The sequence below is a fragment of the Rhizobium croatiense genome (assembly GCF_019793465.1).
GTDB classification, from domain to species: Bacteria; Pseudomonadota; Alphaproteobacteria; order Rhizobiales; family Rhizobiaceae; genus Rhizobium; species Rhizobium croatiense.
The window spans coordinates 1-44,710 of sequence record NZ_JAILYJ010000027.1; the positions used below are offsets into that span (position 1 = coordinate 1).

Consider the following 44,710-nt stretch of genomic DNA (forward strand, 5'->3'; position numbering starts at 1 on the left):
GACGTTCTTGCCAGCATCGCTGATACGTCGATTACCAGGCTGGAGCAGTTGCTTCCGTGGAATTGGACGCCGCCGACCGTCAACGCTCAAGCGGCCTGACCTGCGGCCTTCACCGGAGGCTTACTTTGCTGAAGGCGGTCGGCCGATTGGAATGCTCCATCAGACCTCAACTTACCGGCAGCAAGGACTGCAGGTTCGATAGCTTCTTTTCGTGGATGAGGATATACGGATCCTCGAACTCTACCCGCATCTTGTCCTGGTTGGCGACGAAGTAGGGGCTGAGGTACGGGTCGAATGCATGCGCGCGAAGACTACGAGTTTGGTCTCGGCGGTCTTGGCTTCCTCGACGAAATGGCACTCTCGTTGCTAACCTTCTCCATTGCGTCGACGAGGAACGGCCGCGCAAGGTCGATGCCACGCTTCGGGTCCATCGATTCATCCCGGACGCTCCCGCCTTGCGTAATAGACTGGATTTTTCATTTCTGCCTGGGTTTCAAACCTGTCTCGCCGTGGTGTTGCTGCATCCCGTCCTGCCCCGGCTTTTGGTCCTGCCAGGCTCGCGCTGCCCGCAACGGCTTTGCCGTCCTTCACTTCGTTGCGGCCCTGCGGGTGCTGGCCGCACTTGCAGCCTGGCTTTTGGACCGCCGTAGCAGGTCGCGATGGCCGCGACCTCGAACGGAGGTTCAGAGATGAACAGGCAGCAATCCAATCAACGATCCGATATCTACAGCCGCATCACCACCAAGATCATCGCCGATCTCAAACAGGGCGTCCGTCCATGGACCAAGCCATGGACGACGGGAGGCTGGACAGCCGAGGTCAGCCGGCCACTGCGCCACAATGGCCAACCCTACACCGGCATCAATGCTCTGCTCCTCTGGTCTGAAGCCATCGCCCGCGGCTTTGCATCACCAAGGTGGATGACGTTTCGCCAGGCAATCGAGCTCGGCGGCGCCGTCCGCAGGGGCGAAACCGGCACGACCGTCGTCTTCGCCAGCTCTTTCATCCGCGCCGAGACGACGGAGACAGGCGCCGAAATCGAACGCGACATCCCCTTCCTCAAAACCTACACCGTGTTCAACACCGACCAGATCACCGGCCTTGATGGCCTTGCCCATTCCATCGCGCCTGACCAGGATTGGATGAGCCGCATCGGTGCTGCCGGCCGCTTCTTTGCCAATACCGGCGCCCTGATCCGCCATGGAGGATCGGCGGCCTATTATGCTGCTGCCCGTGACTACATCCAGATGCCGTGCTTCGACGCCTTCCGGGACGATGCATCCTATGTCGCCGTTCTCAGTCACGAGATGACGCACTGGACCGCTGCACCGCGAAGGCTCGATCGGGATCTCAGCCGCTATGCGAAAGACAGGAGCGAACGCGCCCGCGAAGAGCTCATTGCCGAACTCGGCAGCTGCTTTCTCTGCGCCGATCTTGGTATCGTCCCCGAGCTCGAACCACGCCCCGACCATGCAAGCTATCTCGATGACTGGCTCAAGGTTCTCGGCAGCGACAAGCGTGCCATCTTTTCAGCGGCAGCTCATGCCCAGCGCGCGGTCGACTATCTGCATGACTTGCAGCCGGACCTCAACGAGGAGGAGGCGGCGTGAGCCGTCTCCTTCTTAGCCACCCGGACGCCGCCCACTGCCGCGACCCGACGGCCGCAAGCTCCTATCCCGCGAACCGGCGTCTAAAATCGTCAGGCATTGACCTCGCGCAGCTAGTGGGGCGTGTTCACCGGCATATTGAAGTGACGCGCGAAGTATTCCGACGGCGTCGTCATGCGGCCCGTGGTGAGAACCAGCGCATCCCCTCGACCGTCGATGCTGAAAATCACGCGACTGTGCAGGCTTGCAACCTCCTCCGGCAGATCCTCCCTTAGCATCGCGATGGCGGAAGCCATCGTCCGCCGAGGGCGAACGAGAACGATGTCCCGCGCGAACGAGTCGTCGTGCGTAGCATCGAGAGAAGCGTTGATGACAGCGGGTCGTCGGATGATCTATTTGGAACTAGCAAAAAATATTGCTTTGATAAATTTGCGCTGACAGCTTTGGCCGCGGCCTCAACACGAGCGGGTGCCTGCAGCCGCTGGCGCGCATTGGAAAGATGGAGGCGGACGGTTTGAATGGATAAGTTTCAGTCTCCTATGGATAGCACCGTCACTATCGCCGTCGGATAAAAGCTGCAAACAACGTCTTTCCTGTTTCGTCAGATCCTGCCTGGGATTAGCGATCTCTCCGTCCAAACGCGTTGGACCCGTTCATGAAATCTGTTTTCGCTTGGCGCGTAATGCCGGATAGACACTGGAGAGCCAACCATCGGCGCCCTCACCGGTAGGTCATGTTCCAGCCGAGTTCGCCGGTGCGCAACGCGCTCCATATGCTGAGCGGCGACGGAGATAGGGAACGCACGGGCGGGGGCAGTCGGTCCCGCCTCCCTTGACGGCCGCTATGCTGAGGCTCCTGCGGCTGCCCTTGTTCCGCCCTTAGCGTGGCGAGAATTCCCGAAATCCGCCTCACGGCGCCGCTATGCTGATTTCTCCGATACTCTTCATTGTTTGATTGCAACCCGCCTGCGGACGGGTTGCCTGATCGTCCCTGATGACTACCGGCAGCCATGCGATCGGGCTGGCGGATGATTCGCATCTCACTCCATTAAAGCCGAAGATCAGTCAGTTTAACCCCGCCTCCTGGCTGGCGCGGAAAGAGCTCAGCTTGCTCAGGAGGTCCTGAGAGATCTCGAATTGCCGCGCCGTCCCCCGGCCCATGGCGTTCTTCCCCATCGTCTCCACCAGCATTCCCCGCTTTACCAAAAGGTCGACCGTCTCCTTCACACCGCTGCGTGTTAGCTCGGTAATCTCAATTATATTAGAGAGGGTTAGCTTCTGATGGGCCTGAGTCATCGTATAGAGGATCGTCATCATGCCGATCTGCTTCAGCCTCGCCTGCGGGGTCTCGTCCTCCAGCGGATGGTCGAGGATCTCATGGAGAATGAGTCCCGAGAAGGCAAGGTTGTGCCATTGCGTTTTAATCGCGCTTGTCATGTCATTTAACTATGTTATATACGACAGTATAAACGCGGGCAGGCAGATTGAGTCTCCCGAAACGCAATAGGGCGCCATCGTCTCGAAGGATCCTGTTCATGAAAAGCCTTCTCCTGAATTCACTGCTTACGGTCTGCTTCGTTGCGCCACCCTATCTTATTTTCGGCAGTAAAGCGCGGGCCGAGGATTGGGGATGCCAGGTTATTCTATGCCTTTCCAATCCCGGCGGGCCGACGCAATATGCAGAATGCCGGCCGCCGATCCAGAAGCTGTGGCGGGAGCTTGCCGAGGGGCACTCATTCCCGACCTGTAGCGGCGTCGGTTTTCAGAGTTCGCGGCCTGGCTATGAACCCTATTATTGCGATGCGGGGTACAAGCTCACGACTGATAGCGGTCGCGGCGGTCGGCAAGCAACCTGCGTATCGACATCGCCGCAGCCGGTGAGCAACAGCCTCTGCTGGGATGGGAACGACTATACTTCCCGCGACAATTCGGTCCTGTCGCCACATTGGCAGCGCGTGGACGGGCACCGCCAGTGCATCGGCTATCCGACAACGCGCCCGAATGTGCGATCGCAGCCGCACTATGTCGATGTCACCATCGACGGCGCCGGTAAACAGCGCGTTTGGTATTGACCGATGGGTGCTGCATTCGTCGAAATCGCGCAAACCTGCGCGCCGATGGTTCAGGTGGAGACGCTGGCCGGCATTGTCAGCCTTGAGAGCCGGTTTCAGCCCTTCGCCATCCGCATCAACAGCGGCCCACCACTCGCTGCTCAACCCGCATCGAAGGCGGAGGCGATCGAGGTCACGACGTCTCTGATTGCCGATCACCAGGATATTCAGATCGGGCTCGGCGGTATCGCGATAGAGGCGCTTCAAAAATTGAAGCTATCCGTCGCCGACGCCTTCGATCCCTGCATGAACCTCAAGGCCACGGCTACGCTTCTCGACGGATACTACCGCGCCGCATTACGCGCGGGGGATCCGGCTCAGGCCGAAAGGGTGATGCTCCAGTCCTATTATGGCCGCGATGATCGATCCCTCGGCGCCATGGTCAAATATGACGAGCAGGTACGCCAGGAAGTAAAGCAGTTATCGCCGACGCTTGCCTCGCTCACCATCGGCGAACGAGGTGACCAGGCCGGGTCTGGCGTGCCGACGCAAGATGAGGCGCCGCCGGCGCTTGCGAAACAATCCTCCCAAACCGCTGAGGCCGCATCCTGGGATGTTTTCAGCTCAGGGCGGCGATCCACGGTTCTCGTTTTCCAGAATGATTGATCGGAGCAAAGTGAATGATCTCCAAAGCCAGCCTTCGCCCCTTTGCCGCATCCACGCTGATGGCGGCCGCCATTGTCATCTGCCTGGTCGAGCCGGCCTTCGCCCAGGCCGCCGGCATCGAAACCGTGCTGCAGAACATCGTCGACATGCTGACCGGCAATATCGCCCGTCTGCTGGCGGTCATCGCCGTCATCATCATCTGCATTGCCTGGATGTTTGGCTACATGGATTTGAGGCGGGCCGGCTTCTGGATTATCGGGATCGGCGGCATTTTTGGCGCCACCGAGCTGGTCAACACCATCGTCGGAGGCTGACGGGCATGGCAAACGCTCCCAGCCTCGAAGAAGACATCCTGTTCCTCGCCTGCACCCGCCCGGCGACGATCGCAGGCGTGACGATGGAGGCGATGGGCGTCAACATCATGCTGACGACCATTCTCTACATCACAGCGGGGTCGATCGCCTATGCGCTGATCGGCGTCGTCTTCCACGTCGTGTTCCGGGCGCTCGTCAAGCACGACCACAACATGTTTCGGATCCTGATTGCGTGGATCGAAACCCGTGGCCGCTCCCGCAATGCCGCCTATTGGGGCGGCGCCACGCTCTCGCCTCTGACGCTCACCCGACGTTATGACGAAAGGGATCTCAGCTTTGTCTAACATTGCGACGCTCCGGTCGCGCGAGCTCGGGCCGGAAACCTTCATCCCCTATGTCAGGCATGTCGACGAGACGACCATTGCGCTCGAATCCCGAGCGTTGATGACGATGATCGCTCTCGACGGCGTTTCCTTCGAAACTTCGGACGTCAGGGACCTCAACGACCTGCACCGCAGCCTGAACACGCTCTATCGCAATATCGCTGACGAGCGGCTGGCGCTCTGGACGCATCTGGTGCGCCGCCGCGACAATGCTTATCCCGAGGGACGCTTCGCCAATCCCTTCTCCGACGGTCTGAACGCGCGATACCGCGAGCGCATGGTGAGGGAAGATCTGTTTCGCAACGATCTTTACCTCACCCTTGTCTGGCATCCCGGCCGGGATCCTGCCGAAAAGGCGGCCAAGCTTCTCTCCCGGCTGCGCAAGGCCCGCCGATCCGATACCGAGCTCGACGGGCAGGCCCTGAAGCATCTGCGTGACCGCGTGGCGGATGTCGTCGCCGGCCTGAAGCGCTTCGAGCCGCGGCTGCTCACCCTCCACGAACAGGACGGGATCCTGTTCTCCGAGCCGAGCGAAGTGCTCCACCAGATCGTCGGCGGCCGGCGGGAGCCGATCCCATTGACGGAGGGACGAATTTCCTCGGCAATCTATTCCGACCGGGTCATTTTCGGGCGCGAGACCGTCGAGATCCGTCACGAGGCCGACAGCCGCTATGCCGGCATGTTCGGCTTCAAGGAATATCCGGCGACGACGCGCAGCGGCATGCTCGACGCTATCTTGACCGCACCTTTCGAGCTTATCCTGACGCAGTCCTTCGCTTTCACCTCAAAGGCCGATGCCCGCACGATCATGGGCCGCAAGCAGAACCAGATGGTCAGCGCCGGCGACAAGGCGGCCTCACAGATCGAGGAACTCGGCGAGGCGATGGACGATCTCGAATCCAATCGCTTCGTTCTCGGGGAACATCATCTTGCGCTTGCCGTCTTCGCGCCCTCGGTCAAGGAACTGACTGATCACATGGCGAAAGCGCGGGCCTATCTCACCAGCGGCGGCGCGGTCGTCGCCCGCGAGGATCTTGGGCTCGAGGCTGCCTGGTGGGCGCAAGTGCCGGGCAATTTCCGCTACCGGGCGCGCTCGGGAGCGATCACGTCGCGCAACTTCGCAGCCCTTGCTCCCTATCATTCCTATCCGGCGGGCAAGAAGGACGGCAACGAGTGGGGACCGGCGGTCGCCATGCTCAAGACCGCGTCCGGCTCGCCCTTCTATTTCAACTTTCATCACGGCGATCTCGGCAACAGTTTCGTCTGCGGTCCGTCGGGTGCCGGCAAGACGGTGCTCTTGAATTTCATGCTGTCCCAGCTCGAAAAGCATGACCCGCATATGGTCTTCTTCGACAAGGACCGTGGCGCCGATCTCTTCGTGCGGGCGGCCGGCGGCACCTATCTGCCGCTGAAGAATGGTGTCGCCACCGGCTGCGCGCCGGTGAAAGCACTGGAATTCACTGCGGAAAACAAAGTATTCCTCACCGGTTGGATCGCCAAGCTGGTCCGATCCGGATCTGGCGAATTGTCGATCACCGAGTTGCGCGACATCACCTCGGCGGTCGACGGGGTGGCGGACCTGCCGGTGGAGCGTCGCTCCATCGGCGCCCTGCGCACCTTCCTCAACAACACCGATCCCGAGGGCATTGCCGCACGTCTCCGACGATGGGAAAAGGGCGGCCCGCTCGGCTGGGTATTCGACAACGAGGCTGACGATATCGGCATCGGCGCCAGGTTCATCGGCTACGACATGACCGATTTCCTCGACAATGAGGAGATCCGCACGCCGTTGATGGCCTACCTGTTCTATCGGATCGAGCAGCTGATCGACGGGCGTCGCATCATCATTGTCATCGACGAGTTCTGGAAGGCGCTGCAGGACGAAGGCTTTCGTGATCTCGCCCAGAACAAACTCAAGACGATCCGCAAGCAGAACGGTCTCATGCTGTTTGCGACCCAGAGCCCGCGCGATGCCATCGTCTCGCCGATCGCCCACACGATCATCGAGCAGTGCCCGACACAGATCTTTCTTCCGAACCCGCGCGGCGACCGCGCCGACTATGTCGACGGCTTCAAGCTGACGGAGCGCGAATTCGAGCTCGTCTCGCGCGAACTCTCCGTCGAGAGCCGCCGGTTCATCGTCAAGCAGGGGCACAACAGCGTTGTCGCCGAGCTGAACCTCAACGGCTTCGACGACGAACTTGCCATCCTCTCCGGCCGGACCGCCAATGTCGAGCTTGCCGATGCTATCCGTTTGGAGATCGGCGAGGGACGGGAGGACTGGCTTGCCGTGTTTCATCAGAGGAGGAAGACAGCATGATCCGAACAGGAACGATGCGGCCATTGTTTGTATCGGCCGCTCTTTTGGCGTCGGCGATGCTAGCATCGGCGCAGGGCATCCCCGTCATCGATCAGACATCGATCGCCAAGCAAATCGAGAGCATCGCGCAGCTGAAGTCCCAGCTCGACGCCTTGAACCAGCAGCTCCAACAAGCCCAGCAGCTCTACGGCTCGCTGAACAAGATCACCAACATGGCCGACGTCGCCAACCTGCTGAACGATCCGTCGATCCGCAAGGCGCTTCCGCAGGACTTCAACGCGATCGAGGGGCTGTTCAAAGGTTCCGGCAGCGGCGTCTTCGGTAGTTCCGCTTCCAAATTCGTTCAAGACAATTCCACCTACCGCACCGATGCCGACGATTTCTATGCGCAGGAACTGTCGCGCATCCAGAACCAGAACGCCGGGCAGATGAGCCTCGGCCGGCAGATCTACGATGCGGCGACCAAGCGCATCGGCGGCATCGATGAGCTTCGCCAGAAAATCTCCGGTGCTGCCGACGCCAAGGACATCGCCGATCTGCAGGCCCGCCTCCAGGCCGAGACCGCCTTCTTGCAAGCCGACGTCCTGCGCATGCAGGGCCTGCAGATGGTCCAGCAGGCTCAGGTGCAGGTCGATGACCAACGCAAGGCTGAGGACTGGCGCAAGCGAATGGACACGATGGGAGCGGCGCTGAAATGAAGTGGCTTCTTTCTAGCGCGGCCATGCTTTTACTGGCGGCCTGCTCCCCACAGGCGGATAAGATTTACACCGTCGATGAGCTCATGGCGGACGATGGTCTGCTCGCTAGGATTATCGGCGAATGCCGTAACAATCCCGGAGAACTCCGCGATACGCCCAATTGCCGCAACGCCGAGGCAGCCGACGGCAAGCTGCGGCTGGAGCGGATGGGCAAATCGTTGGGAGGCTGACGATGTATCAGGTCTTCAGCTTCGTCGACGGACAGTTCAAGACACCGCTGGAAAACTTCATTTCCTCCGGCACCTCGAATATCGCCAACTGGGTCAGCGGCCCGCTGACGGCGGCACTCACCCTCTATGTCGTGCTCTACGGCTATCTCGTCCTGCGCGGCTCCGTGCAGGAACCGATCCTCGAATTCGCCTTCCGGGCGATGAAGCTCGCCATCATCGTCATGCTGGTGAGGAACGCCGGCGACTATCAGACCTACGTCACCAATATCTTCTTCGATGCGCTGCCGCGCGAAATCTCGCAGGCGCTGAATTCGGGCACGGCGCCGAGCGCGTCGACCTTCGACAGCCTGCTCGATAAGGGCCAGAAATGCGCCAAAGAGATATGGTCGCGGGGCTCCTGGCCTATCGATATCGTCACCGGCGTGGGCGGCCTACTGGTTATCGGCGGAAGCTTTCTTGTCGCGGCGATCGGTTATATAGTTTCGCTCTATGCCCGGCTGACGCTTGCCATCGTGCTGGCAATAGGTCCGATCTTCATCGCGCTCGCCATGTTCCAGTCGACCCGCCGGTTCACCGAATCCTGGATCGGCCAGCTCGTCAATTTCGTCATCCTTCAGGTCCTGGTCGTTGCCATCGGCTCGCTGCTGATCACCTGCATCGATACGACGTTTACGGCGATCGAAGGTTATAGCGACGTGCTGATGCGGCCGATCGCGCTCTGCGCCATTTGCGTCGCCGCACTCTACGTCTTCTACCAACTGCCCGGCATTGCTTCGGCTCTTGCGGCGGGCGGGGCGTCGCTCACCTACGGCTACGGCGCCGCCCGCGATGCGCACGAAAGCACGCTCGCCTGGGCGACATCCCACACAGTCAGAGCGGTCGGCCGCGGCGCGCGTTCCGTCGGCCGCCGCCTGACGCCAGGCCGGACCGAATGACGGTCACCAACGCTTCAGACAATTGAACAGGTTTTTTCGATGCTTCGTATCGTTTTGTCGTTTTTGCTGACCGCCGGTCTCGTAGGCTGCGGTTCGATTTCCCACCCGCTACCGAAATGTGATGGTTATTCCCGCCGGCCGCTGAACCGCGCCATGTGGCAATGGCAGGACAGTGGAGGCGAGCAGCCGGCGACCCGGGCCGTTCCCGCTGAGCCGACCAGTCACGCCGCCGCCTATGTGCCGGAACCATCTTCAGCCACACCGGCCGCTTTCGCGCATTTCGATGTCGCGAGCTCCTACCGTCCATGCGAGGGCGAGTGACATGGTGACCACGGATAACCTCAAAAGTTACTTCGACAAGGCCCGCCGATTCGATCAGGACCGGGTGATCCAGGTCGAGCGCTCCGCCCGCATCGCTTGGTTCATCGCTGCTTGCGCCGGTACGCTTGCTGCCGTTTCCGTCTTTGCCGTTGCCGGCCTCACGCCTTTGAAAACCGTCGAGCCCTTCGTCGTGCGGGTCGATAATTCCACCGGCATCGTCGATGTGGTTTCGGCGCTGACATCGACCGCCGGCACCTACGACGAGGCCGTCACCAAATATTTCGCGGCCAAATATGTCCGTGCCCGCGAAGGTTACGTCTGGAGCGAGGGCGAGGAGAATTTTCGCACCGCGGCGTTGCTATCGGCGCAGCCGGAGCAGACTCGATTTGCCGCAGTCTACCGCGGCAGCAATCCAGACTCCCCGCAGAACATTTATGGCCGCAGTGCCACGTCGCGGATCAACATTGTCTCCATCTCGCTGATCAACGCCAATGTGGCATCCGTCCGCTATATGAGGACGGTGACCCGCGGTGACGAGGTGCGCACGACGCACTGGGTTGCGACCCTGACCTTTTCCTATGCCAATGCCCCGATGTCCTCGACCGACCGGCTGATCAACCCGATCGGCTTCGTCGTCAGCGAATATCGCGCCGATCCGGAGGCGATCAATTGAAACCGCGTTTCCTTCTCCCGCTCATTCTGGTTACCGGTTTCTCTTCGGCGGCGCTCGCCCTCGAGACGCCACGCGGCGCCACGCAGGACAGCCGCATCCGTTTCGTCGACTACCAGCCCTATAACATCACAAAAGTCGTCGGCACGCTCCGGTCTTCCGTGCAGATCGAATTCGCCGCCGACGAGGAAATCGCTCATGTCGCCCTCGGCAACAGCGTCGCCTGGGAGGTGGCGCCGGCCGGCAACATCCTGTTCCTGAAGCCTCGCGAAAATCAGCCGGTGACGAATATCTCGGTCGTGACGACACGACGGGACGGCTCGACCCGCAGCTATCAGATGGAACTCACCGTCCGTGACGGCAGTGTTGAAGCCGGTCAGAACACCTATTTCTATGTGAAATATCGCTATCCCGCTGATGAAGCGGAGCGGCGCCGGCTGGAAGCATCTGCGCGCGCGCAGGCGGCACAAGCCGGCGAGGCCGATCGCGTGCTTGCCCTTCACGAAGCCTATGGACCGCGCAACTGGCGTTATTCGGCGCAAGGGTCCCAGGCGCTCGAACCGCAAGCGGTCTATGACAACGGCAAGGTCACGACCTTCGCCTTTGCCGGCAACCAGGAAATGCCGGCGATCTATATGGAAAACTCCGACGGCAGCGAAAGCCTGGTTCCGAAGTCAGTCGACGGCAATCTCGTCCTCGTTCACGCGATCAGCCGCAAGTTCATACTGCGCCGTGGCGGCGACGTGCTTTGCGTCTTCAACGAAGCCTACGATCGCGTCGGCACCAATCCCGAGACTAACACGACGTCACCATCGGTCGAGCGCGTCGTCAAAGTGCCGCCCGGCGCGGCGCAATAGGAGGCGTTATGGCCGAGGAAGAGATTACCCAGATTCCGGGCGAGCGCGCCGAGACGTCGGCCGGCGGCCGGCTCGACAATAACCCGATCCTCAAACGCGGCGCTGTCGCCTTGGCGATCGTCGTCTTTGTCGCGTTCGCTCTCTGGTCGATGCGAGGGCAGGACAAGCCGTCAGACGGTGCCCAGCCGGAGCGCGTTGTCATCCGGCAGACATCGGATTTCGAACCGGCGAAGGAGCCACAGCCGGTGGCGACACCGCCGCAGGTCCAGCTCCCGACGCCTGTCGCCGCCGAGCAGGCGCCGACCGACGGCGACAAGCTGCTCGATGCTGCCCGCCGTGCGCCGGTCATCGCCTATGGCGGCGAGAAATCGCCGGCAACGCGGCGGCAGGATCAGGGCGAGGCGTCGGATCAGGCCTCGAATTACGTGCCGCTCGGCGCCAATCCCGGCGGCTTCGCCTCGCAGGGCGAAAACGATGACCAGCGCTTCGACCGCTTGCTGACACCGACGCAATTGCAGGGATCGCGTGCCGGCACGTTGGGCAATCGTGATTTCATCGTCGCAATGGGGACATCCATTCCTTGCGTTCTCGAGACCGCGCTCTCCTCCGATCAGCCAGGGTTCACGAGCTGCGTCATCAACCGGGACGTTCTTTCAGATAACGGCCGCGTTGTGCTGATGGAAAAAGGCACGCAGATTGTCGGTGAATATCGCGGCGGTATTCGGCGTGGACAAAAGCGCCTGTTCGTTCTCTGGAACCGGGCGAAGACGCCGAAAGGCGTGATCATCACTTTGGCTTCGCCCGCAACCGACGCGCTTGGCCGGGCCGGCATCGATGGTTATGTGGACACCCATTGGTGGGAGCGTTTTGGCAGCGCGATGCTCCTGTCGATCGTCGGCGACGCCAGCTCTTATGCCAGCAGCCGGCTGCAGGACAGCGATGTCGACGCGCAAAACACCACCAGCGCCGGTCAGCAGGCGGCGGCGATCGCCGTCGAGCAATCGATCAACATTCCGCCGACGCTCATGAAACATCAGGGCGAGCTGGTTTCGATCTTCGTCGCACGCGACCTCGATTTCTCCACCGTCTACCGGCTTCGTGTGACCGAGCCCCGCAACCGCATCTACGACCGTGCTGCGCTTGGGGATTTCAGCCCCTCCTCGAAGCTCGTGACGAAATAGGTTCGGCAATGACTGAAGCTGCCGACTCCGGCGTCGTGCGCGAACTGCTTTCGCCGCTATCACGCTTTCTGCGTGACAAGACCCTCTACGAGGTCATCGTCAACCGGCCGGGACAGGTCGTCACGGAGGGGAGGGAGGGATGGCAGACCTATGAGATGCCCGAACTCTCATTCGACAGGTTGATGCGTCTCGCCCGCACGGTCGCGAGCTTCTCCAATCAGTCGATCGACGAGACGCGGCCGATCCTGTCGGCGACCCTGCCGGACGATGAGCGGATCCAGATCGTCATCCCGCCGGCAACGACGAAGGGAACCGTCAGCATCACCATCCGCAAGCCGTCCTCTGTGTCGCTGACCCTCGAGGATCTCGATCATGGAGGATTGTTCGCCGATGTCGCGCCTGTCGAAAGCGACGGGAGACGATTGGACCAAAGGCTGTTGGAATACTATCGGATCGGCGCCTACAAGGCGTTTCTGCGGGAGGCGGTGTTCGCAAGGAAGAACATCATCATCTCCGGCGCCACGGGGTCGGGAAAGACGACGCTGTCGAAAGCGCTGATCCGCCACATCCCGCAAAATGAGCGGATCATTTCCATCGAGGACACACCGGAACTGGTGGTCCCGCAGCCCAACCATGTTCGGCTCTTTTACTCCAAGGGCGGGCAGGGTCTCGCCAAGGTCGGCGCGAAGGACCTGCTCGAATCCTGCCTGCGCATGCGGCCCGACCGTATCCTGCTGCAGGAGCTGCGTGACGGGACGGCATTCTACTACATCCGCAATGTCAACTCCGGCCATCCTGGCTCCATCACCACGGTCCATGCCGACTCCGCCCGCCTCGCCTTTGAGCAGCTGACTTTGCTGGTCAAGGAGTCGGAGGGTGGTGGGGACCTCGAACGGCACGACATCCGCGAGATGCTGACGATCGCGATCGACATCATCGTCCAATGCAAGCGGATCGACGGCCGGTTTCGGGTGAGCGAGATCTACTATCGAGACGCCGCGACTGACCTCGGCCGCTCTTCGTCGGATCGAGCTTAACGGGTTGCGTCCGGGCCTCTAACAATTCTGTCGGTTTCGACCGTCAGTCCAATTGTGCGGCCTTCTCACGCAGGACCACTGAAAACGCGCGGAGCCCCTGATGGTCCAGTGCATCAATGAATTCGTGAACCGCCGGCACCGTCTTGCGTAAATTCAACCGGGCGCGCCTGATGCTGTCGATCAATGCGCTCTAAAAGGTGGATGGAGGCCCACGAGGAAATTGTCCGGCGATACGCAGGTCACCCCATGAGGCCGAAGCTCCGTGACAGGGAAATCCTTGAGATTCCACGTGACAATCACGGAAGCTTTTCCGGCGATGGCTGCAGCTAAAACATGACGATCATCGGGACCGGTAGCGAGAGGTTGGGGATGAGGATTTGGTGGTTACCGACATCGGCATCGGGCAAAACTTCCTTGATCCGATCACGGGTCGCTTCCAGACGGGAGAAGGGTATCTCGGGTGAGCCGATGGCCAGATTGCGAATCCACTCGGCGTGGATGTCGTCGGTCCAGCGTGCGTCGACGAGACCGTCGAAAGCACACTGGACCAAGACATTGCGTAAATGGAAAGGGTAGAGGACGCAGGCATCGTAGACCGCGACGGGCGGCTTAGAGGCCATGATTGACGATCAGATCCTCTGTGTCCTCGGCCAGCGCGTCGAGGCTTTTCTGGCGAGCATCGAGCTTGGCCTTGAGCGCAAGAACATCCTTCAACTTGGCTCGGCGGTGCTTGCCGACATAGCGGAAGGGCAGATCGCCGCGATCCATGCGCAGCACCACGAGAGGACGTGAGATGCCGAGGATGGTGGAGGCGTCGGTCGGGCTCAATTCCTGATCTTCCGTGAGCACGGCAACACGCTTGCCGCGCAACAGATGATCGAGGAGTGCTTCGACAGGTGCGAAAGCCGAGGCTGGAAGAGAAAGGGTTTGAAGCTGTCCACCTTCGCGGCGAATCCGCAGTTCCAGGTGGTCGCCCTCCGCCAGCTTTGGGATCGGCGCGACGGCCTTGCGGTCGCGATCCGACAATTCGGTAAATTGAAGAACATGGCTGGTCATGGCGAACACCTCTGACCATGTATATAGGGCAAGTCGCTCATAACTGCAATACCTGAAATATCCTCCGCTTTCCATCTCCGATTTCCGGGTGCCATAGGAGCGCGCGGCGAACGAGCTCGACCCGCCAACTTGAAGCGTGGGTTACCGCCAACGGCAAGCGCTCCGCTTCCGATGTGATCGTGCAATGCAAAGGGGCCGCCTCACCAACTATGCAGAAAAATAGGGCCGCTGGAAAACCAGGGCCCTTTAAGGTGTGAAGGTCAATAACCTCCAGAGGGGAACAGCTGATACGATGGCACTGGGAGGAAAACCATCGACTGCATCAACTTGAGGCAATATGCTCATATTTTGACCGCTTGGTAAAACATTTTTTGTGCAGTGCAGCTATGCAGAAATGGCAGAGAGTTCTCTGGGCCGATTTGACCGGGATATAGCTTCACGCATTCGAGATCGCCCGGGCGATGGCTTCCTTTTAGGGCGCCTACGTCGCTGACCAAGGAGGCTGGTGTGGATCATGGCAGCCGCGGCATTTCGCCGTCGGCCACACGCCAGATCCACGGCGTCATCTCGGCTCTCGCGGCGATCATCTCATTCAGTGCAACGTCATAGTCTTCGTCGGCCTTCGTCGGAACGATGAACATGGCGATCGGCGCTGGCTTTGCCTCCGGTAAGGTCACGGAGGCAATCGGCTGGTCGCGCGAAAGATCGAACCGGAGTCCTTTCACGCTTCTTCGCTTCAGGCTTGAGAGCCGCTCCAGGAGACGCTGTTCATGGATGGTTTCGAACGGGATCCAGTTCTCGTTGACCACCATCAGCGCCACTTCCTCGACCGAAGCTATCCCCGCTCCCGAAATGCCGAACGTGGCGATGCCGATGAGATGAAACCCCTCGTTGGATCGCCACAGTTCCAGTTCGGTTTCATATCGGGCATTCAACCGTTTCCACGCACCCTCATCGAGCATGAAGGGGAAAGGCAGGTGGCGCACCAGCATCTTCTGGCCATCGCGCGCTGAGGAAAATTCCTTTACCTCTCCGACGGTCATCATCAGTTTCCGCGGACCGGGACCGGTTAACTGGGCTCCGGCCAACATCGCTGCGCGCCTGGCGGAGATCCCTTCCTTGTCCTCCTGATGAAACACTTCCGGCACGAACAGGATGTCGCTAAGCGGACCGCCGCGGACAATCATCTGTCGCGCTGCGTTCAGCAGGCTGCTGCGGACGCGACCCCAGCCGCGTCTCCCAGCCCACAGCGCCGTCCATTCAGTCAGTTCCCCTGTCTCCCAGAGATAATGGAGCATGGCCTTGAGCGACAGCTTTTTCGGATCGTTTCGCACCGTTTCCGACGGCTCCGAAGATGAGGCCGAAGCCGATCGGTTCCCTCGTTTCGACAGCGAGAAATCGAGTTTCAGCACAGCCGCGCCCGTCGCTGCGTCGATCTGGATGGCATTGCCGATCAATGGACCAAGACCCGACAGCTCATATGGCGGTTCATAGGATGGGCAGCCGGGATCGTGATCTCGTCCTGAAAGCGGCATCCGTTTGATCAGGAATTGGCCATCCATCCGGGCGATATACATCGGCACCGGCGGTTGCCGACACGGGCAAAGTGGCCTGAGCTTCTGTTCGTAAGCGCGTTCGAGCTGCGGCAGAAACTCTGGAGAACTGTCGTCGAACGCCTGGTTGCCGATCAAAAACTGTCGCACGTCGTTCCTCCCTTGCCTGGCCAAAGGCTGATCGAGCCGTAAAAGGAAGGCGTAGCATGAGCTTCGCGGACTTTACTAGCGCAAAATAGTTAGTATGTAAATGTTACGGCCGCTGGGGCCGATTTCAACGCCAAGGCAGGAATGATCGTTAATTTTAATTTTTGGAGGCTGGAATGCACGTATCTTCTTTTGATAATTAGAAGTCAACGGTGCGTTGATTAGAAGTCAGCCGGTCAAAATGTAGAGGCTGCGCCAGCATGAAGTGAGTTCTAATCGCGTGCTACCCAGCCCTTCGAGCCGGCCGGCACTGAACCGCCGATCACCTTGCCGCCTTCCGACTGCCCGATGGCTGCCGGCGTCTCTACATCGCAGCTGACGCCGATGCGGCCGGCCGGCACCCTGTCCACGCGGCAGACGGGCCGGAACCGCGGCGCCTGACGCCGCGGCGAAGCGCCGGGCGGCGGAAGGGAGGTTTCTTGCTGTGCCAGGAATGGCGGGCCGCACGCGGCCCAAGCCAGGGGAAGAAACCTGAGCGACCCGCTGAAGGCCCGCCCGCCGCATGGTAAGGGTCGCCTCTCGGCAGGCCCGCGGGCGGGCGCCTACCCGTGCGGCGACCGGCAGAGACCTGCCATCCTGTAGGCCCTCACGCCCTCACCTTCCCCGTCCGGCTCGATCATGCGGGCAGAAAGGCCAGAGCGTTTCAGAACGAGCTGCGCCCTGAGATTAGCGATGAGCCGTTCCGGACTGAGCCGGCGCAGATCCTCGTTGAAGTCGCCGAACTCCGGGGCAAGCACTAGCGGCAGGATCCCCAGCGCCTACGTATCGAGGGATTGAGCTACCGCGCCCAATCGCCGTCAGGCCGCGAGAGGCGCGGCCCAAATCCGACGGAGACCATCTGAACCTATGTCTTCCCATCGACGACGCCTTCGAGCCCCGCCCCGCCTCGTCCCCAACCGACCGTTTCATCTACGAGATGCAGATCTACGGCCATCGCCCCTTCCAGGATGAACCGGACCCGCGTCCGCTGCCGGAGGAGCCGGTCGTCCAGTCGGCGCTGACCGCCATGTTCGATGCTCTATTCGAAATGCTCGGCGATACCCGCCTGGAGCCCGATCTCGAAGACCTCCTGTGGTCGACGGTCAATCTCTTCCACCGCGCCGGCGAGCGCATCCAGCGGGAGCTTCAGCGTAATGAGGATAGCCAACGCAACGGTCAGCGCGAGCAGGACGGCTCGGAGGTCAAGAGTGTCGAGTTGGAGCGCCTCGTTGCCGAAGGCATCACGCTGCTTGAGCGCCGCAATGCCTTCGAGTTCATGCGCGCCTATGCGGGCGACCACTTCGAAGCCAATGCGGCTCGGCATGGCGGCCGCGGACGGGCTCCAAGGTCAGCCACGCCAACATGACCGCGGCGATGATCGACTCCAGAGACTTTCCATCCGCCCGCCGGCGCGCCGAGACCGAAGTGCTGATCCCGGCAGGCACCAAGATCGCCTTCGGCGGCGGCATCGACTACAATGATCACGAACGAATCTGGGCGAAACTCGATCAAGCCCTCGCCAAATATCCCGACATGGTGCTGCTGCACGGCGGCTCGCCGAAGGGCGCCGAACGTATCGCTGCCTGCTGGGCAGAAGCGCGCAAGGTGATACAGATCGCCTTCAAGCCGAATGGACGAAGCACGCCAAGGCCGCACCGTTCCGCCGCAATGACGACATGCTCTCGGTCATGCCGGCTGGCGTCGTCATCTTCCCCGGCTCCGGCATTACCGGCAATCTTGCCGACAAGACCCGCCGACTTGGCATCTCCGTTTTGGCAAGCGGCGGGAGATGGCGCGTAAGCGCCATCTGTCCATACGGCTGAAGGAGATGCTTGCATTTCGCAAAAATTGTGTACACATTTGCCGCTGAAACGGAGCTTCGCCATGACCCAATCTCGGCAGCAGATACCATCTCCCCGCCGTGTCGGCGTGCGGGAATTTCGCGGCAACCTGACGTCTTTCCTCAAGCAGGTCGAAGACGGCCAGCGGTTCGTCCTGACGTCGCATCACAAGGTTGTCGCCGAAATCGGCCCGCCGTCAGCCGGCGTCGTCATGCGGAAACCAGGCGCGTTGCGCGGAAAGATCAAAGTTGCCGATGACTTCGATGGTCTGCCGGCGGATGTTCTGAAGTCCATGGAAGACGGGACGTGAGGCTGCTGCTCGATACACATGCCTTGCTGTGGTGGCTGAACGACGACGAGAAGCTAGGGAACCATGCGCGTCGCCTTATTGGCGATCCCGAGAATGATGTCCTCGTCAGTGCTGTCTCCCTTTGGGAAATCACTGTGAAGCTGCGCATCGGCAAACTTGATGCCGATATCGAAGAGATTGTTGCGATTTTGCCGGATCAAGGTTTCGACCGGCTGGATATCTCGGACGCGCATCTTATCGCTCTCGCTGCTCTTCCACTTCATCACCGCGATCCTTTCGATCATCTGCTCATGGCGCAAGCCGTGGCGGAGGGAGCGTATTTGGTTTCGGACGATCAAAATGTCGCGCTTTATGGCATTCCGTTTGTGACTTGCTCCGATCCTGTTGCCTTGTGATCTCACCGAGCTTGGCTCCGCGGATGAAGCCGGCTCACATCGTTCCGGTTGCGTGTTTGCCAATGGCGATGTACCTGGCGACCCATCGGCGGCTCAGGTGCTTGGGAGCGGGCACGTTTGGGGAAGATCACTCATTCGACGCCCGCGTGAACAGCTTCACCCGGGATTGGAGCACGGTCTGCAGACGGCAATGCGGTGCCGCGGCGACCTCGCCGATCAGCAGAAATGTTATCGAGGTGCTCACAGCCTGCCGCAGCCGGGAGCGGGCGAGGGTATTATGTTGATCGACATGCGGGCGAAGCGTCCGTGGAGTGTGCGGCCAATATCCCCCAGTGCTTGGACCGGGAGGCCATGGTTTGTTGTCTCCTTCGATTGCCCCGAACCATTCCCGTTTTATATCGCTCGTATAGACGACCGCCTGCTTTGGCGGCCAACCCCTGAAGGGGTAAGACTCGCCCGAAATTTTTGCAAATTCGATTTCGGTTCGTTTATCCTGGTGGAAAATAGAATTTTGCAAAATTTTCAGGCGAGCTGACCGCAGCAGGTCGGCCGTCTCTTCGTGCGCCATCGGGAATGGTCCCGAGCAACCGAAGGAGACAACAACCATGGCCACCACGATCGCAACGCTCACGCAGAAGACCGACGGCATCCTCGAAGGCGTCTTCGCCACGATCCGGGTCAACGCCCCGATCGCCATCGTCCCAAATGCCAGCAAGGCAAGCGAAGAAGCGCCCGACTACCGCGTCATTCACCGCAAGACGGGCTTCGAGATCGGCGCCGCCTGGAACCGCATCGCGCGGCAGACCGGCGAGGAATACCTCTCAGTGAAGCTTGAGGCTCCCGAGATCGGTGTGATCTTCGGCAATCTCGCACCGGCACCCGGCGGCGATCCTAGCAAGAAGGTGATCCTCTGGAACAGCCCGAACTGAAGAACAAAGCGAGCGGCCTCGAGCAATCGGGGCCGGCTTCGCCGTATCTCAGGTTTTGCGCGCAATAGCGGGATTGAAAGCGGGCATCGAGCCCGCCTTCAATCCTCCTGTCGTGCCACACGAGACCAAGGACCCTGTCTGCTCAGATACTTGAAGTCTGCCGTGAGGCTCGTGCCGCCTCAAGGACTTCGCGGCCCCTCCAATTTTCAGCCGGCGCCCTGAAGGGCACCGTCAGAAAATCGGTTCCTCCGCTCGCCGGCTCCGCCGGTCGCTGACGCGATCCTTGACCCGGCCCGATCCTCACGACCCCGGGCGTCATCTTTCACATTTCAGGAGACGACGACGATGACGATTGCACTCGAAATTCAGGTTGAGGAACTGCGGGCCGAGCTCAGGAACGCCGATCCGGCTGAGCGCCGCCAGATCGAAGCGGAGCTGGAGATCGCTCGGGCCGAACTGAGGGTAGCGATCGCCGAGCAGGAGGGCGCCATCGACGCCGCGCCACCCTTCTGAGGCGGCGTTTGCCTCCTCGCCTGGGCCGGTACGCCGGATCGACCGGCGCGTCGACCCGAAGCTGCGCTTCACGCCGATAATTACCGGCAAGGACCAGGAAGACTTCCGCGGACAGCCCGGACCATGGGTTCCCGTCCGACATTTGTGTTCGGCCTATAGCCGCGCGCCCGTTTTGATCGGAGAAGTTCGAGGAACATACGGACTGCATCCTCCTCTCTGTCGAAGTGATGCACCATGGCTTGTCCGATCGTTCCGATGCGTCCCCATCGCCGCGTCAGGCATGGTGTGCCGAACAACGTCGGTTCGATTGCGAGCGCGTAGAAGCGCGCCATGTTTTTCGTCGCGTCCCTGCGTTCGATGTAGAGCTGATAGGGTTGAGTGAGCATGACGGAGAGTCGCCTCTTCCAGCTTTTGCGTCTAACGACACTTATGAATCGGTCGGCCCACACCGATTCATTTTTGTGATGATCGTTGAAGCCGAAGATCATGGATTTGGGCGAGCCGGCCAATCGGCGGCCGGGTGCTATTCGCTCCGCTCACGGAGCCCGAACACCGTCTCCGCCTCCGGTCACGCCCCCTCTCGCGGAATGACGTGAGCGAATTGCCCAGCCGCAGGGCGGCGGTTCTATCCTCGACACCTCCTGCCGGCTCACGCCGGAAACGGTCGCGTCCCCTTCGGGTCCGCGGGTCTCTTCTCTCTCTGACGTCCAATTTTACTCCAGCAAATCCGGCGTCAAGGACGGCGCGTCTCCCCCAATTTTTCCGCTGCTGCGTTTCACTGCGCTCTGGAAAAATCGGTTCCCCCGCTTGCGAGCCGCGTTCCGCGGTCCTTGACCCCTCTTTGCAAGAGAGTGGCCGATCTCCGTCATCAACGAAGGAGATCACATTATGACAACCGATCAGAACCTTATACTCTACACCAAGTTTGCCGGCTTCCGGCTCGTCGTCCTGGCAAACCGCTTCGGCTGCGACAGCGATTTTTCGCGAGAGCTTCACGATCGCCTGGTTGAGGGGCTCGACGCGGCAATCGATCGGATCAGCGTCATCATGGAATTGGAACGAAGTGTTCTCATCGGGGAGGATGAATTCGCCGAATATCAGCTGGAGGGCGAGATCGAGATTTTCGGGCGCTTCACTATCAATCTGCTGGACGAACTCGAAATTGATTACGACACGCATGAATTCCGCGTCAACGGCGGCGATTGGATGAGCGCTTGGGCTGCCGACGACACTGGCGTCGATATCAACTATCCTGAGCTCGTTGCGCTGATTGCGGACGAACTCGGCTCGCTGGCGCCGATCATCAAGGATATCACGTTGGCAACTCGCATCCCGGTCTATGCGGGGCGCGTCGTTTGGTCATGGTGGTAGCAGCACCATCTCACATACTGAGAGGCGACAGACGAGGTTGCCTCTCAGTTGCCGATGGCCCTCAAGTGAGCCGAGGAAGGACGGCTGCGAAGTTTCACAACAATCGCAGTAATGTTGTAAATGCTCTAAATTCCAGCGATAGCAAGGAAGCCCAATGCCGAAGCCAAGCGGGACGTATTCAACCAGTGACCTCTCACGTAAATCCGGCGACATCATCGCCGAGGCGCTGCGTCATCCGGTGACGATCACCCAGCGGAACAAACCCCGGCTGGTTCTCCTCAATATCGAAGATTATCAGCAACTGATCAGGCAGGCAGACCGACGCACCGTCGGCACTATCGAAACGATGCCCGATGAGCTTTTTGCCGAACTCGAAAACGCCGTCGACGCCTATGCCGGCGAGGACGAGGTGGGCCGCTGATAAAACCACGATCATAGCACCGGTTTGACGAAACGATTGACCTTCGCTGCCTGATCCATCTCCTTTCGCCGGAAGTAGATCGCCCGGCCGCAGCGGATCGGACTATGCCCCTGGACGATGATGATCTGCTCGTCCTTCCTCATCGACTGGGTGATCTCGTGCGGCATGATCAGCGGCCGGCGCTGGAAGTTGACGTTCTCGGATCTCCTGGATGCATTGTTCTTCGTGTCCCAGCCGATGTTGCGGGAACTGCCCTTCACCTCCACCGTCATCTCGCCACATTGCGCAGAGAGGTTGCGCGCCGTGTCGAGCGCCTTGATCGCTGCGTAAGAGGCGAAAGCGCAGCCATCGATCCATGACGTCGCGCCATCCTTCCCGAAATGCCGCTCCAACTGCCCGACCGACTGGTACATCAACATCATCGAGATGCCGTACTTGCGGCCGCGGTCGCGCGCCTCCTCGAGCACCCTCATGTAGCCGAGCAGATCGACCTCATCGAGCATGAACAGCGCCCGGCGCTGGAAGGCGCCGTCGGCCTGCACCATGGCGTTGATGAGCGAGCCGATGATCACACGAGCGATGCCCGGATAGGAGCGCAAGATCGATGCGGAGATGTTGAGGAAGACGTCCTTCTTGCCCGAAACGATATCACTCGATTTGAAGGCATTGCCGCAGACGAGCGCGGCATAGCTGTCGAGCGACAGCCACTGGGTATCCTTCGATGCTGTGGAATAGACGCCCGAAAACGTCTGCTCGGTCATGTTGGTGAAGACGCCGAGCGTTTCGCGGATGAAGGCCGAACCGGAATGCTCCTGAATGTCGCGCAGCATAGCGAGCACCGAGGGCTCCGGTTCGGAAACGATCTGGCGGAGACTGCGCAAGCTTCGCCGGCCCTCATATTCGGGCGAGAGCATCACATGGGCGAGCAGACCGGTCAGGAGGTTGTGCGCCTGGTTCTGGAAGTAGGATCCCGTCGAGCTTTCGAAGCGAAGGCTTTCCGACAGCAGCATATGGGCAATGCCGACGATGTCCTCTTCCTTTTGCTTGGATGCTTCGATCCCGTCGAGCACGTTGAAGCCCATGATCGGGTTCGTCGGATCGAGCACCATGACCTCGCGCCCGAGCGCATTGGTGCGGTGCTCGACGACCATGGGCGCGACCTCAGTGGAAGGATCGAGGCAGATCATGGGTCCGGTATATCTGAGCGCCGTCGGCACGACGTTGCTGGTCGTTTTGTATCCGCCCGATCCCGCGAAAAACAGCATATGGGTGGAATCGAAGTCCTGTCTGTAGGTGAGCAATGGCGCCTTCCCGCCCTGTCCCCATGTGCTGCGATCGTTTACATCGAAGGGAAGCGCATGGATGATTTCCTTGTCGACCCGATAACGCTCGCCGACCACGATTTCCCCATCCGGCGGGAACAGCTTTCCTGCTGCCGCCATCGGCAGCCAATCGGCATCTCCAAATATTCCACGCCGGGCACGCTTGATTTCATCTGGCACGACGACGGAGATGCGGGCGGACACCGCCACTGCCATGAAGCCGGCGACGGCAGCAATGACTGCGGCCATATCAAGATAGGACAGCGCTCGATCCCACGGAACGACCCGGGCCTGCACAGTAGGTGCAAGCCGGCCGAATTCGCGCAGCGCATAGAAGGCGGCAACGCTGAGAAAACACAAAAGACTTGCCATGGCGACCGGCCTTCGCCGATGCAGCGGCAAGACCCACACGGTCAGAAGTCCGGCAAGAGGTCCGAACAGTAGAGGCGGTACAGGTGCTGCCCGCAGGAACCAGTGTTCTATCTTCCCGGACATGCCGGCGGCGAGTCCCGGCCATCGCCAGCCAACAATGTAGATTGTGATCGTGGTGACGGCGATCGGTACCAAAACGAGTAACAGGCTCGGATGCGGTTTCCCTCTTAGGCCCATCTTACTTTCTCCTCGAGATGCGATGAACCGTTCCTCAGCGAGGGGGCCTTGAAAGCCTCTTCGCCGATATCGCGCAGCCGCCGATGCTCGATGGAGCCTGGGACGAGCCTTGCCATTTCTATGAGGCCGCCGAGCAGGAACGCCCGATCCGCCTTCGATAGCCCGGCTTTGACGACGATCCCGCCGAGCAGGATCTTTTCGCGCGTGTCGCGCTTGCGCTCAGCCGTCATTTGGAACCTGCCCCTGCGCTCCAGCGCCGCTATCTGCTGGTCGACGCGTTTGAGGAGTGGGGCCAGCGGCGCCTTTCCTTTCCCCCTTCCGAAATCGCGCGGCGATTTCCTCGATGATCCGATCGACCTCCTCGTCGGCGATCTCCATCTCCGCCAGCCCGGTTCTGGTCGCGGCGCGGGCAAACCGCTCGGCCGATTTAACTATCAACAATCGTTTGCGTTCGCGCAGCTTTTCGATCTGGGCGTCGAGATCGGAAATCGATGATTTTGTCGCCATTCCTGGTTCCTTTTCTGCTTTGATGTCGAAGGTGCGATTATACTAACTAGAATAAAACAGTAAAATGCGCTACCGTGCAACCAGAAAAGCGGCATCGGCCCTTCGGTCCGATCTGTTTGAGGGCGCAATATACGTCGCTGTCGCGACGTGCTTGGGCCAGTCTGGAGACGCCAGTGGCGATCATGTTCGTCAGAGCGCAGGTGATCAGCAGGGGATCGGGACGCAGCATCGTCTCGGCTGCCGCCTATCGCCACCGCGCCCGGATGATGGACGAGCAGGCGGGAACGTCGTTCAGCTATCGCGGTGGGGCGGGCGAACTGATGTATGAGGAACTGGCGCTGCCGGATGAGATCCCGGATTGGCTGCGGTCGGCGATATCAGGTCAGTCCGTCAGCAAGGCCAGCGAAGTGTTTTGGAATGCCGTTGACGCCTTCGAGACGCGGGCAGATGCGCAGCTCGCCCGCGAACTGATCATCGCGCTGCCGGAGGAGCTGACGCGGGCCGAGAATATCACGCTGGTGCGCGAATTCGTCCGCGACAATCTCACCTCGAAAGGAATGATCGCCGACTGGGTCTATCACGACAAGGACGGCAACCCGCACATCCACCTGATGACGACGCTCCGGCCGGCGACGGAGGAGGGGTTCGGGGCAAAGAAGGTTCCAGTGCTTGGTGAGGGTGGCAAGCCGCTGCGTGTCGTCACGCCGGACCGCCCGAACGGCAAGATCGTCTACAAAGTCTGGGCGGGCGACAAGGAAACGATGAAAGCGTGGAAGATCGCCTGGGCGGAAACGGCCAACCGGCATCTGGCGCTGGCCGGACATGACATCCGCCTCGACGGTCGCTCCTATGCCGAACAGGGCCTCGACGGGATCGCGCAAAAACATCTCGGGCCGGAGAAGGCGGCGCTGGCGAGGAAGGGCAGGGAGCTCCACTTCGCGCCGGCCGATCTCGCCCGCCGCCAGGAGATGGCCGATCGGCTGCTTTCAGAGCCGGAGCTTTTGCTGAAGCAGCTCGGCAATGAACGCTCTACCTTCGACGAGAGGGATATCGCCAGGGCGCTGCACCGTTACGTCGACGATCCCACCGATTTTGCCAACATCCGCGCCAGGCTGATGGCGTCGGACCAATTGGTCATACTGAAGCCGAAGGAGATCGAGGCAGAGACAGGAAAGGTGTCGGAGCCCGCGGTGTTTACGACGCGGGAGATGCTGCGCATCGAATACGACATGGCGCAGTCGGCGCGGGTTTTGTCGGAGCGTCGCGGCTTCGGTGTTTCCGAGCGGAATGTGACGGTGGCGATCGAACGCGTGGAGAGCATCGAGAGCGGCGATCCCAAAACTCCGTTCCGGCTCGATGCAGAGCAGGTCGATGCTGTCCGTCATGTCACCGGTGATGGTGGCATTGCCGCTATTGTAGGCCTTGCCGGCGCCGGCAAATCGACGCTGCTTGCTGCCGCACGTCTTGCCTGGGAGGGCGAGGGACACCGGGTGATCGGTGCAGCCCTTGCCGGCAAGGCCGCAGAAGGGCTGCAAGACAGTTCCGGCATCAAGTCGCGGACACTTGCCTCCTGGGAACTGGCCTGGGCCAATGGCCGCGATACGCTCCATCGCGGTGATGTGCTGGTGATCGACGAGGCCGGCATGGTGGCCTCGCAGCAGATGGCCCGTGTGCTGAAGATTGCCGAGGAGGCTGAGGTAAAGGTCGTGCTGGTCGGCGATGCGATGCAGCTGCAGCCGATCCAGGCCGGTGCTGCCTTCCGGGCAATTACCGAACGCATCGGCTTTGCAGAGCTTGCCGGCGTGCGCCGCCAGCGTGAGGCCTGGGCACGTAATGCCTCGCGGCTGTTTGCCCGCGGCGAGGTCGAGAAGGGCCTCGACGCCTATACCCAGCAGGGCCACCTGGTCGAGGCGGGCACACGCGAGGAAACGATCGACAGGATTGTGGTCGATTGGACAGAGGCACGCAAACACGCAATCGGTCGCTCGATCTCCGAGGGCAGGGATGGCCGTCTTCGCGGTGATGAACTGCTGGTGCTCGCCCACACCAACGACGATGTCCGCAAGCTCAACGAGGCGCTGCGTGAGGTGATGGCCGGCGATAATGCCCTCGGCGAAAGCCGCAGCTTCCGGACCGAGCGCGGGGCGCGAAAATTTGCCGCCGGCGACCGCATCATCTTCCTGGAGAACGCCCGCTTCCTCGAGCCGCGGGCCAAGCACTCCGGGCCGCAATATGTCAAGAACGGCATGCTCGGCACGGTCACCGCGACCGGCGACAAACGCGGCGATCCGCTGCTGTCGGTTCTGCTCGACAATGGCAATAAAGTCGTCTTCGGCGAGGACAGTTATGACAATGTCGACCACGGCTATGCCGCAACGATCCACAAATCTCAAGGGTCGACCGTCGACCGCACCTTCGTGCTCGCCACCGGCATGATGGACCGGCATCTGACCTATGTGTCGATGACCCGGCATCGCGACCGCGTCGATCTTTATGCGGCGAAAGAGGATTTTGAGCCGAGACCGGAATGGGGACGCAAACCGCGTGTCGATCATGCCGCCGGTGTCACCGGCGAGCTTGTCGAAACCGGCGAAGCCAAATTCCGGCCCGAGGACGAGGATGCCGACGACAGCCCCTATGCCGATGTCAGGACGGACGACGGAACCGCCCATCGGCTCTGGGGCGTCAGCCTGCCGAAAGCGCTCGACGATGCCGGCATCTCCGACGGCGACACCATCACGCTGCGCAAGGATGGTGTCGAGCGGGTCAAGGTCCAGATTGCCATTGTCGACGAGGAGACAGGTCAGAAGCGTTACGAGGAGAGGGAAGTCGACCGCAATGTCTGGACGGCCAGACAGATCGAAACCGCCGAAGCGCGTCAGGAGCGCATCGAACGGGAAAGTCATCGGCCGGATGTGTTCAGCCGTCTCGTCGAACGCTTGTCGCGCTCCGGTGCCAAGACGACGACGCTCGATTTTGAGAGCGAGGCGGGCTATCGCGCCCAGGCGCAAGACTTCGCCCGGCGCCGCGGGCTCGATCATCTCTCGCTTGCTGCCGCCGAGATGGAGGAAAGCCTTTCCCGGCGCTGGACGTGGATTACCGCAAAGCGAGAGCAGGTGGAAAAGCTCTGGGAGCGGGCAAGCGTGGCGCTCGGTTTTGCCATCGAGCGGGAACGGCGCTTCGCCTACAACGAGGCGCGAACTGAATCCCACACCATCGCGAGCGCAAGCGCTGGCGAACCACAGTATCTGATCCCGCCGAGCACGTCCTTCGTTAGGAGTGTCGAGGCGGATGCGCGGCTGGCGCAGCGTTCGTCACCGGCCTGGACGGAGCGGGAAACGATGCTGCGACCGCTGCTTACTAAGATCTACCGGGATCCGGATGCAGCACTTGTCGCCCTGAATGCGCTCGCCTCGGACACCGGCACCGAACCCCGCAGGCTCACTGCTGATCTTGCCGCAGCACCCGACCGGCTCGGCCGGCTGCGTGGCTCCGAGCTGATCGTCGACGGAGGCGCGGCGCTTTCCGAGCGCAAGGTCGCAAAGGCAGCCCTGGAGGAACTGCTTCCCCTGGCCCGGGCCCATGCGACCGGGTTCCGCCGGAATGCCGAACGGTTCGAAATGCGTGAGCAGACGCGGCGCTCCTACATGTCATTATCGATCCCGGCGCTTTCCGAGCGCGCGATGGCGCGCCTTATGGAGATCGAGGCGGTGCGCAACCGGGACGGGGACGACGCCTATAAGAGCGCCTTTGCGCTTGCCGCCGAGGACCGCTCGGTCGTGCAGGAGATCAAGGCGGTCAGCGAAGCGTTAACGGCACGCTTCGGCTGGAGCGCATTCACCGCGAAGGCGGATGCGGTTGCTGAACGCAATATGACCGAGCGTTTGCCGGAAGATCTGACGGCCGGCCGGCGCGAGGAGCTGGCCCGGCTGTTCGAAGCGGTCAAACGTTTTGCCGAGGCGCAGCATCTCGCCGAGCGGCAGGATCGCTCGAAGATCGTCATGGCTGCCAGTGTTGTTCGGGGCCAAGAGACAGAGAACGGACCGGGGAAGGAGAATGTCGCCGTGCCGCCGATGCTTGCTGCCGTCATCGTGTTCAAGACGTCGGTCGACGATGAGGCTCGATTGCGGGCGCTCTCCAACCCTTTCTATCGCCAGCAGCGTGGCGCATTGGCCAACGCCGCGACAATGATCTGGCGCGATCCGTCGGGCGCCGTCGGCAAGATCGAGGAGCTGCTCCGGAAAGGCTTTGCTGCTGATCGAATCGCCGCCGCGGTGACCAATGATCCGGCCGCCTATGGGGCTTTGCGCGGTTCTAATCGCCTGCTGGACCGGATGCTGGCGTCCGGCCAGGAGCGGAAAGAGGCGATGCGGGCCGTGCCGGAAGCTGCAGCGCGCCTGCGCGCGCTCGGTGCGGCCCACCTCAATGCCCTCGATGCCGAACGCCAGGCTATCACGGACGAACGGCGGCGCATGGCGGTTGCCATTCCAGCTCTTTCGAAAGCTGCGGAAGAGGCTTTGGCGCACCTGACGGTCGAGGTGAGGAAGGACAGCAGGAAGCTGAGTGTTTCCGCCGCTTCCCTCGAGCAGGGCATTGCCCGGGAGTTTGCCGCTGTCAGCCGAGCGCTCGACGAGCGCTTCGGTCGCAATGCCCTCGTCCGGGGTGACAAGGATCTTGTCAACCGCGTGCCGCCGGCGCAGCGTCGAGCTTTCGAGGCGATGCAGGAGCGGCTGAAGGTCCTGCAGCAGACTGTCCGTCTGCAGAGCAGTGAGCAGATCATAGCGGAGCGGCGCCAAAGGGCTGCTAGCCGCGCTCGCGGCATCAACCTCTGAGACTCGAAGAAAAGCGGGGGGACGAAATGGTTGGTCGATTGGAAAAGCACTACGACCCGATTGTCCCGAGATCGATCTTCCTTTGGGTGGCGGAGCGGTCGAAGCTACTGTTCGTCCGTTCCGCAGCGGTCGTTGTAGAGGCGATTGCAGGTTTCACCAGATCGGGTGCCGTCTGCGTGAAGCCACTCTATAGCCCCCTCGGACACGGACGTGGCCAGAAACAAGCCTGCTTCCAGCAGCGCGCGGATGCCACAGAAAGTGACGAGGTCTCGCGCTGAGACCGTGAAGAACAGGCTTTCACTGGTCGGCCTTATGATCGCGCCTCCACCTTCGAAAGCTAGAAACCTGTCAGGTCCCACGGAGACGAGGGATTGGTAGAAGTCCTCGATTTGCGTGCAGATCTTGTCGGCAACGTGCTGCGTGCGCGTGATTGCGACACACGCTTCGGCGACGTGCACGCACTTTGGAACATCTTCCTCACCCGCGAATGATGGCGCTCGTGGCAGGACCAGATGCGCGTTGCACGGCGGGCTCAGCTCAACGAAGTGACGGACTTCGCCAATCGATTTCTTCATGCTGTTCCTGCCTATTTGGAGAAAAAAGGCTTTTAGAGGTGGCAAAGCGCTGAGGGCTGCTCAACGTGATGGAGCGCTTTCTGCTGACGCGAACGTTGTTCCAGTTGAGGCTCGTGAAGACGTGACGCAGTTGCGCTTACGCGACGGTGAAGATGAGGAATCGCTAAAGGGTCCAAGATCGCCCCGATAGCCGCCTTGCTTCGGATTCCGGGTAAAGGCGGTAGGGAAGGTCCGCATAGACATATTCTGCCGGAATCGCGGGTGGGGACAGCTTCGATAGGAACAGGTCGAGATTCTCCCGACTGTTGCTGGAGACAAGCGTGTAGAAATTGCCGCTGTTCCAGGTGACGAATGAGTGTCCAAAGAACCGGCGTAGTGTTTCGCTCATCTCCGAAAGGGTGACTTCGTTTCGATCCATTCGCGTTAGCACCGTCTCTTCCTTGGCGCGAATATCTGACGCGCTGAAGAAGCGAGCTTTGAAGCTATGGTCCTTCTGGCGTTCCCGCCGCCGATATTCCTCGGCGTCTTCATGCCTGAACTTCTCGACGAACATGAAGAGCCCGTTGGTCTTGAGATGCTGCGAGACGAAACGGATCTGATCGAAGCGATTTGGCGAATACATCTGGAAAGTCGTGTCCTCGAGGATGATATCGAAACCGCTGCCAAACTTTCGGAGCTCCACGTCTTCTTGGACCCTTTGCGATGTCAAATAATGAAATGGTCCGTGAAAAAACATGGCATGAGGAGGAACGCCATAGGCATAGAAGCTTCTAAGGTTTTCGACGTTGGGACTGCATGACAGTGTTTCTATCCTGCCCTTGCCAAGTTCGCCGATCACACGAGCCATCGTCCCCTCGGCTGTACCTAGCGTGTAGAGTTGCAGTTGACCCTTTCTGGCCCGCGCGTATTTGAGGATCGCGCCGCCTATGCGGCACTCCTCTTCGAGGCGGTAGGGTATGCTGCTCAAGTAGTGCTTATCGAATGGACCTCGGCGCAGCGGATGAAGGGCTGAAAAGCGCCTGAACGTCATGTCCACTGGGAACAAGCGGCGATCGAGCTCAGGCGGACGGATAGGCATTCCGGCCTCACCGGATGCGGTGGTCGAAAAAAACTCAGAAAGCTCGTTAAGGCGAGGGGCACGGTCGCACTCCTCAATGAAGTCGGCAAATTCACGCATGCGAAAGCCTGCCTTTCTCTCGCACCATCGCGTTTTTGGGGTTCAGGGGGAAATCGCGCATCCCGAAAAGATTGTGCCGTCAGCGATGATGTCGGCAGAAGATGATCGCGAACGTCATCTTTTCGCATCCACGATTTTGATTGGTTTTCATGAAATTGACATGAAATTCGACCTGAGGTTAAAGCCTGGCTTGTTGACAACTTGGGGTGAGGTAGGGTCGCTACCACACCGGTTTTTCAGGGGAGCAGCTTTCGAGTGGGGATCATTCCATCAATTCACCCCGAGAGGATGAAGAAGTCACAAGGGGAGATCATCCTTCACCAGCAAGGCCTTTGGAGCCATGCCCGCGCAGATGTCGTTCGCCGGCGCAGTCTCGGGCGACAGGTTATCGACGTTGTCGCGGATGACCACCTGATCTTCCTCAACATAAGGGGTACGGCGGCATCCGGCGAAAATTTTGTGGACGGACGAAGAGTCGAGTTCAGTCCGCGTCCAGACGGCTCGCTTGTTTACATTCCGCCCGGTTGCCATTGGAGCGGTTGGGATGAAGGCGATGCTGAGGGTTGTTATCTTATGATAACCGTGACGCAGGATTTTTTTTCCAACCTCACGACCAAGCTCCCGCGCGTAGGCACCTTACGTCCGGAGCTTGGATTTAGAGATCTGCCGATCCAATGCTTGGCGCGGCAGATTGCCGGAGAACTTTCACACGACGATTCCGTGGGGAGTCTGATCGTTGAAGGGCACCTCGCGGCTATCTTCGGACTTCTGCAGCGCCGCTCCGGCACATCTGGCAGATTGTCTCGAGGAGGATTGTCGCCTACGGTTCTCAAGCGCGTAATAGGGCGAATTGAAGCTCACATTGATCGACCTCCGAGCGTGCGCGCTCTGGCTGAAGAGGCGGGATTGACCTACGAGCATTTTTCCCGCGCTTTCAAGCAGTCGCAAGGCTCGACGCCCTATGGCTTCTATAACCAACGCCGTCTTGAACGCGTGACCGACCTTCTCCGCACGACTGCGATCAGCGTGACCGAGATCGCCATCGCCTGTGGCTACTCCAGCGGGAGCCACCTCTCGACCAGATTTCGCCGAGAGACGGGATTTTCCCCTGCCGAGTACCGGGCGCTCTGGAAAGAATAGCTGGTTCTGGACGAGAGATAATATCAATTTCATGAAAGCCGCCAGCTCTTCAGAAGAATAGCATGTCCCCATGAACCTGCCAGTAGGGAGTTTGGATGAAGTGGGCGCAACAGAAAACAGCGGCATAGGGTGTTATGCCTCTCGCGGCATCTATCTCTTCTGTGTTCTGGCGTCGGCCATTGGCCGGAATGTCTACTTCGTGCTGGCGGCATGGGCTGCGACAGATGTCAGCAAGAGCGCGAGCGCTCTAGCTATCCTTTTGGCGCTCGGCAGTGCCGCCGAGTTGCTCACCAGCAATGTTGGTGGGGTTCTAGTTGATCGATTTGATCGTCGCTTCGTCTGTATCGCTTGCGATTTATCCAGGTTGATCCTCATATTTTCAACTGGTATTGGTCTCTCGTTCGGTGACCCACTTGGTGTTCTTTGCCTATCGTGGACCATCTTCGCGTTCATCGACAGAACCTATTCGACTGCGCTGCAGGCCATCATTCCAGACATCGTTCGTCCTAAGAACCTCACTTCATTCAATTCGGCGTCTTATATTGCGATGCAGGCGGGCAATCTCATCGCCGCCATCGTCACCGGGTACAGCTTAACCGCCATCGGGATGAATCTGACGTCGATCCTGCCTGGCGCCTTTTTCGGCCTATCACTGTTGGGGCTGCTGGCACTGCTCGGCCGACAGCCGCCTTCTCGTTCTCGATCGGATTTGCAGGCAAAGAGCATTCGTCGGATGGATCTGTTGCCGACGACCTTCGTCGTTCACTCACTGAAGACCACCGCCGTCATGTATGCGTTGACCTATGCGATGGGCATGCTTGTGAGTGTATTGGGCGTCGCATATGTCACCCGCGAACTCATGGGGTCGGCGCTAGAGTTCGGTTATCTCGAGGCAGGTTGGGCCCTCGGTTCGATGGCGGGCTGTTCAACCCTTCTTCTCAGAAGGGCGCGTTCGCGACGACAAAGCATCCTCTTCCAGTCGGCGCTCGCTGGCATTGTTCTGTTGGGCTTTCCGGTTTTCCAGAGCTTTTTGTCAGCGCTCGTTCAACTGGTGTTGCTCGGCTTCTGCTACAATGTCACGCGAATCCTGATCGATGTACGGGTTCAATCGACTGTTTCGATTGACATGTTGGGGCGGGCGCGAAGCCAGATCCACACGATCTGTGTTTCGATAGGGCTTCTTGCGTATGGCATCATCGGGACGATCGGAGACGCAATTCCACCTTCGGGGATTTTCGGCCTCTTCGGGGCGCTGATGGTGACCGTCGCGCTCTTCTTTTACTTTAACATGGATCGGGGAGCGCCGGCGGAAAGCCGGTTCGTCTGAGGATGGAGACGTCGCCCAATAGCGACCTGGTTTCAAAAGGTGAGGTGTTGGCCCTCATTTTTGAATTATTCCCTTGGTTGCGTCAGTTTGAGCAGGCATCGCTGAACGACTACGCAAAGGCGGCTTTCTCGGTTGGATCGGATCAATCGGGGTGCGTCGCGCGAAGCCAGGCAATGTCTTTATTGCGGTCACGCGTGGCGGCCGTCGCGCAACGTCAGGGTTATTCAGCAGAAGCCGCATCGCGCTTTCAAACCGAAATCGAAGTCGCTCCGGTGCTGCAGTGTGGCCCCCACCTCCACCTGTTGATCGAGCCTGACGCATTTTACACCCATCTGTTCTCCCTGATGGGACTTCGCGCGCATGGCAGGACATCCTATATCTCCTACGCTTGCTCGACAGTGAAGTTCGTAGAACGCGGTCGCAAGGGTCCGGCCTGGCTCCACGTCGATGGCGATGCAGTCAACGTCTTCGGGCTGTCGCGCAGCAAAATGATCCCCTACAGCATTCTTGGCAGAAACGGCTGCTACAGGTTCCATCTTCAAAACGTCGACAGGCCCGGTGATGACTCGGAGGCAATTTCGTGCTTGCGAGACCTTTTGCCTCGGGGCGAATTCCAGTCGGCGGCAGAGGCGATCAAAGCGGCAAATCTTTGCCTCTGGAAGCGGTATTCTGACAGCCAGGTCGATTTTCTTCAGCTTGACGATACCGACGTTGCCGATCTGGTCGCGGATCACCTTTCCGATGGCCGGTCCTGGCTGCGAGCCTCGCTGATCGAGGACCGAGCATTCGCGATGCGCCTCATCCACTGCATCGATCAACTCGCTGACACGGCTTGGCGAGGCTGGCTGAAAAACTCGACGCATTTTTTCTGGGGCTGCATTGAAGGGCGGCTTTTTCCACTTTGGCTGGATGGCAGGGTCCTCCGGTCGAAGGCGACAGATGATGTCTGTGTTGAATTCTCGCCGCCAAGTCTTGTGGAGGCCCTGAGAACTGGCCGGATCGTTCCGAACCTTCTGCTGATGTTCATCGTAACGTCGATCCTGCCTGGCGTGCGTGTCCTGGGTGGAAGTCGGCATACGATCTATTATCCGTTGATGCGCTGGGCATTCTGCGAGGCGTTGAGGAACAACCATCGTGACACACAGCTTCTCAACGCACTGTCAAAGGACGAACGGCCGGGGGTTTGGGGCCATCGCATCATCTCCTCGCCGTGCGAGCCATTTTCGCTGTTGAATGCTTTTAGCCGTGGGGGAATTGAAACGCTTCTCGGGCTGTTCGGCAAGATGAGCATTATCGACGCTTGCGGGCCCCTTTCCAGCTTCACCCAGGACCCCCTATGGGCGGAGCTTGCGGTAGCCTATTCCTCCGGGAGAGTGGGCAGACAATCCTGGCAATGGGCGTTCCGCTGATCGCACCTCCTTTGGTTTTCTGACCACTTTACCGCCCGAAGCGTGACCTCTCGCTTTGAGACAAGTGTCCGCGCGTAAAGCGAAGCTATTGAATTTTGTAAAGAATTCGGTTGCGCGGCGGGCGGATTTCAACTAAGCTGGCAGCGAGGCAGTACGCGCTGCCTTGGGGCTTCGTAACCCCTGTTAGCGGTTGGTGCCGGCCGATTCGGCACCACACTCCTTGACCTTCGGTCGAGGAGCCTGTGGCGTATGTCCAGGTTCCTCGGAACTAAAGGCCACAGGGCCGTCTAGCACGGTTACGAACTCCCCGATCAGTGGGTTGAGCGAGTTTTCAGCGGGGGCGCACCGCGTGAAACTCTCCATCGGGGTGACCACCATGAAGCGCTATGTAGCAGCCCAGGTTCGGACTTCGAGACCTGCGCAAGCCAAACAGTCGGATGTTGCACGCGAGTCGGTACATCCAGTCGATCGGCATGTCGGACAGCAAATCCGTATCCGCCGAATGCAGTCGAATGTCTCCCTAGGGGATCTCGGCGCCGGCATCGGGGTGAGTTTGCAGCAGGTACAAAAATATGAAAGCGGTAAGAACCGCGTCAGCGCTTCGATGCTCTACGAGCTTGCCAATTGCCTCAAGATCCCGGTTTCGAGGTTTTTCGAAGGCCTTCCAGATCCCGAAACCACTCAGGGCCAGCAATTCATAACAGAGATCGATGGGAAGATTGCCTACATATCCACGGCGGAGGGACGGCGTCTGATAGACGACGTTTTGCTCCTTTCTCCGCGTGTGCGCAGCCGGGTCGTTGCCCTCGTCAGCTCGATTGTCGATGAAGAGATGGAAGAACACAAGGACGTTTCCCCATAAAAAGACCAACAAGAGCGCGGCCGCAAAAATTGGTCAGCGGTTCGTAGAGTTATCGCCGCATACTGCAGGTTCTAAAAAGCGATCTGGCCAACGTTCTTCTCTCGGTCAAGCACAGTGCCAAAACCGGCACTGCGGTCGGCAAGATCGTCAAGGATGTCTGCCGCCATTCTGCCATCGGCGAGCACAGGGAAGGGGAGGCGATCGCGTGCAGGATTCGATAATGCCTCGGTTCCACCGATCACAATCGGACGCAAGCGTACATTTTCCAGCTGTCCGCTAGATCCAAAATTGCAGGTCGCGATGACGCTCCTCCACACTTCCGGCGGGCTCCATTCCTGTTCGTCCTTTTCCGTATGGAAGAGGAAGTTGCCAAGGCCGTAGAAAATTGGCGTATTCCGATATATCTCAACCCCTTGAAGGACCGGAGCGCCATGGCTGACAAAGAGGCCTGCGCCCGCGTTAACGCAATCGTGCGCAAATTCGCGGACCCAGACGGGGACTTGCTGCCAGTTCGGCTCCCAATGGTGATGATGCAAATACACGATGACGAGCGTGTCGCGGCCCGCTTCTTCCGCGATCGCCGAAAGGTGAGCCCTGGCGCTGTGCCGGTCCATGACGATGCGGCGAGCGGTCTCATCTGATCTGCGAAACACGGTTCCATAGAAATCAATTTCGTCTTGGCCATGAAGATCAGGCGGATCCTCTGGCTGGGCATAATTCGCGCGCTCCAAGGGCGAACTTAGAAGACGCTCCTGAATGGAGCGAAGCAAGTTGAATGTTCCCGCTTCCAGGTCGAATACCCTGGAGACTTTCAGACTATTGATGCCGGGCCTTGCTATCCTGCCCTCAGTTGCGTCCTCGGCGTACATGAAAGACGGGCCTGGCCCGGCATCCATGGCAATCAGCGCGACATTTCGGGATCCGAACGTCATTTTCTGTGCCGTGGAAGCATGATGCTTGTTGTGGCCGATGCCGGCATGCAGGAAATTGTGTGCCGCAACCTCCTCCAGCGTCGAGAGGATCCCCGGCGGTCCAAGATCGAAAGCATGGTTGTTCGCCAGAGCCAGGCTATTGAAACCGAGCTCCTTCAACGCCGCCAAGACATCCGGCGCTGCAGCGCCGAAATAGCTGCCTTTGAGCGGCCATCCACCATGACGACCATAGATAGTCGTCTCGAGATTGGTGAAGGCAACATCGCTTGCTTTGAGGATCTCGGCGATCTCAGCGAGCCGTGGATCGCCGATCGTTCGAAGATCATGACGGATGAGCGACTGGCCGGTGACAGCAATGGAAAAGGGTGCGGACATATGGTCTACCTTCGATCTTTGGGACTGCCGACTGCTCACGCGCTATGGCTTCGGGGGAAATGCGTGTCGGAAAGCCAGTGTCTAGTTCGATGTCTGCGGCGAAACATCGATCTTGAACCATTGCTCGCTCAGCCGCTTCAGGGTTCCGTCGCTCGTGGCGGCCTCGATGGCGCTATCGAATGCCGCAACCAGTTCGCCGTCATCTTGCCGGAGCCCGACGCCGACACCCGGGCCCCACAGGCCACCGGAGAGCCGCGGGCCGTAGAGCGTCGCAATCCCGCCATCCGTGCTGTCGAGGAAGGCTTTCCAGGTGAAATAGTCGGCAAGACCGCCATCGATGCGCTCAGCCACGAGATCGAGATGCATGTTGTCCTGGGAATCGTAGCTCCTGATCGTCGCGACCTTTCCGAACAGTTCATTGAGCACCGCTTCCGAATTCGATGATCGCAATACGCCCAAAGTTCTGCCGTTGAGAGCGGCTCGAAGCTCCTCGATCTTTGCCTGCTTTTCAGGGTCGATAGTTGTGAGGTCGAGCTCGGCCAACGTATCCGTGGGCGGAAGATTGAGATCTTTGCGTATGACAACTTGGTTGAAACCTCCGGCGTAGGGCTTGGAAAAAGCGATAGATTTCTTCCGCTTCTCAGTTATCGCCATCCCCGACATGATGGCATCGAACTTTCCAACGGTGAGCGCCGGTATGATTCCGTCCCAGTCCTGAGGCACGAAAGTGCACTCGAACTTCATCCTCCGGCAAAGATCGCGGCCGACGTCGATGTCAAAGCCGGCGAGCTCCCCTTGGGGGGTGATGGCATTCCAGGGCGGCGAAGCACCTTCAGAGGCGATTGTCAGTGTCTTCCTGTCCATTGCTCCCGCGTTGTTGGCGCAGACGACAAGAGACAGGGCAAGCAGAAGTGTTCGTTTCACGACGATGTTCCTTTCATTGCTGAGTTTGATTGTTGGCGTCCGGGATGTGGGCTGGCGTCAAGTTTCAGCCGAGGCGAGAGGCGGCTTTCCGTTCGCTCTTCGAGGTACAGGTTGCGCCGGCGGTGGACGGTTTGCCGTCGGCGTCCAACGCGTCTCCAGCATCTGGAAACCTTGCGTGATCAAGAGGGTAAGCAGCAGATAGAAAGCCCCCGCGGCAATGAAGACCTCGTATGGGGCGAATGTCTCCGACACCAGCTGTCGGGCGAGCCCGGTCACCTCAAGCAGCGTGATGGTGCTTGCAAGGGAGCTTGCCTTCAGCATTCCAACCACCTCATTTGCATAGGCGGGAAGAGCGATCCTGAGGGTCAAAGGGAACACGATAAGACGGGCAGTGTGGAAACGGGAAAGGCCCAAGGCTTTGGCCGCTTCAATCTGCCCACGCGGGACCGCCTGGATCCCGCCGCGCAGAACTTCTGTCGTATGGGCGGCGCTGTTCAGGGTGAAAGCAATGAAGGCGCACCAGAATGGCTCTCGCATCACGGCCCATAGAAAGCTTTGGCGGACGAGGGGAAGCTGGCCAATCCCGTAGTAAATCAGGAAAAGCTGAACCAGAAGTGGCGTGCCGCGGAACGCATAGGTATATGCCAGCACGGGCGCGGAAGCCCACGGATTTGATGATGCCCGTAGGAAGGCGAGCGGGACCGAGACGGCGAAGCCTGCGGCAAGCGATGCGAATGTCAGAACCAGAGTGAGAAGAAGGCCGCGGGGAAGGGTGAGAAACGCTTCAAGCGCGATGGTCATGCTCATTGCCTCAACCTTTCATCGCCGGGAGCGAATAGCGGCGCTCCAATAACCGGAACGAAAGAAGCGACAGGCTTGTGAGGGCGAGGTAGATTGCAGACGCTGCGAGATAGAAGGGGAGTGGAGCGCGCAGTGAGCCTGCGCCTATATAGGCGACGCGCATGACATCCGTCAGCCCGACGACGGAAATCAGCGATGTATCCTTTATCAAGGAGATGCAGAGGTTACAGAATGCCGGCAGAGCGATCGGGATCATCTGGGGAATGATGATCAGAAACCAAATCTGCGCGTTCGAAAGCCCGAGCGCCGCTGCAGCCTCTCGTTGGCCTGGTGCAACCGCGTTGATCGCACCACGGAATATTTCCGCGGCGTACCCACTGAATACGACGGTCAGTGCCGCGACACCGGCCGCAAATGCATTAATCTCGATGTAGCCACCGGTAATCGCGCTCAAAAGGGCGGTTCCGCCGAAATACGTCAGGAGGATGATCAGAAGTTCCGGAACACCCCGGATGATGCCCGTGTAGGCCCGCATGCACGATGAAACCGACTTGCGGGTCGAGTTGCGGAGAACGGCAATAAGCAAACCTAATAGGGTCCCGAAAGCGCAGCTCAAGGCAAACACTAAAAGTGTGTTCTTCAATCCAGATAAAAATTGATCTACAAATGCGTACAATGCAAGTCTCCAATATTCTTGCGAGCGCGCCGAAATAGGAAAGTTATTCTCCCGACATATACAAAGGGCTTGCCGAGATTAACCGAGGGTAGATTGGATTTATTAGCTTAACCAGCGCTCTAAGTTTGGCGTATGTCAAAAATATACTTTGACTTGCCGCCGTCAATTTATAAGATTCAGGAAGTTTTGATAAGCGCAACTTATGAGGCGCGTCGCTCGACCACGATTGAGATTCCCGGCCATGGACATCACCGACTCCGGAGTGAAGATCCGCCACCTTCAAATATTACGGGAGGTCATGCGCGCCGGCTCGGAAAGGCTCGCAGCGCAGATGTTGCGAATAACCCAGCCGGCGGTCAGCCAAAACATCAAGCAGCTAGAGGAGACTGTCGGCTTCGCACTCTTTCGCCGGGAAAACAACAGGTTGATCCCCACCGTCAAGGCATGGGAATTTCTACGCACAATCGACGCGGCGTTTGCCGGACTTGATCGGATCGGACCGTCAATCGACTTCCTGCGGAGCAACGATACGCGAATGATCGGCATCGCGGCGCCAAGCGCTTTCTCCTTCGCGACCTTGCCGAAAGTGGTCAAAAGGCTTCGGGAGAGAAGCCGCTCTTACGCCGTTCAGGTGAAAACAGGAACCTATCAGCAGATTGCAGATCATGTGTTAAACGGCCGCTCGGATCTTGGCATCTCCCGATTGCCTCTTGATGAGCGCATTCTTGATTGGATGCCGGTCGGCTCAGCCACCAACGTATGTCTTTTTCCGGTCAACCATCGATTTGCGGCACAGCAGCTTGTTACTGCCGAAGATCTTGCCGGTGAGGCGATCATCGACATCGACCCGCAATTTGCCTCTCACCAAATGAGCGTCAATGCCCTTCGGTATATGGGAACCGCTCCTGACATCGCCGTGGAATATGACGCCAATGGCAATGACATTGGCTATGTCATGACAGGGATCGGCGTCTCGATTACGAACGAGATTATTGCGAGCGAATATGCTGAATTCGACGTTGCATTCCGCGAATTTCAGCCAGGGGCAACATATCACTACGTCGTCGTTTGGCAAAAAGATCGAAAGCTGAGTGATAGCCTAAGATTTGCATTGGAAGAGATAGTCGCGGCTTTGACAGATCGGGCTGCTTGACGATCGCATCGAGGTATGACCCTCGCACCGGAAAACAGATGTTGCGAGTTCATGCTGAACCGCGAGTTGTGCGCGTAAGCTTAGAGCGGGATGATTTTAGGTAGACCCGTGAGAAGGATTCCCTATGACGCAAATCGGATTCATCCTTCTGGCCGGTCAGGAGGCTGAGCTGGATGGCGAGACCTGTTTCGAATAACCGCGAGAAGTTGTAGAAGCGGTGATACAGGAGGGGTGTGGTGCCGGGCGGCGTCCAAGCGCTTCCGCATTGGCATCAGCATCGCGATCGATTGGGTGCGGCGCGTGACGCGACGGACAGCGCAGCCCGGCAGGATGAGTAGCCACAAGCCGCGAACGGCGGTGGCTTACCTAAGCCACCGAGCAGATAGTTGCGCCATATCGTAGAAGAACATCGCGACAATCGGAACTGCGTCGGTTGGCAGAAGCGGACCGGTTGTTTGTGCGATCATTGGTGCCATGTTCTCTTTAAGTGATTCTGCAGTTATCTTAAAATGGCGGATGACACTTCAATTGGACGCAATATCGACTAGAGCAAATCCTGTTCAATCCGGGTCATATCCAGCAGCCCTGAAGTAGTTTGCGCATTCTGTCGGCGTGAAGCGGAGCATCAATGCGCCTAGGACGTCCCATAGAGCATCGATCTTTCGTTCCGCGCCCTCCGTGGTTGACTGCGGCCCCTAAACCGGGACCGCGTGCCGGTGGCGACGGAAGCTATGAGATCACATGCTCAATGCGCTCGAGGTGGTGCTGAGGCACGATCTGAAGGGGTTCCTCGGCCGCTGCGATTTCCTCGACCGTAAGTCCGGTGGCGATGGCCAGGTCCTCAAGGCTGTAGCCCTTCGCAATCCTGGCTTTGCGGCGACGAGCGGCTGCGGAGGTGTTGTCGGCGGTAGCAAATTGATCCATTCCAAACTCCAAATCACGTTGATGTAGCGGCTGAGGGGGATCTGTCCCCGATGGGTTGGCTCCTTCGTGGTGCCGACTCGGTCAGAGGTTAGCCGCAACCTGCCGAGCCGCTTGGTTTCTCTTCGCAGACGACGCTCTTGCGTGGCTTCCGCCGCGATCTTGTTCTGCGTTCGGATGCCGAGCGCTCCTGCATTAGCGCTGTTGTTCTAGTCCTGCTTTCTATGACAATCAATCCATGGGTTTGCTCATAGGCACACGACGAGCCGTACCAACTGCCTGGGAAGAATTGTCCGCTACTGATTAACTGCGGTCGCAGATATGCCTTGCGCGATCTCATCGTCGAAGTGAACCATCTCGCCCGAGGCCATGTGCAGCGCGTCCGCGACATCGCCGAAGCGCGCCTCACCATAACGGAGGCCGGAACTTATTGAATCGGCGCCCGTTCGTAAGGACCGACATTAGGAGGATCTCACCATGGCAACCACATCCAAAGCCCGCAGCCAGGATCGTGCTCGCGTCGCAGGTGGTCAGGATCACGAGGTGAAGTACGAAGCCCGGAAGGAAGGCATTTCCAAGGAAGCGGTGAAGAAGACCGTGAAGAACGTAGGCAACAGTCGCAAGAAGGTCGAAGCCGAACTCGACCGGCACTAATCCGGGTTGGAGAGTTCAACCGTGAGGGTCCGCAGCCATAAAGTCAGCGGCGGAAACAGCCGCTGAAAGTCTGGCTCCGACGGATCATAACGCAGCGGCGGAAGGCGCCTGACTGCAGGAGTTGACGACCCCGCAGGAAGCGTTTCGGAGCAAGGCTATCGAAGCTGCGGGATACAGCGCCGTCGAGCAAAGCCAAAAGTATTGGGACGCCGGAGCGTTTCTTGCAAAGGGGCGGAGCCGCATCGCATGAGGAAGGGGCTGGCGAGCGAACCCAACGAGCTCCAAAGTCGCGATACGCGACGGCGTCGGCTGACTTTACCTGCAGAACAGAATTCAGAGGCCGACAGACCGTGGGGCACCGCGTGCGGACGCCGGTCCCGACCGGTCCGTTCAATCGACTTCTAGAAGCTGCCATCCCGTTTTTGGGACCGGCCAGCATCGTCGATCTTCTCGTGCTCACTGCGCTGAATAGGAAGCGCGGTCGGTATTAAGCCATTCTCCCGTAACGCCAAAGGCGAGCGGCGGAGCGCCGATCAATCGCCCGAGTCGGGTCTCCAGTGTTTGAAACGATGCTCAGGGAAGCGGTCGACGTGAACCTCGCTTAAATCCTGCGGAGTATTCCATTGCCGACATGGCAGTCGATCAGATCCCGAAACAGGCTTAGCGAGTGCCACGTGCATCGTCGTCCCGATGTGGACTGTAGACTAGCTTCCTGCATAGGGCGATGCGATCCTGAGTTGCGTTCATGTGTCCTCTCCTTCGCGACGGAGAGACCCTAAGCTATGCCGACTAGGCGGCCGCTATGGTGCCGGAAACGTTGGCAAAGTCGGTTAATCGGCATAGTTTGCTGGTCAGCATAAACGTGCTTTTGCCGCGCGCGGCAAAATGCAGTTTGAAGCAGCGTCGCGATCGTCGCCCAAGTCCTGCCGCCGCCTTCCGAGCCGGGTTCATAATGCCGGATTTCCGACGTTTGAAGCAAGGGTCACCTATCCCTTCCATCCACTGGTTGACCAAACCGTCTTGGTAACCGGCAGCCATGAGCACGAAGGCGTTCACTATCTGCTCATTCTGGCACACGGTGGTTCATTTCAAATTCCGGCATGGATGTTTGATCCTGCGGCAAGTTCGATCGAGATCGTAGCTGCGCCGCGCCTTTCGGCAACCAAACTCGTTGAACTGCGCGCCAAGCTTTGTTGCCTGACTATTCCGTTGCGGTCGCTGCGGTCGCCGATTGCACATTCAATACTCCGGGAAAGGCGGCAATACGCAGCGATATGTTTGTCGCGGCACGTTCGGCGCCATGGCGGTCGGCAACTGTATCGGGTTCGGCGGCATGCGGGTCGATCGGGCCGTGGCGCAGGAGGTGCTCGAGCGATTGCAACCTCTGGGAATCGAGGCGGCCTTGCGGGCAATGGAGGCGCACACGCAGCGTCATAGCGACAATCAACAGCAACTCGAGAACTTAATCAAGCAAGCACAATACGAGGCTGCCAGGGCGCGCCGCCAGTATGATGCTGTCGATCCGGGCAATCGGTTGGTCGCCGGCGAACTGGAGCGGCGCTGGAATGAGAAGCTGATCCTATTGCGTGATCTCGAGGTCCAGTTCGAGATGCTCTCGACCGACCGTAACACGCCTGCTTTATCGGCCGACGACCGTACAAGATTGATGATGCTCGGTAGCGATCTATAATAAGGCATGGGACAGGTCCCGACGCGTCTATCGAGACACGCGAAAAGATCATTCGGCTGCTGATCAAAGAAATCATTGTCGATACCGTTGACGACACATTGGCGCTCGTCATTCATTGGCAGGGTGGCGATCACACCCGGATGACGGTGAAGAAAAACAAGATCGGCCAGACCCGCTGGGCAGTTAAGGCTGATGTTGTCGATCGCAGCAATCTTGAATCGATCCGGCAAGCGGACAGGGCATGGCGCCAGCTGGACGCGAAGCCACGTCTGCAGTCTTCGCAACATCCACGGCATCTCCGTCTATCGAGAAGGTGAACGGGCCGAACGCGGTGAGAGAACCCTCGACGAGGCCGCCGACATTCTAAAGGTGAGTCGAGCTACCGCCTACCGGATGGTCAGCAGCGGTGTCCTTCCCGCTCGCCAGTTATGCACCGGAGCGCCGTGGATCATCCAGCTTTCCGACCTTCAACACGAAACCGTGCGCCGCGAAGCCGATGCCAGGCGATCCCGGCGTCCGATATCTCAGGATCCGGTTCAAAATCCTCTTTTATTATAAGGACATCATCAGATGAGGAGTATGTCGCGCCCTCGTCACCTTCAGCAAACAGGCTATTTTTTCTTAACGCCTGGGGCTTGATTGCCCGCTCAACATGTGGAGTCCACTTCGACGCGGCCGTCTTTCAGGAAGCGCTCGAAGATATCGCGGCGCGATATGGAATAGCGGAGAGCTCCGCGAGTTTTGATTTTCCGGGTAACGCCCCTTAGCCACGAACAGGCACATGATCCTTGGCGCGATTTGAAGTCCACGTGAATTCCCTTGTCCCCAGCGCAACCGTCGACATTTCTCGCAGATGTCGGGCATCCGCCACTTTTGTCAGGTTTGTCGTGATTGGAACGTTTTGTTCGCCGGTCTCTCCGTCAAATACACATCAACCTGCCCTCAACCCGCCCATTGATAAAAGAAAATCATCTTCTTGG

47 protein-coding genes and 6 pseudogenes are annotated in these 44,710 nt (G+C 59.4%); 32 read left to right on the forward strand and 21 right to left on the reverse strand.

Going from position 1 to position 44,710, the window contains the following annotated elements; genetic code table 11:
• Window positions 1-172 precede the first annotated feature (172 nt).
• Window positions 173-395 (reverse strand): annotated as a pseudogene (gene groEL, locus K6M89_RS31315) (chaperonin GroEL); the annotation flags it as partial.
• 294 nt (window positions 396-689) lie between these two features.
• On the opposite strand from groEL, the gene K6M89_RS28885 reads away from it, so the two are divergent.
• A complete protein-coding gene (locus tag K6M89_RS28885) occupies window positions 690-1,610 on the forward strand; it encodes an ArdC family protein (protein ID WP_004673402.1) in 921 nt (306 codons plus the stop codon).
• 110 nt (window positions 1,611-1,720) lie between these two features.
• Here K6M89_RS28885 and K6M89_RS28890 read toward each other — a convergent pair whose 3' ends face one another.
• Together K6M89_RS28890 and K6M89_RS28895 are read right to left on the reverse strand one after the other, a co-directional pair.
• Window positions 1,721-1,903, reverse strand: a complete 183-nt coding sequence (locus K6M89_RS28890) for a hypothetical protein (RefSeq protein WP_016737443.1) — start codon at window positions 1,901-1,903, stop codon at window positions 1,721-1,723.
• A 768-nt stretch (window positions 1,904-2,671) separates the two neighbouring features.
• The gene (locus K6M89_RS28895; RefSeq protein ID WP_004673403.1) at window positions 2,672-3,043 is read right to left on the reverse strand and encodes a hypothetical protein; all 372 of its coding nucleotides are present in this window, start codon (window positions 3,041-3,043) and stop codon (window positions 2,672-2,674) included.
• Window positions 3,044-3,141: 98 nt separating this feature from the next.
• Between K6M89_RS28895 and K6M89_RS28900 the strand changes: the two genes are divergently transcribed.
• The 13 genes from K6M89_RS28900 to virB11 are packed head-to-tail and all read left to right on the forward strand — an operon-like array spanning window position 3,142 to window position 13,269.
• Window positions 3,142-3,678: a hypothetical protein gene (locus K6M89_RS28900; protein ID WP_018446357.1), complete on the forward strand. Its 537-nt coding sequence runs from the start codon at window positions 3,142-3,144 to the stop codon at window positions 3,676-3,678.
• Between the two features lie 3 nt (window positions 3,679-3,681).
• The gene (locus K6M89_RS28905) at window positions 3,682-4,323 is read left to right on the forward strand and encodes a lysozyme family protein (protein WP_004673406.1); all 642 of its coding nucleotides are present in this window, start codon (window positions 3,682-3,684) and stop codon (window positions 4,321-4,323) included.
• A gap of 14 nt (window positions 4,324-4,337) precedes the next feature.
• Window positions 4,338-4,637, forward strand: coding sequence for a TrbC/VirB2 family protein (locus K6M89_RS28910; protein ID WP_004673407.1), 300 nt, complete (start codon window positions 4,338-4,340; stop codon window positions 4,635-4,637).
• Between the two features lie 5 nt (window positions 4,638-4,642).
• Window positions 4,643-4,981 carry a VirB3 family type IV secretion system protein gene (locus K6M89_RS28915; protein WP_018247156.1) on the forward strand — a complete coding sequence of 113 codons (339 nt, stop codon included), beginning with the start codon at window positions 4,643-4,645 and terminating at the stop codon, window positions 4,979-4,981.
• Window positions 4,974-7,340 carry a VirB4 family type IV secretion/conjugal transfer ATPase gene (locus K6M89_RS28920; RefSeq protein WP_004673411.1) on the forward strand — a complete coding sequence of 789 codons (2,367 nt, stop codon included), beginning with the start codon at window positions 4,974-4,976 and terminating at the stop codon, window positions 7,338-7,340. Before K6M89_RS28915 ends, K6M89_RS28920 begins: the two co-directional genes overlap by 8 nt.
• Window positions 7,337-8,038, forward strand: coding sequence for a P-type DNA transfer protein VirB5 (gene virB5 / locus K6M89_RS28925; RefSeq protein ID WP_004673414.1), 702 nt, complete (start codon window positions 7,337-7,339; stop codon window positions 8,036-8,038). The genes K6M89_RS28920 and virB5 overlap by 4 nt, the downstream gene beginning before the upstream one ends.
• The gene (locus K6M89_RS28930) at window positions 8,035-8,268 is read left to right on the forward strand and encodes an EexN family lipoprotein (protein ID WP_004673415.1); all 234 of its coding nucleotides are present in this window, start codon (window positions 8,035-8,037) and stop codon (window positions 8,266-8,268) included. The genes virB5 and K6M89_RS28930 overlap by 4 nt, the downstream gene beginning before the upstream one ends.
• A 2-nt stretch (window positions 8,269-8,270) precedes the next feature.
• A complete protein-coding gene (locus K6M89_RS28935; RefSeq protein ID WP_004673418.1) occupies window positions 8,271-9,203 on the forward strand; it encodes a TrbL/VirB6 family protein in 933 nt (310 codons plus the stop codon).
• Between the two features lie 39 nt (window positions 9,204-9,242).
• Window positions 9,243-9,524: a hypothetical protein gene (locus K6M89_RS28940; RefSeq protein ID WP_004673420.1), complete on the forward strand. Its 282-nt coding sequence runs from the start codon at window positions 9,243-9,245 to the stop codon at window positions 9,522-9,524.
• Between the two features lies 1 nt (window position 9,525).
• Complete coding sequence (locus tag K6M89_RS28945) at window positions 9,526-10,197, forward strand: VirB8 family type IV secretion system protein (protein ID WP_004673422.1); 672 nt, start codon at window positions 9,526-9,528, stop codon at window positions 10,195-10,197.
• On the forward strand, window positions 10,194-11,051 hold the full coding sequence (virB9, locus tag K6M89_RS28950; protein WP_004673424.1) for a P-type conjugative transfer protein VirB9: 858 nt from the start codon (window positions 10,194-10,196) through the stop codon (window positions 11,049-11,051). Before K6M89_RS28945 ends, virB9 begins: the two co-directional genes overlap by 4 nt.
• An 8-nt stretch (window positions 11,052-11,059) precedes the next feature.
• Window positions 11,060-12,232, forward strand: coding sequence for a type IV secretion system protein VirB10 (virB10, locus tag K6M89_RS28955; RefSeq protein WP_004673426.1), 1,173 nt, complete (start codon window positions 11,060-11,062; stop codon window positions 12,230-12,232).
• 8 nt (window positions 12,233-12,240) lie between these two features.
• The gene (gene virB11 / locus K6M89_RS28960; RefSeq protein WP_004673428.1) at window positions 12,241-13,269 is read left to right on the forward strand and encodes a P-type DNA transfer ATPase VirB11; all 1,029 of its coding nucleotides are present in this window, start codon (window positions 12,241-12,243) and stop codon (window positions 13,267-13,269) included.
• Window positions 13,270-13,595: 326 nt separating this feature from the next.
• Here the strand turns inward: virB11 and K6M89_RS31320 are convergent, their stop codons facing one another.
• From K6M89_RS31320 to K6M89_RS28975, 3 genes are all read right to left on the reverse strand, one after another.
• Window positions 13,596-13,889 (reverse strand): hypothetical protein, encoded by a 294-nt coding sequence (locus K6M89_RS31320; RefSeq protein ID WP_004673430.1) that lies wholly within the window; start codon window positions 13,887-13,889, stop codon window positions 13,596-13,598.
• A complete protein-coding gene (locus K6M89_RS28970; protein WP_018247157.1) occupies window positions 13,879-14,400 on the reverse strand; it encodes a MerR family transcriptional regulator in 522 nt (173 codons plus the stop codon). Before K6M89_RS28970 ends, K6M89_RS31320 begins: the two co-directional genes overlap by 11 nt.
• A 437-nt stretch (window positions 14,401-14,837) precedes the next feature.
• On the reverse strand, window positions 14,838-16,028 hold the full coding sequence (locus K6M89_RS28975) for a DUF1173 domain-containing protein (RefSeq protein WP_026188839.1): 1,191 nt from the start codon (window positions 16,026-16,028) through the stop codon (window positions 14,838-14,840).
• A gap of 895 nt (window positions 16,029-16,923) precedes the next feature.
• Here K6M89_RS28975 and K6M89_RS28980 point away from each other — a divergent pair.
• The 3 genes and pseudogenes from K6M89_RS28980 to K6M89_RS28990 all read left to right on the forward strand — a co-directional run bounded on the left by K6M89_RS28980 (window position 16,924) and on the right by K6M89_RS28990 (window position 18,610).
• Window positions 16,924-17,864, forward strand: a pseudogene (locus tag K6M89_RS28980) (DUF2493 domain-containing protein).
• A gap of 84 nt (window positions 17,865-17,948) precedes the next feature.
• Window positions 17,949-18,215, forward strand: coding sequence for a type II toxin-antitoxin system Phd/YefM family antitoxin (locus K6M89_RS28985; protein ID WP_004676093.1), 267 nt, complete (start codon window positions 17,949-17,951; stop codon window positions 18,213-18,215).
• Complete coding sequence (locus tag K6M89_RS28990; protein ID WP_008536014.1) at window positions 18,212-18,610, forward strand: type II toxin-antitoxin system VapC family toxin; 399 nt, start codon at window positions 18,212-18,214, stop codon at window positions 18,608-18,610. Before K6M89_RS28985 ends, K6M89_RS28990 begins: the two co-directional genes overlap by 4 nt.
• Window positions 18,611-18,737: 127 nt before the next feature.
• Here the strand turns inward: K6M89_RS28990 and K6M89_RS28995 are convergent, their stop codons facing one another.
• Window positions 18,738-19,178 carry a hypothetical protein gene (locus tag K6M89_RS28995; protein ID WP_004676094.1) on the reverse strand — a complete coding sequence of 147 codons (441 nt, stop codon included), beginning with the start codon at window positions 19,176-19,178 and terminating at the stop codon, window positions 18,738-18,740.
• Window positions 19,179-19,215: 37 nt separating this feature from the next.
• On the opposite strand from K6M89_RS28995, the gene K6M89_RS29000 reads away from it, so the two are divergent.
• Both K6M89_RS29000 and K6M89_RS29005 read left to right on the forward strand, forming a co-directional pair.
• Window positions 19,216-19,539, forward strand: coding sequence for a DUF736 domain-containing protein (locus K6M89_RS29000; protein ID WP_004676095.1), 324 nt, complete (start codon window positions 19,216-19,218; stop codon window positions 19,537-19,539).
• 345 nt (window positions 19,540-19,884) lie between these two features.
• A complete protein-coding gene (locus K6M89_RS29005) occupies window positions 19,885-20,052 on the forward strand; it encodes a hypothetical protein (RefSeq protein WP_004676096.1) in 168 nt (55 codons plus the stop codon).
• 80 nt (window positions 20,053-20,132) lie between these two features.
• On the opposite strand, the gene K6M89_RS29010 is transcribed toward K6M89_RS29005, so the two are convergent.
• A complete protein-coding gene (locus K6M89_RS29010) occupies window positions 20,133-20,438 on the reverse strand; it encodes a WGR domain-containing protein (protein WP_004676097.1) in 306 nt (101 codons plus the stop codon).
• Window positions 20,439-20,940: 502 nt separating this feature from the next.
• On the opposite strand from K6M89_RS29010, the gene K6M89_RS29015 reads away from it, so the two are divergent.
• Both K6M89_RS29015 and K6M89_RS29020 read left to right on the forward strand, forming a co-directional pair.
• Complete coding sequence (locus tag K6M89_RS29015) at window positions 20,941-21,423, forward strand: hypothetical protein (RefSeq protein WP_004676098.1); 483 nt, start codon at window positions 20,941-20,943, stop codon at window positions 21,421-21,423.
• Window positions 21,424-21,577: 154 nt separating this feature from the next.
• Window positions 21,578-21,844 (forward strand): type II toxin-antitoxin system prevent-host-death family antitoxin, encoded by a 267-nt coding sequence (locus K6M89_RS29020; protein WP_004676099.1) that lies wholly within the window; start codon window positions 21,578-21,580, stop codon window positions 21,842-21,844.
• 11 nt (window positions 21,845-21,855) lie between these two features.
• Here the strand turns inward: K6M89_RS29020 and traG are convergent, their stop codons facing one another.
• Genes traG through K6M89_RS29035 form a run of 3 tightly spaced genes read right to left on the reverse strand, consistent with a single transcriptional unit; the run spans window position 21,856 to window position 24,282 of the window.
• Entirely contained in the window at window positions 21,856-23,775 is a 1,920-nt protein-coding gene (gene traG, locus K6M89_RS29025; RefSeq protein ID WP_004676100.1) for a Ti-type conjugative transfer system protein TraG, read from the reverse strand.
• A complete protein-coding gene (locus tag K6M89_RS29030) occupies window positions 23,766-24,005 on the reverse strand; it encodes a conjugal transfer protein TraD (RefSeq protein WP_004676101.1) in 240 nt (79 codons plus the stop codon). The genes traG and K6M89_RS29030 overlap by 10 nt, the downstream gene beginning before the upstream one ends.
• Window positions 23,995-24,282, reverse strand: a complete 288-nt coding sequence (locus K6M89_RS29035; RefSeq protein ID WP_004676102.1) for a TraC family protein — start codon at window positions 24,280-24,282, stop codon at window positions 23,995-23,997. Before K6M89_RS29035 ends, K6M89_RS29030 begins: the two co-directional genes overlap by 11 nt.
• 173 nt (window positions 24,283-24,455) lie before the next feature.
• Here K6M89_RS29035 and traA point away from each other — a divergent pair, with 173 nt between their 5' ends.
• Complete coding sequence (gene traA, locus K6M89_RS29040; protein WP_018247162.1) at window positions 24,456-29,114, forward strand: Ti-type conjugative transfer relaxase TraA; 4,659 nt, start codon at window positions 24,456-24,458, stop codon at window positions 29,112-29,114.
• A gap of 104 nt (window positions 29,115-29,218) precedes the next feature.
• Here the strand turns inward: traA and rctB are convergent, their stop codons facing one another.
• Both rctB and K6M89_RS29050 read right to left on the reverse strand, forming a co-directional pair.
• Window positions 29,219-29,689 (reverse strand): SMa0974 family conjugal transfer regulator, encoded by a 471-nt coding sequence (rctB, locus tag K6M89_RS29045; RefSeq protein WP_004676103.1) that lies wholly within the window; start codon window positions 29,687-29,689, stop codon window positions 29,219-29,221.
• A 163-nt stretch (window positions 29,690-29,852) separates the two neighbouring features.
• Entirely contained in the window at window positions 29,853-30,866 is a 1,014-nt protein-coding gene (locus tag K6M89_RS29050; protein WP_004676105.1) for a class I SAM-dependent methyltransferase, read from the reverse strand.
• 288 nt (window positions 30,867-31,154) lie between these two features.
• Between K6M89_RS29050 and K6M89_RS29055 the strand changes: the two genes are divergently transcribed.
• From K6M89_RS29055 to K6M89_RS29070, 4 genes are all read left to right on the forward strand, one after another.
• On the forward strand, window positions 31,155-32,006 hold the full coding sequence (locus K6M89_RS29055) for a helix-turn-helix domain-containing protein (protein ID WP_157214064.1): 852 nt from the start codon (window positions 31,155-31,157) through the stop codon (window positions 32,004-32,006).
• 70 nt (window positions 32,007-32,076) lie between these two features.
• Entirely contained in the window at window positions 32,077-33,333 is a 1,257-nt protein-coding gene (locus K6M89_RS29060) for an MFS transporter (protein ID WP_004676106.1), read from the forward strand.
• Between the two features lie 2 nt (window positions 33,334-33,335).
• On the forward strand, window positions 33,336-34,742 hold the full coding sequence (locus K6M89_RS29065) for a hypothetical protein (protein WP_018247164.1): 1,407 nt from the start codon (window positions 33,336-33,338) through the stop codon (window positions 34,740-34,742).
• A gap of 376 nt (window positions 34,743-35,118) precedes the next feature.
• Window positions 35,119-35,604: a helix-turn-helix domain-containing protein gene (locus K6M89_RS29070; protein WP_018247165.1), complete on the forward strand. Its 486-nt coding sequence runs from the start codon at window positions 35,119-35,121 to the stop codon at window positions 35,602-35,604.
• A 71-nt stretch (window positions 35,605-35,675) separates the two neighbouring features.
• Here K6M89_RS29070 and K6M89_RS29075 read toward each other — a convergent pair whose 3' ends face one another.
• The 4 genes from K6M89_RS29075 to K6M89_RS29090 all read right to left on the reverse strand — a co-directional run bounded on the left by K6M89_RS29075 (window position 35,676) and on the right by K6M89_RS29090 (window position 39,312).
• Window positions 35,676-36,911, reverse strand: coding sequence for a CapA family protein (locus K6M89_RS29075; protein ID WP_004668595.1), 1,236 nt, complete (start codon window positions 36,909-36,911; stop codon window positions 35,676-35,678).
• Window positions 36,912-36,992: 81 nt separating this feature from the next.
• Window positions 36,993-37,835, reverse strand: coding sequence for a transporter substrate-binding domain-containing protein (locus tag K6M89_RS29080; RefSeq protein WP_011053397.1), 843 nt, complete (start codon window positions 37,833-37,835; stop codon window positions 36,993-36,995).
• Window positions 37,836-37,892: 57 nt separating this feature from the next.
• Window positions 37,893-38,642: an ABC transporter permease gene (locus K6M89_RS29085; RefSeq protein WP_016737468.1), complete on the reverse strand. Its 750-nt coding sequence runs from the start codon at window positions 38,640-38,642 to the stop codon at window positions 37,893-37,895.
• 4 nt (window positions 38,643-38,646) lie between these two features.
• Complete coding sequence (locus tag K6M89_RS29090) at window positions 38,647-39,312, reverse strand: ABC transporter permease subunit (RefSeq protein WP_018247166.1); 666 nt, start codon at window positions 39,310-39,312, stop codon at window positions 38,647-38,649.
• 241 nt (window positions 39,313-39,553) lie between these two features.
• Between K6M89_RS29090 and K6M89_RS29095 the strand changes: the two genes are divergently transcribed.
• Window positions 39,554-40,465: a LysR family transcriptional regulator gene (locus K6M89_RS29095; RefSeq protein WP_004668587.1), complete on the forward strand. Its 912-nt coding sequence runs from the start codon at window positions 39,554-39,556 to the stop codon at window positions 40,463-40,465.
• Between the two features lie 173 nt (window positions 40,466-40,638).
• Window positions 40,639-40,816 (forward strand): annotated as a pseudogene (locus K6M89_RS31325) (IS630 family transposase); the annotation flags it as partial.
• Between the two features lie 209 nt (window positions 40,817-41,025).
• On the opposite strand, the pseudogene K6M89_RS29100 reads toward K6M89_RS31325, so the two are convergent.
• Together K6M89_RS29100 and K6M89_RS29105 are read right to left on the reverse strand one after the other, a co-directional pair.
• A pseudogene (locus K6M89_RS29100) lies at window positions 41,026-41,136 on the reverse strand (IS630 family transposase); the annotation flags it as partial.
• A gap of 58 nt (window positions 41,137-41,194) precedes the next feature.
• On the reverse strand, window positions 41,195-41,389 hold the full coding sequence (locus tag K6M89_RS29105) for a hypothetical protein (RefSeq protein ID WP_004668585.1): 195 nt from the start codon (window positions 41,387-41,389) through the stop codon (window positions 41,195-41,197).
• A 474-nt stretch (window positions 41,390-41,863) separates the two neighbouring features.
• Between K6M89_RS29105 and K6M89_RS29110 the strand changes: the two genes are divergently transcribed.
• Complete coding sequence (locus tag K6M89_RS29110) at window positions 41,864-42,040, forward strand: DUF3606 domain-containing protein (RefSeq protein WP_004668584.1); 177 nt, start codon at window positions 41,864-41,866, stop codon at window positions 42,038-42,040.
• Window positions 42,041-42,829: 789 nt separating this feature from the next.
• Here the strand turns inward: K6M89_RS29110 and K6M89_RS31330 are convergent.
• On the reverse strand, window positions 42,830-43,096 hold the full coding sequence (locus K6M89_RS31330; RefSeq protein ID WP_237358605.1) for a hypothetical protein: 267 nt from the start codon (window positions 43,094-43,096) through the stop codon (window positions 42,830-42,832).
• On the opposite strand from K6M89_RS31330, the pseudogene K6M89_RS31335 reads away from it, so the two are divergent.
• The 3 genes and pseudogenes from K6M89_RS31335 to K6M89_RS29125 all read left to right on the forward strand — a co-directional run.
• Window positions 43,061-43,174 (forward strand): annotated as a pseudogene (locus K6M89_RS31335) (DUF5372 family protein); the annotation flags it as partial. The gene K6M89_RS31330 and the pseudogene K6M89_RS31335 sit on opposite strands and share 36 nt — an antisense overlap.
• Before the next feature lie 97 nt (window positions 43,175-43,271).
• Window positions 43,272-43,730: a hypothetical protein gene (locus tag K6M89_RS29120; protein ID WP_011053402.1), complete on the forward strand. Its 459-nt coding sequence runs from the start codon at window positions 43,272-43,274 to the stop codon at window positions 43,728-43,730.
• Between the two features lie 192 nt (window positions 43,731-43,922).
• Window positions 43,923-44,288 (forward strand): helix-turn-helix domain-containing protein, encoded by a 366-nt coding sequence (locus tag K6M89_RS29125; protein WP_246642720.1) that lies wholly within the window; start codon window positions 43,923-43,925, stop codon window positions 44,286-44,288.
• 28 nt (window positions 44,289-44,316) lie between these two features.
• Here K6M89_RS29125 and K6M89_RS31935 read toward each other — a convergent pair.
• A pseudogene (locus K6M89_RS31935) lies at window positions 44,317-44,488 on the reverse strand (IS66 family transposase); the annotation flags it as partial.
• Window positions 44,489-44,710: the final 222 nt, after the last annotated feature.

Excerpts from the sequence above, each read along its gene's own strand:
- K6M89_RS28905 (WP_004673406.1), top strand. The coding sequence starts at position 3,682 with ATGGGTGCTGCATTCGTCGAAATCGCGCAAACCTGCGCGCCGATGGTT.
- virB10 (WP_004673426.1), top strand. The coding sequence starts at position 11,060 with ATGGCCGAGGAAGAGATTACCCAGATTCCGGGCGAGCGCGCCGAGACG.
- K6M89_RS28995 (WP_004676094.1), bottom strand. The coding sequence starts at position 19,178 with ATGGCGCACGAAGAGACGGCCGACCTGCTGCGGTCAGCTCGCCTGAAA.
- K6M89_RS29035 (WP_004676102.1), bottom strand. The coding sequence starts at position 24,282 with ATGGCGACAAAATCATCGATTTCCGATCTCGACGCCCAGATCGAAAAG.
- K6M89_RS29000 (WP_004676095.1), top strand. The coding sequence starts at position 19,216 with ATGGCCACCACGATCGCAACGCTCACGCAGAAGACCGACGGCATCCTC.
- K6M89_RS29060 (WP_004676106.1), top strand. The coding sequence starts at position 32,077 with ATGAACCTGCCAGTAGGGAGTTTGGATGAAGTGGGCGCAACAGAAAAC.
- virB5 (WP_004673414.1), top strand. The coding sequence starts at position 7,337 with ATGATCCGAACAGGAACGATGCGGCCATTGTTTGTATCGGCCGCTCTT.
- K6M89_RS29020 (WP_004676099.1), top strand. The coding sequence starts at position 21,578 with ATGCCGAAGCCAAGCGGGACGTATTCAACCAGTGACCTCTCACGTAAA.
- K6M89_RS29095 (WP_004668587.1), top strand. The coding sequence starts at position 39,554 with ATGGACATCACCGACTCCGGAGTGAAGATCCGCCACCTTCAAATATTA.
- K6M89_RS28940 (WP_004673420.1), top strand. The coding sequence starts at position 9,243 with ATGCTTCGTATCGTTTTGTCGTTTTTGCTGACCGCCGGTCTCGTAGGC.
- K6M89_RS29125 (WP_246642720.1), top strand. The coding sequence starts at position 43,923 with ATGTTGTCGATCGCAGCAATCTTGAATCGATCCGGCAAGCGGACAGGG.
- traG (WP_004676100.1), bottom strand. The coding sequence starts at position 23,775 with ATGGGCCTAAGAGGGAAACCGCATCCGAGCCTGTTACTCGTTTTGGTA.
- K6M89_RS31320 (WP_004673430.1), bottom strand. The coding sequence starts at position 13,889 with ATGGCCTCTAAGCCGCCCGTCGCGGTCTACGATGCCTGCGTCCTCTAC.
- K6M89_RS29110 (WP_004668584.1), top strand. The coding sequence starts at position 41,864 with ATGGCAACCACATCCAAAGCCCGCAGCCAGGATCGTGCTCGCGTCGCA.
- K6M89_RS28970 (WP_018247157.1), bottom strand. The coding sequence starts at position 14,400 with ATGGAAAGCGGAGGATATTTCAGGTATTGCAGTTATGAGCGACTTGCC.
- K6M89_RS28900 (WP_018446357.1), top strand. The coding sequence starts at position 3,142 with ATGAAAAGCCTTCTCCTGAATTCACTGCTTACGGTCTGCTTCGTTGCG.
- K6M89_RS28895 (WP_004673403.1), bottom strand. The coding sequence starts at position 3,043 with ATGACAAGCGCGATTAAAACGCAATGGCACAACCTTGCCTTCTCGGGA.
- K6M89_RS28945 (WP_004673422.1), top strand. The coding sequence starts at position 9,526 with ATGGTGACCACGGATAACCTCAAAAGTTACTTCGACAAGGCCCGCCGA.
- K6M89_RS29075 (WP_004668595.1), bottom strand. The coding sequence starts at position 36,911 with ATGTCCGCACCCTTTTCCATTGCTGTCACCGGCCAGTCGCTCATCCGT.
- K6M89_RS29030 (WP_004676101.1), bottom strand. The coding sequence starts at position 24,005 with ATGACGGCTGAGCGCAAGCGCGACACGCGCGAAAAGATCCTGCTCGGC.
- K6M89_RS29010 (WP_004676097.1), bottom strand. The coding sequence starts at position 20,438 with ATGCTCACTCAACCCTATCAGCTCTACATCGAACGCAGGGACGCGACG.
- K6M89_RS29015 (WP_004676098.1), top strand. The coding sequence starts at position 20,941 with ATGACAACCGATCAGAACCTTATACTCTACACCAAGTTTGCCGGCTTC.
- K6M89_RS29005 (WP_004676096.1), top strand. The coding sequence starts at position 19,885 with ATGACGATTGCACTCGAAATTCAGGTTGAGGAACTGCGGGCCGAGCTC.
- K6M89_RS29050 (WP_004676105.1), bottom strand. The coding sequence starts at position 30,866 with ATGCGTGAATTTGCCGACTTCATTGAGGAGTGCGACCGTGCCCCTCGC.
- K6M89_RS29105 (WP_004668585.1), bottom strand. The coding sequence starts at position 41,389 with ATGGATCAATTTGCTACCGCCGACAACACCTCCGCAGCCGCTCGTCGC.
- K6M89_RS28885 (WP_004673402.1), top strand. The coding sequence starts at position 690 with ATGAACAGGCAGCAATCCAATCAACGATCCGATATCTACAGCCGCATC.
- K6M89_RS29085 (WP_016737468.1), bottom strand. The coding sequence starts at position 38,642 with ATGAGCATGACCATCGCGCTTGAAGCGTTTCTCACCCTTCCCCGCGGC.
- K6M89_RS28890 (WP_016737443.1), bottom strand. The coding sequence starts at position 1,903 with ATGGCTTCCGCCATCGCGATGCTAAGGGAGGATCTGCCGGAGGAGGTT.
- K6M89_RS28915 (WP_018247156.1), top strand. The coding sequence starts at position 4,643 with ATGGCAAACGCTCCCAGCCTCGAAGAAGACATCCTGTTCCTCGCCTGC.
- K6M89_RS29055 (WP_157214064.1), top strand. The coding sequence starts at position 31,155 with ATGAAGAAGTCACAAGGGGAGATCATCCTTCACCAGCAAGGCCTTTGG.
- K6M89_RS28930 (WP_004673415.1), top strand. The coding sequence starts at position 8,035 with ATGAAGTGGCTTCTTTCTAGCGCGGCCATGCTTTTACTGGCGGCCTGC.
- K6M89_RS28910 (WP_004673407.1), top strand. The coding sequence starts at position 4,338 with ATGATCTCCAAAGCCAGCCTTCGCCCCTTTGCCGCATCCACGCTGATG.
- K6M89_RS28985 (WP_004676093.1), top strand. The coding sequence starts at position 17,949 with ATGACCCAATCTCGGCAGCAGATACCATCTCCCCGCCGTGTCGGCGTG.
- K6M89_RS29065 (WP_018247164.1), top strand. The coding sequence starts at position 33,336 with ATGGAGACGTCGCCCAATAGCGACCTGGTTTCAAAAGGTGAGGTGTTG.
- K6M89_RS29070 (WP_018247165.1), top strand. The coding sequence starts at position 35,119 with ATGAAGCGCTATGTAGCAGCCCAGGTTCGGACTTCGAGACCTGCGCAA.
- rctB (WP_004676103.1), bottom strand. The coding sequence starts at position 29,689 with ATGAAGAAATCGATTGGCGAAGTCCGTCACTTCGTTGAGCTGAGCCCG.
- K6M89_RS28935 (WP_004673418.1), top strand. The coding sequence starts at position 8,271 with ATGTATCAGGTCTTCAGCTTCGTCGACGGACAGTTCAAGACACCGCTG.
- virB11 (WP_004673428.1), top strand. The coding sequence starts at position 12,241 with ATGACTGAAGCTGCCGACTCCGGCGTCGTGCGCGAACTGCTTTCGCCG.